The 57238-nt window shown below is 37.4% G+C and carries 68 protein-coding genes and 1 riboswitch (2 of these 69 only partly in view); of the genes, 10 read left to right on the forward strand and 58 right to left on the reverse strand.

Annotated elements, in window-relative coordinates; translation table 11 throughout:
• The 10 genes from NMG63_RS08545 to NMG63_RS08590 form a co-directional block, all read right to left on the reverse strand.
• Positions 1 to 1276, reverse strand: the 5' portion of a protein-coding gene (locus NMG63_RS08545; RefSeq protein ID WP_254006970.1) for a peptidoglycan DD-metalloendopeptidase family protein. Its footprint begins 233 nt before the window's first position; 1276 of the gene's 1509 nt are visible here — the first part of the coding sequence; the start codon lies at positions 1274 to 1276; the stop codon falls past the left edge of the window.
• A 1-nt stretch (position 1277) separates the two neighbouring features.
• A complete protein-coding gene (gene dnaB, locus NMG63_RS08550; protein WP_254006971.1) occupies positions 1278 to 2648 on the reverse strand; it encodes a replicative DNA helicase in 1371 nt (456 codons plus the stop codon).
• 11 nt (positions 2649 to 2659) lie between these two features.
• A complete protein-coding gene (gene rplI, locus NMG63_RS08555; protein WP_013853429.1) occupies positions 2660 to 3106 on the reverse strand; it encodes a 50S ribosomal protein L9 in 447 nt (148 codons plus the stop codon).
• A 1-nt stretch (position 3107) separates the two neighbouring features.
• Complete coding sequence (locus NMG63_RS08560; protein ID WP_254006972.1) at positions 3108 to 5063, reverse strand: DHH family phosphoesterase; 1956 nt, start codon at positions 5061 to 5063, stop codon at positions 3108 to 3110.
• 46 nt (positions 5064 to 5109) lie between these two features.
• A complete protein-coding gene (locus tag NMG63_RS08565; protein WP_254006973.1) occupies positions 5110 to 5649 on the reverse strand; it encodes a DUF2232 domain-containing protein in 540 nt (179 codons plus the stop codon).
• Between the two features lie 53 nt (positions 5650 to 5702).
• On the reverse strand, positions 5703 to 5936 hold the full coding sequence (gene rpsR / locus NMG63_RS08570; RefSeq protein WP_003774357.1) for a 30S ribosomal protein S18: 234 nt from the start codon (positions 5934 to 5936) through the stop codon (positions 5703 to 5705).
• A gap of 17 nt (positions 5937 to 5953) precedes the next feature.
• Positions 5954 to 6427, reverse strand: coding sequence for a single-stranded DNA-binding protein (ssb, locus tag NMG63_RS08575; protein WP_003774356.1), 474 nt, complete (start codon positions 6425 to 6427; stop codon positions 5954 to 5956).
• A 25-nt stretch (positions 6428 to 6452) separates the two neighbouring features.
• On the reverse strand, positions 6453 to 6743 hold the full coding sequence (gene rpsF / locus NMG63_RS08580) for a 30S ribosomal protein S6 (RefSeq protein ID WP_003774354.1): 291 nt from the start codon (positions 6741 to 6743) through the stop codon (positions 6453 to 6455).
• Between the two features lie 139 nt (positions 6744 to 6882).
• Positions 6883 to 7521 carry an IspD/TarI family cytidylyltransferase gene (locus tag NMG63_RS08585; protein ID WP_003774352.1) on the reverse strand — a complete coding sequence of 213 codons (639 nt, stop codon included), beginning with the start codon at positions 7519 to 7521 and terminating at the stop codon, positions 6883 to 6885.
• A gap of 61 nt (positions 7522 to 7582) precedes the next feature.
• Positions 7583 to 8434, reverse strand: a complete 852-nt coding sequence (locus NMG63_RS08590; RefSeq protein WP_254006974.1) for a LysR family transcriptional regulator — start codon at positions 8432 to 8434, stop codon at positions 7583 to 7585.
• Between the two features lie 93 nt (positions 8435 to 8527).
• Between NMG63_RS08590 and NMG63_RS08595 the strand changes: the two genes are divergently transcribed.
• Together NMG63_RS08595 and NMG63_RS08600 are read left to right on the forward strand one after the other, a co-directional pair.
• Complete coding sequence (locus NMG63_RS08595; protein WP_254006975.1) at positions 8528 to 9091, forward strand: chromate transporter; 564 nt, start codon at positions 8528 to 8530, stop codon at positions 9089 to 9091.
• Positions 9075 to 9614 (forward strand): chromate transporter, encoded by a 540-nt coding sequence (locus NMG63_RS08600; protein WP_254006976.1) that lies wholly within the window; start codon positions 9075 to 9077, stop codon positions 9612 to 9614. Before NMG63_RS08595 ends, NMG63_RS08600 begins: the two co-directional genes overlap by 17 nt.
• 39 nt (positions 9615 to 9653) lie before the next feature.
• Here NMG63_RS08600 and lysS read toward each other — a convergent pair whose 3' ends face one another.
• From lysS to NMG63_RS08725, 25 genes are all read right to left on the reverse strand, one after another.
• A complete protein-coding gene (gene lysS, locus NMG63_RS08605) occupies positions 9654 to 11138 on the reverse strand; it encodes a lysine--tRNA ligase (protein WP_254006977.1) in 1485 nt (494 codons plus the stop codon).
• Positions 11139 to 11369: 231 nt separating this feature from the next.
• Positions 11370 to 12242, reverse strand: a complete 873-nt coding sequence (gene hslO / locus NMG63_RS08610) for an Hsp33 family molecular chaperone HslO (RefSeq protein WP_254006978.1) — start codon at positions 12240 to 12242, stop codon at positions 11370 to 11372.
• A 54-nt stretch (positions 12243 to 12296) separates the two neighbouring features.
• On the reverse strand, positions 12297 to 14192 hold the full coding sequence (gene ftsH / locus NMG63_RS08615; protein WP_254006979.1) for an ATP-dependent zinc metalloprotease FtsH: 1896 nt from the start codon (positions 14190 to 14192) through the stop codon (positions 12297 to 12299).
• A gap of 13 nt (positions 14193 to 14205) precedes the next feature.
• Complete coding sequence (gene hpt / locus NMG63_RS08620) at positions 14206 to 14745, reverse strand: hypoxanthine phosphoribosyltransferase (protein WP_003774344.1); 540 nt, start codon at positions 14743 to 14745, stop codon at positions 14206 to 14208.
• 25 nt (positions 14746 to 14770) lie between these two features.
• The gene (gene tilS, locus NMG63_RS08625) at positions 14771 to 15973 is read right to left on the reverse strand and encodes a tRNA lysidine(34) synthetase TilS (protein ID WP_254006980.1); all 1203 of its coding nucleotides are present in this window, start codon (positions 15971 to 15973) and stop codon (positions 14771 to 14773) included.
• Positions 15963 to 16529 carry a hypothetical protein gene (locus NMG63_RS08630; protein ID WP_254006981.1) on the reverse strand — a complete coding sequence of 189 codons (567 nt, stop codon included), beginning with the start codon at positions 16527 to 16529 and terminating at the stop codon, positions 15963 to 15965. The genes tilS and NMG63_RS08630 overlap by 11 nt, the downstream gene beginning before the upstream one ends.
• A gap of 89 nt (positions 16530 to 16618) precedes the next feature.
• The gene (locus NMG63_RS08635) at positions 16619 to 17617 is read right to left on the reverse strand and encodes a rod shape-determining protein (RefSeq protein WP_003774334.1); all 999 of its coding nucleotides are present in this window, start codon (positions 17615 to 17617) and stop codon (positions 16619 to 16621) included.
• A 28-nt stretch (positions 17618 to 17645) separates the two neighbouring features.
• Positions 17646 to 17846 carry a DUF1146 domain-containing protein gene (locus NMG63_RS08640; RefSeq protein ID WP_018580299.1) on the reverse strand — a complete coding sequence of 67 codons (201 nt, stop codon included), beginning with the start codon at positions 17844 to 17846 and terminating at the stop codon, positions 17646 to 17648.
• 91 nt (positions 17847 to 17937) lie between these two features.
• Positions 17938 to 19089 carry a cation:proton antiporter gene (locus NMG63_RS08645; RefSeq protein WP_254006982.1) on the reverse strand — a complete coding sequence of 384 codons (1152 nt, stop codon included), beginning with the start codon at positions 19087 to 19089 and terminating at the stop codon, positions 17938 to 17940.
• 41 nt (positions 19090 to 19130) lie between these two features.
• Positions 19131 to 19188: riboswitch (Fluoride riboswitch) on the reverse strand.
• Between the two features lie 16 nt (positions 19189 to 19204).
• Complete coding sequence (locus NMG63_RS08650; protein WP_254006983.1) at positions 19205 to 19936, reverse strand: copper homeostasis protein CutC; 732 nt, start codon at positions 19934 to 19936, stop codon at positions 19205 to 19207.
• A gap of 70 nt (positions 19937 to 20006) precedes the next feature.
• A complete protein-coding gene (gene upp / locus NMG63_RS08655) occupies positions 20007 to 20627 on the reverse strand; it encodes a uracil phosphoribosyltransferase (protein WP_254006984.1) in 621 nt (206 codons plus the stop codon).
• Positions 20624 to 21856, reverse strand: coding sequence for a serine hydroxymethyltransferase (gene glyA / locus NMG63_RS08660; protein ID WP_254006985.1), 1233 nt, complete (start codon positions 21854 to 21856; stop codon positions 20624 to 20626). Before glyA ends, upp begins: the two co-directional genes overlap by 4 nt.
• A complete protein-coding gene (rpiB, locus tag NMG63_RS08665; protein WP_003774323.1) occupies positions 21853 to 22308 on the reverse strand; it encodes a ribose 5-phosphate isomerase B in 456 nt (151 codons plus the stop codon). Before rpiB ends, glyA begins: the two co-directional genes overlap by 4 nt.
• Entirely contained in the window at positions 22305 to 22913 is a 609-nt protein-coding gene (locus tag NMG63_RS08670; RefSeq protein ID WP_254006986.1) for an L-threonylcarbamoyladenylate synthase, read from the reverse strand. Before NMG63_RS08670 ends, rpiB begins: the two co-directional genes overlap by 4 nt.
• A gap of 57 nt (positions 22914 to 22970) precedes the next feature.
• Positions 22971 to 23822 carry a peptide chain release factor N(5)-glutamine methyltransferase gene (prmC, locus tag NMG63_RS08675; protein WP_254006987.1) on the reverse strand — a complete coding sequence of 284 codons (852 nt, stop codon included), beginning with the start codon at positions 23820 to 23822 and terminating at the stop codon, positions 22971 to 22973.
• Positions 23822 to 24901, reverse strand: a complete 1080-nt coding sequence (prfA, locus tag NMG63_RS08680; RefSeq protein ID WP_254006988.1) for a peptide chain release factor 1 — start codon at positions 24899 to 24901, stop codon at positions 23822 to 23824. Before prfA ends, prmC begins: the two co-directional genes overlap by 1 nt.
• Positions 24901 to 25512: a thymidine kinase gene (locus tag NMG63_RS08685; RefSeq protein WP_034886764.1), complete on the reverse strand. Its 612-nt coding sequence runs from the start codon at positions 25510 to 25512 to the stop codon at positions 24901 to 24903. Before NMG63_RS08685 ends, prfA begins: the two co-directional genes overlap by 1 nt.
• Before the next feature lie 155 nt (positions 25513 to 25667).
• Complete coding sequence (gene rpmE / locus NMG63_RS08690; protein ID WP_018580309.1) at positions 25668 to 25871, reverse strand: 50S ribosomal protein L31; 204 nt, start codon at positions 25869 to 25871, stop codon at positions 25668 to 25670.
• A gap of 212 nt (positions 25872 to 26083) precedes the next feature.
• Positions 26084 to 26257, reverse strand: coding sequence for a hypothetical protein (locus tag NMG63_RS08695; protein WP_254006989.1), 174 nt, complete (start codon positions 26255 to 26257; stop codon positions 26084 to 26086).
• Positions 26257 to 26673 (reverse strand): GNAT family N-acetyltransferase, encoded by a 417-nt coding sequence (locus tag NMG63_RS08700; RefSeq protein ID WP_254006990.1) that lies wholly within the window; start codon positions 26671 to 26673, stop codon positions 26257 to 26259. The genes NMG63_RS08695 and NMG63_RS08700 overlap by 1 nt, the downstream gene beginning before the upstream one ends.
• 174 nt (positions 26674 to 26847) lie before the next feature.
• Positions 26848 to 27234, reverse strand: coding sequence for a hypothetical protein (locus NMG63_RS08705; protein WP_254006991.1), 387 nt, complete (start codon positions 27232 to 27234; stop codon positions 26848 to 26850).
• Positions 27235 to 27262: 28 nt separating this feature from the next.
• On the reverse strand, positions 27263 to 28540 hold the full coding sequence (locus NMG63_RS08710; RefSeq protein ID WP_254006992.1) for an APC family permease: 1278 nt from the start codon (positions 28538 to 28540) through the stop codon (positions 27263 to 27265).
• A gap of 85 nt (positions 28541 to 28625) precedes the next feature.
• Positions 28626 to 29528 carry a DUF7916 family protein gene (locus NMG63_RS08715; RefSeq protein WP_254006993.1) on the reverse strand — a complete coding sequence of 301 codons (903 nt, stop codon included), beginning with the start codon at positions 29526 to 29528 and terminating at the stop codon, positions 28626 to 28628.
• 30 nt (positions 29529 to 29558) lie between these two features.
• Complete coding sequence (locus tag NMG63_RS08720) at positions 29559 to 30008, reverse strand: threonine/serine exporter family protein (RefSeq protein WP_254006994.1); 450 nt, start codon at positions 30006 to 30008, stop codon at positions 29559 to 29561.
• Positions 30005 to 30772 (reverse strand): threonine/serine exporter family protein, encoded by a 768-nt coding sequence (locus NMG63_RS08725; RefSeq protein ID WP_123172034.1) that lies wholly within the window; start codon positions 30770 to 30772, stop codon positions 30005 to 30007. Before NMG63_RS08725 ends, NMG63_RS08720 begins: the two co-directional genes overlap by 4 nt.
• 160 nt (positions 30773 to 30932) lie before the next feature.
• Here NMG63_RS08725 and NMG63_RS08730 point away from each other — a divergent pair, with 160 nt between their 5' ends.
• The 5 genes from NMG63_RS08730 to NMG63_RS08750 all read left to right on the forward strand — a co-directional run bounded on the left by NMG63_RS08730 (position 30933) and on the right by NMG63_RS08750 (position 34401).
• Positions 30933 to 31253 (forward strand): PadR family transcriptional regulator, encoded by a 321-nt coding sequence (locus tag NMG63_RS08730; RefSeq protein WP_123170926.1) that lies wholly within the window; start codon positions 30933 to 30935, stop codon positions 31251 to 31253.
• A complete protein-coding gene (locus tag NMG63_RS08735) occupies positions 31246 to 31791 on the forward strand; it encodes a DUF1700 domain-containing protein (RefSeq protein ID WP_254006996.1) in 546 nt (181 codons plus the stop codon). Before NMG63_RS08730 ends, NMG63_RS08735 begins: the two co-directional genes overlap by 8 nt.
• Complete coding sequence (locus NMG63_RS08740) at positions 31792 to 32643, forward strand: hypothetical protein (protein WP_254006997.1); 852 nt, start codon at positions 31792 to 31794, stop codon at positions 32641 to 32643.
• 94 nt (positions 32644 to 32737) lie between these two features.
• Entirely contained in the window at positions 32738 to 33442 is a 705-nt protein-coding gene (locus NMG63_RS08745) for a helix-turn-helix domain-containing protein (RefSeq protein ID WP_254006375.1), read from the forward strand.
• Positions 33415 to 34401 carry an IS3 family transposase gene (locus tag NMG63_RS08750; RefSeq protein WP_254007443.1) on the forward strand — a complete coding sequence of 329 codons (987 nt, stop codon included), beginning with the start codon at positions 33415 to 33417 and terminating at the stop codon, positions 34399 to 34401. Before NMG63_RS08745 ends, NMG63_RS08750 begins: the two co-directional genes overlap by 28 nt.
• Positions 34402 to 34498: 97 nt before the next feature.
• Here NMG63_RS08750 and pflA read toward each other — a convergent pair whose 3' ends face one another.
• From pflA to NMG63_RS08825, 15 genes are all read right to left on the reverse strand, one after another.
• Positions 34499 to 35245 carry a pyruvate formate-lyase-activating protein gene (pflA, locus tag NMG63_RS08755; RefSeq protein ID WP_254006998.1) on the reverse strand — a complete coding sequence of 249 codons (747 nt, stop codon included), beginning with the start codon at positions 35243 to 35245 and terminating at the stop codon, positions 34499 to 34501.
• A 177-nt stretch (positions 35246 to 35422) separates the two neighbouring features.
• Complete coding sequence (gene murA / locus NMG63_RS08760) at positions 35423 to 36691, reverse strand: UDP-N-acetylglucosamine 1-carboxyvinyltransferase (protein WP_254006999.1); 1269 nt, start codon at positions 36689 to 36691, stop codon at positions 35423 to 35425.
• 138 nt (positions 36692 to 36829) lie between these two features.
• The gene (locus tag NMG63_RS08765; RefSeq protein ID WP_254007000.1) at positions 36830 to 37723 is read right to left on the reverse strand and encodes a glycine betaine ABC transporter substrate-binding protein; all 894 of its coding nucleotides are present in this window, start codon (positions 37721 to 37723) and stop codon (positions 36830 to 36832) included.
• Positions 37720 to 38325, reverse strand: a complete 606-nt coding sequence (locus NMG63_RS08770) for an ABC transporter permease (RefSeq protein WP_013853449.1) — start codon at positions 38323 to 38325, stop codon at positions 37720 to 37722. The genes NMG63_RS08765 and NMG63_RS08770 overlap by 4 nt, the downstream gene beginning before the upstream one ends.
• Complete coding sequence (locus NMG63_RS08775; RefSeq protein WP_254007001.1) at positions 38315 to 38956, reverse strand: ABC transporter permease; 642 nt, start codon at positions 38954 to 38956, stop codon at positions 38315 to 38317. The genes NMG63_RS08770 and NMG63_RS08775 overlap by 11 nt, the downstream gene beginning before the upstream one ends.
• Positions 38949 to 40079: a betaine/proline/choline family ABC transporter ATP-binding protein gene (locus NMG63_RS08780; RefSeq protein ID WP_254007002.1), complete on the reverse strand. Its 1131-nt coding sequence runs from the start codon at positions 40077 to 40079 to the stop codon at positions 38949 to 38951. Before NMG63_RS08780 ends, NMG63_RS08775 begins: the two co-directional genes overlap by 8 nt.
• 436 nt (positions 40080 to 40515) lie before the next feature.
• Positions 40516 to 41268 (reverse strand): formate/nitrite transporter family protein, encoded by a 753-nt coding sequence (locus NMG63_RS08785; protein WP_254007003.1) that lies wholly within the window; start codon positions 41266 to 41268, stop codon positions 40516 to 40518.
• 204 nt (positions 41269 to 41472) lie between these two features.
• Complete coding sequence (fba, locus tag NMG63_RS08790) at positions 41473 to 42339, reverse strand: class II fructose-1,6-bisphosphate aldolase (RefSeq protein ID WP_254007004.1); 867 nt, start codon at positions 42337 to 42339, stop codon at positions 41473 to 41475.
• Positions 42340 to 42368: 29 nt separating this feature from the next.
• Positions 42369 to 43991: a CTP synthase gene (gene pyrG / locus NMG63_RS08795; RefSeq protein ID WP_254007005.1), complete on the reverse strand. Its 1623-nt coding sequence runs from the start codon at positions 43989 to 43991 to the stop codon at positions 42369 to 42371.
• Between the two features lie 107 nt (positions 43992 to 44098).
• Complete coding sequence (gene rpoE, locus NMG63_RS08800) at positions 44099 to 44419, reverse strand: DNA-directed RNA polymerase subunit delta (RefSeq protein ID WP_003774292.1); 321 nt, start codon at positions 44417 to 44419, stop codon at positions 44099 to 44101.
• 3 nt (positions 44420 to 44422) lie between these two features.
• On the reverse strand, positions 44423 to 44824 hold the full coding sequence (locus NMG63_RS08805) for a DUF1934 family protein (RefSeq protein WP_254007006.1): 402 nt from the start codon (positions 44822 to 44824) through the stop codon (positions 44423 to 44425).
• A gap of 97 nt (positions 44825 to 44921) precedes the next feature.
• Positions 44922 to 46142 carry an aminopeptidase P N-terminal domain-containing protein gene (locus NMG63_RS08810; RefSeq protein ID WP_254007007.1) on the reverse strand — a complete coding sequence of 407 codons (1221 nt, stop codon included), beginning with the start codon at positions 46140 to 46142 and terminating at the stop codon, positions 44922 to 44924.
• A 2-nt stretch (positions 46143 to 46144) separates the two neighbouring features.
• A complete protein-coding gene (locus NMG63_RS08815) occupies positions 46145 to 47377 on the reverse strand; it encodes an HD domain-containing protein (RefSeq protein ID WP_254007008.1) in 1233 nt (410 codons plus the stop codon).
• The gene (gltX, locus tag NMG63_RS08820) at positions 47355 to 48800 is read right to left on the reverse strand and encodes a glutamate--tRNA ligase (RefSeq protein ID WP_254007009.1); all 1446 of its coding nucleotides are present in this window, start codon (positions 48798 to 48800) and stop codon (positions 47355 to 47357) included. Before gltX ends, NMG63_RS08815 begins: the two co-directional genes overlap by 23 nt.
• A gap of 94 nt (positions 48801 to 48894) precedes the next feature.
• Complete coding sequence (locus NMG63_RS08825) at positions 48895 to 50073, reverse strand: acetyl-CoA C-acetyltransferase (RefSeq protein ID WP_123170914.1); 1179 nt, start codon at positions 50071 to 50073, stop codon at positions 48895 to 48897.
• 260 nt (positions 50074 to 50333) lie between these two features.
• Here NMG63_RS08825 and NMG63_RS08830 point away from each other — a divergent pair, with 260 nt between their 5' ends.
• On the forward strand, positions 50334 to 51479 hold the full coding sequence (locus NMG63_RS08830; protein ID WP_254007010.1) for a hydroxymethylglutaryl-CoA synthase: 1146 nt from the start codon (positions 50334 to 50336) through the stop codon (positions 51477 to 51479).
• A 20-nt stretch (positions 51480 to 51499) separates the two neighbouring features.
• Here NMG63_RS08830 and NMG63_RS08835 read toward each other — a convergent pair whose 3' ends face one another.
• On the reverse strand, positions 51500 to 51856 hold the full coding sequence (locus NMG63_RS08835; RefSeq protein WP_254007011.1) for an MmcQ/YjbR family DNA-binding protein: 357 nt from the start codon (positions 51854 to 51856) through the stop codon (positions 51500 to 51502).
• Complete coding sequence (locus tag NMG63_RS08840) at positions 51837 to 52232, reverse strand: VOC family protein (protein WP_254007012.1); 396 nt, start codon at positions 52230 to 52232, stop codon at positions 51837 to 51839. Before NMG63_RS08840 ends, NMG63_RS08835 begins: the two co-directional genes overlap by 20 nt.
• 63 nt (positions 52233 to 52295) lie before the next feature.
• Between NMG63_RS08840 and NMG63_RS08845 the strand changes: the two genes are divergently transcribed.
• On the forward strand, positions 52296 to 52475 hold the full coding sequence (locus NMG63_RS08845; protein WP_003774282.1) for a hypothetical protein: 180 nt from the start codon (positions 52296 to 52298) through the stop codon (positions 52473 to 52475).
• A gap of 28 nt (positions 52476 to 52503) precedes the next feature.
• On the opposite strand, the gene darA is transcribed toward NMG63_RS08845, so the two are convergent.
• From darA to dtd, 5 genes are all read right to left on the reverse strand, one after another.
• The gene (gene darA, locus NMG63_RS08850; protein WP_013853459.1) at positions 52504 to 52827 is read right to left on the reverse strand and encodes a cyclic di-AMP receptor DarA; all 324 of its coding nucleotides are present in this window, start codon (positions 52825 to 52827) and stop codon (positions 52504 to 52506) included.
• A 114-nt stretch (positions 52828 to 52941) separates the two neighbouring features.
• Positions 52942 to 54045, reverse strand: a complete 1104-nt coding sequence (gene ychF, locus NMG63_RS08855; RefSeq protein WP_254007013.1) for a redox-regulated ATPase YchF — start codon at positions 54043 to 54045, stop codon at positions 52942 to 52944.
• Positions 54046 to 54249 (reverse strand): DUF951 domain-containing protein, encoded by a 204-nt coding sequence (locus NMG63_RS08860; RefSeq protein WP_003774276.1) that lies wholly within the window; start codon positions 54247 to 54249, stop codon positions 54046 to 54048.
• On the reverse strand, positions 54242 to 55096 hold the full coding sequence (locus tag NMG63_RS08865) for a bifunctional 5,10-methylenetetrahydrofolate dehydrogenase/5,10-methenyltetrahydrofolate cyclohydrolase (RefSeq protein ID WP_254007014.1): 855 nt from the start codon (positions 55094 to 55096) through the stop codon (positions 54242 to 54244). Before NMG63_RS08865 ends, NMG63_RS08860 begins: the two co-directional genes overlap by 8 nt.
• 39 nt (positions 55097 to 55135) lie before the next feature.
• Positions 55136 to 55591 (reverse strand): D-aminoacyl-tRNA deacylase, encoded by a 456-nt coding sequence (gene dtd / locus NMG63_RS08870; RefSeq protein WP_254007015.1) that lies wholly within the window; start codon positions 55589 to 55591, stop codon positions 55136 to 55138.
• 56 nt (positions 55592 to 55647) lie between these two features.
• Between dtd and NMG63_RS08875 the strand changes: the two genes are divergently transcribed.
• Positions 55648 to 56907, forward strand: a complete 1260-nt coding sequence (locus NMG63_RS08875) for a replication-associated recombination protein A (protein ID WP_254007016.1) — start codon at positions 55648 to 55650, stop codon at positions 56905 to 56907.
• A gap of 19 nt (positions 56908 to 56926) precedes the next feature.
• On the opposite strand, the gene NMG63_RS08880 is transcribed toward NMG63_RS08875, so the two are convergent.
• Positions 56927 to 57238: the 3' portion of a YhdH/YhfP family quinone oxidoreductase gene (locus NMG63_RS08880; protein WP_123170907.1), read on the reverse strand. 669 nt of this gene lie beyond the right edge of the window; 312 of the gene's 981 nt are visible here — the last part of the coding sequence; its start codon lies beyond the right edge, outside the window; its stop codon occupies positions 56927 to 56929.

Here is a 57238-nt window from a genome sequence, read left to right on the forward strand (position 1 = left end):
ATGAGTTCGTTGTGACAACACCACGATCAATTGCGTAAATTGGTCCATAGCCACTACCGTGTGTTGAGAAGTCTGTACCTGAGTGATTTGGATAACAACCATAACCACAGAGAACATATGCATTGTCTAAAGGCCAACGCCATGCACCACTACCAACTTTAGGTTCAACTTTTGTACCATAACGAATAACACCACGTACTGGTTTCTTAGTTTCTTTACTCGATATTTCTTTCGTTGAAATGGATGCACCATTCTCATAAATATCTTCATAAATAACGTCACGAGCTCCGTTTTGTTCCACGACATCCACAACTTCTTTACCTTCCGCAAGTTCTGGATCGGATTGATATACCGTTTTTTCAGGATATACCGGTTCCGTCGTCATACGTTGTTTTGTTACGGTGACTGTAAATGGCGAATCAAACTTACTTACTCGAAGTTCTGATCCAACTTCAAGAACTTGATTCACATCTTTAATTTTATCCGCATTAATGGATTGAATCTGGTTTACGTTCATTCCACTGTGATATGCAATACCTTCTAAGGTATCAAACGGTTTTATTTTATATGTTTCAACTTTCGGATTATACCCATAGCTTAGGAAGGTCAGAATTTCTGTTTCATCTTTTAGGATTTTATCCTTCGTCGCAAGACCCCGTGTTACTTTTACGGTTTCTTTAACCTTCACGTCTATATCCTTGGTTCCATAATCTGTAATGGCAGGAATTTTCTTATTATTCTTGATCGCATCAAAGGTACTTTCACTGGTAAAGTTTTGGATAAATTTATCACGTGCTGAATCAAAATCTTCAGAATTCTTTACATAGATGATGGCTCCATTTGAGAATGTAACTTTATTCGCTTCAATTGCAAATAAGTTTTCTTTATAAAGATATTCAAAAATATCATTGTCACGATCTTCATAAACATTAAAACTCATTTCATCTACTTGAATGAGGTCGTCAATAAATCCCAGCTTTGAATCTGGAAATTCTTCTTTATATTCATTTTCATACACTTCATCAAACATCTTTTGTAGACGAGTCGAATCTTTTAAGACCCCTACAAGTTTTTGCTCGCGATAAAGCTTTGTAATCACTACAGGTTTATCATTTACAGTCACAACTTCTTGTGGAAATATTGCAGATGATGAATCGATTGCTTCATATGCTGTTTTAATTTCCGATGCTGAAGTTGGAGACTTGTAAAGATACCCTAATCCAACCGCAAAAAGAAATGCGACGGATATCATAATGAGGTTTTTATGTTTTTTCATATTACATTCTACCTCCATCTCCGGCAACACCATAGAACTTACTTATGGAAGCATTGAACATAAGTGTAATGTCTGCCAATGCACCATTACGGTGTTTCGCCATTTTTAGTAATACTTCTTGTTGTTCTGGTTTCGGTAATTGAGGTCCATCGTCCTCTTCACCTTCGCGGTCTTTATAATAATCTTCTCGATACAAGAACATTACAATATCCGCATCTTGCTCAATCGAACCGGATTCACGTAAATCACTCAATTGTGGTATTTTACTGTCTCGACGTTCCACTAAACGTGATAACTGTGACAGCGCAATAACAGGGCAATCCATTTCACGGGCTAACTGTTTGAGACCACGTGAAATTTCAGATACTTCTTGTTGACGTGATTCTGTTTTTCCACGTCCTGAGATCAGCTGAATATAGTCAATCACAATCATATCTAAATTACCTTCAGATTTAAGTTTTCGACATTTTGAAAAAATTTCTGGAACAGTAATTGTTGAACTATCATCAATAAAGATGTTGAGCTTTGATAGCACATTGGCTCCTGCATAAACATTATTTAATTGCTCATCATTTAAGTTACCGGTACGTAAATACTCGCTCTTCACAGAAGATTGCGCACTCAACATACGTGAAATTAGATGTGTTGCAGGCATTTCGAGGGAGAAAATCGCCATTCCTGCTTTTTCATTTTTATTGTGGCGTGCTGCATTCAGTGCTAGATTCAAGGCAAATGCCGTTTTCCCTACAGACGGACGCGCCGCTAAGATAATTAAATCACCACGTTGCAAACCGTTAGTAACATTATCCAAATGGCTGTAATTGGTCTTCAAACCGGTGATACGGTCGTGGTTTTCACGAATTCGATTTAAATTCTCTATTACTTCATTTACAACCTCACGACTTCGCTGCATTTCAGTTGTACGACGAACACGCGTTACTTCTAAAATTCTTTGTTCCGCTTCATCAAGCAGTGCAGTAAGTTCAGTAGTAGAGTCAAAACCCTTTTCAGCGATAGACTGCCCAACATCAATGAGGCGTCGCATTTGAGCTTTTTCTTGAACAACTTCAATATAGTGTTTCACACTTGCTGGTGTTGCACTGTTTTCTGTAAGTGCAAACAAGTATTCGACACCACCCACACTATCAATTTCATGTTGATCTTTTAATCGTGTTATTAAAGTCGTCGCATCTAAAACACGACCACGTTCAATAATTTCTATCATATGAGAAAATATTTTTTGGTGCTCGGTATTATAAAAGTCATCGACTTGCATATCATATTCTTCAACAACTGCAACAGACTCTGGGAACACCAATAGCGTTCCTAAAAGAGCCATCTCAGCGTCTTGACTGTAAGGCAATTTACGCATAGTTCCTCCTCTTATTCAGCAATTAATTTAACGTGGATTTCTCCGGTTACATCTCCATAAAGTGTTGCTTGGATACGATTTGATCCTAAATGAGTAATTGGACCACTGGGTTTAAATTTACGCTTGTCCACTTTAATCTTGTGTTCTTTTTTCAATGCATCTTCTACTTGTTTTGTGGATACAGAACCAAAGACACGACCACCTTCACCCACTTTGACTTTAAATTCTAAAGTGATTTTCTCAAGCTCTTTCGCTAGAAGTTTCGCTTTTTCAATTTCTGCCTGAACTTCAGCAGCATGTTCTTGTTTTTGGTGATCTAAAATTTCACGACTTTGATCACTTGCCATAACTGCGAGTTTATTCGGTAATAAAAAATTACGCGCATAACCATCCGCAACCTCAACGATATCGTTCTTTTTACCTACTTTTTTAACGTCTTTTAATAAAATTAATTTCATATTATTCACTTTCCTCTCTTACATTTTCTATAGCTTTTTTAAGTGACTCTACGACTTCATGAATCGATTGTCCTTTAATTTGAGCTGCAGCTCCAGTAAAGTGACCGCCACCACCGAGGCGTTCCATAACAACTTGAACGTTTAATTCACCTTTTGATCGTGATGATATCGCGACAATGTCTTCATCAACATAAGCCACCACAAACGACGCTTCAACCTCTTTCACAGTTAGAATTTCATCAGCTGCTTGAGACATCAATGGTCGTGGTAATAACTCATCCTTGTATGCTGCAATTACGTAGTAATCATCAAAAAATTCACATTTACTCAATACTTTGTTTTTCATTTCAAAACTCTCATATTCATCACGAAGCATATTTTCAACTTCCATTAAATCAGCGCCATACTTACGTAATTCAGCTGCGGCTTGGAAAGTTCTACTTCCACTTCGATTTCTAAAGCGATTGGTATCAATAAGCATTCCTGTATACATAAAGGTTGCTTCAAGTTTAGAAATAACAACATTACGTCGATGATACGGGAATAATTCCACAATCAGTTCGCTCGCTGATGAAGCGGACGACTCAATGTACGTTAGGGTTGGTTTAAATTTAAAATCCCCTGTACGTCGATGATGGTCAATAACCACAACAGTTTCTGCTTTATCCACTAAATCTGGGAACTGACATTGTTGTAGCGAATGATGGTCTACCATGATCAGTAATGTGTTTGGACCAATAAGCGAACGCGCTTGTTCATGTGTCACTAAATTGTGATCCTTTTCAAACTCATCACGATGCTTACGAATACCTCCCGCAAGATTGACCTCAGTATCCTCTAAATCAATAACAATCGAAGCTTCTTTATTATAAACGGAAACGATTGACGAGACACCCAGCGCACTTCCGAAACAATCAAAGTCCATCATACGATGGCCTACAATCACAACATTGCTGGATTCTAAAATGTGTTCACCAAGATTTTGAGCCATAACCCGCACACGAACTTTACTACGTTTCTCCACAGCCTCTGTATTTCCACCAAAGTAACGCATAACTTCATTTTTTGTATTAATCGCTACTTGGTCACCGCCACGACTCTGTGCCATTTCAAGGGCTTTATTCGACATATCCTCTAAATCCTTAAAGTTATCACTATGTCGGGCAAACGCAAGAGACAAGGTAATACTTGCATCAATTTTTGTAGCTTGTTTTCGAATCTCATTCACAATCGAGAAACGTTCACTTTCAAGCCTTTGAAATACTTGTTCATTTAAGACTAAAAGATAACGGTCTGGGCGAATACGACGCACGAACATCTCATGATTATCAGCCCATCTTACGACAGCCTGTCGAATGTTTGAGTCAATAAAAGCAATCGTTTGCTCTTCCTCATATTGAGTTGTTTCTTCATAGTTATCAAGGTGCGCAATCCCCAAGACAACTTGATTATTTCGGTTGATAATCTCAAGTTCATTTAAATCCGTAACATCTTTAAAGAAAATAATGTTCTTTTGACCCATCGTCGATGCTTCAAAAACATGGGAATCAAAACGAATTGTCATCGTTTCATTATTTCCTTTAATAATTTTCACAATAGTCGGAAAGATATCAGTAACCAATTCTCCGGTACCAAGGATATTAAGTTCATCAAAAAGCTCACTCATCCAAGTAATCGTATTTTGATCATCAAGTGTGATAATCCCCATATTTGCATATTCAAAAGCATAACTTGCTTCTTGTCCTAATACATCCGCAACAGATATAACGCGTTCCTTGCGACTTGTAATCGCAGTAGCGAAAATATAGAAGATAATTGCAAAGTCAATTACAAGAAAAATATACTGTACAACATACAAATATTTATTAATAAAAACATGGAAAAAGAAGAGGACCACCAATTGGGTCAAAGTTAAAATCATTAAACGTGTTTTAAGAGTCTCAAATTGATTAGACATAATAAACCCCCTAGGTTTTCACCTTAAATTTTATCACAAATCGACACTATTTTCTATTACGATGTAACATCACTAAAACGATATCTGCACTCGTTTTCATTATAAAGAGTTCCATAGCCATTGTAATTAGAACCATACTAATTGAAATACCATAAAGTACAAGTGAATTGTGAATATTTAGAATCCCTTTCACAGATTGAATGATTTCTTGAAAGTCCATACCAAAAGCAGGACCAAAGAAACGAATCATTATAAAGTAAAACAAAGCAATAACTACTCCCATAGCAAGATAACTCCGTGTTGGGGAAGCCTCTTTTTTCATACAGTAAATATACGCTAATCCTACAGCACCATACCCTGCCATCATCAAAATTGTTGAGAAAAGCCCCGACATGATAACCGCCATTATAATACATGATAAGTAAACTACAAACGCCTCGGACCAATCACAATACGATCCGTAGACAATTAAAGGTAGCGCAAGAAACGTCATAAAAAAACCAGCCGTTATGCGATCAAAAAACAAAATAATCCCTGTTAAAGCAACAGTCATTGCACCATATGTTAGGCTCAGTGTTTTCTTCATAATTGTATCCTCCATAAAGTAAAAACCTCTCGTTAGAGAGGCTTTTGAATATCTTAGTTATCTGATACGTATGGTAATAAAGCCATTTGACGAGCACGTTTAATAGCTGTTGCTAATGGACGTTGGTATTTAGCTTTTGTACCTGTAACACGTCTAGGAATAATTTTACCATTTGCTGAGATAAAGCGTTTTAGTAATTCCACATCTTTGTAATCGATTGTTTTTACGTTATTTTTTGTAAAATAGCAAACTTTACGACGTGGTCCACGGAATTTTCTGAATGACATAACAAATCTCCTTTCGATTAGAATGGAAGATCGTCACTGGTTATATCGAGAACAGGCTCATCATCCATTGAGAACGATGGTTCAGGATCAGCTTGGTATGAAGGTGTATAACTTGATCCACCTTGATTACTATTTTGATTCTGGTATTGGCCTTGGCTTGCGCCTTGTTCTTGACGTTGTGCGCGTGATTCGAGTGATTGAAGTGTATCCACAACAACCTCTTGAACGTATACACGTTTACCGGTAGCGTCTTCATATGATCTCGATTGAATTCGACCTTCTAGACCTACTAAAGCACCCTTTAGTAAGTAATTCGCCATAAAATCAGCTGTTTGATTCCAAGCCACACAATTGATGAAATCAGTTTCATCTTGTTGACCGAAGCGGCGATTGCACGCTACAGTAAACGAAACGACTGACTTACCTGTTTGTGTTTTACGAAGTTCTGGATCTCGAGTTAAACGACCCACTAATATAGTGCGATTAATCATAAATAATCACCCCTTGTGTTTTTGATTAGATTTCGTCTTGACGTACGATCATGTGACGGATTACATCGTTATTGATACGTGTTAAACGGTTAAATTCATTAACTGCTTCATCACCTGATGTAAATTGAGTTACTACATAGTAACCTTTTTTGAAGTCTTCAATTTCGTATGCTAGTTCGCGTAAACCCCATTCATTAACTTCATCAATTGTTGCTCCGTTATCTGTTAAGATAGCGTGTAATTTAGCAATAACTGCTGTACGAGCTTCCTCGTCTAATGTAGGTTTCACGATGTACATTACTTCATATTTGCGCATTTGTACACCTCCTTCTGGTCTATGGCTCTTTCGAGCAAGGATATTTTTTTATATTTTATCCGTTCTTCATTATACCAAACAAAAAGGTCTATGTAAACCTATTCCGTCATCACTAAATAAGTTTCACAGACCTAATGTCCTAATCTTCTTTTTTTAGAATAAATCGACGATTTCTTGAATCGCCTGCTTCAACCGCAATCTTAACATCAGAGAATGCAGAGACCACTTCTGAATCATCCATAAACGTCCCACCCGAACGATTCGCTTTCGCATAACAACTCAAAATAAAAGATGTGTGATATGCCTGAGGCGTTTGGGTTTGAATAAAGGAATCCGTATCAACTGTTGACTCAATATATCCATCAACAACACGGCACATACGGCTGGTTGGAGGTAATCCAAGTACACATGCTTTTTCAGTTTGCATGCGAACAAGTAGTTTATCAATTAAACCTTGACGTAACCAAGGACGTACACCGTCATGGATAAGAACAACATCCTCTGAAACCGCTGTAAGACCAATCAACACGCTCTCCTGACGTGTTTTACCGCCCTTAACATAAACAATCTTGCCACTACCATTAGACTTTACAACACGCGTCATATCAGCAGAACTCGCAACAATTACAACCTGTTTGCACTGTGCATCATGCATAAAGACTGAAATTGTCTGACCTAAAACACTTTTTGAGTCATTAAATGAGGCAAGTGCTTTTGCATAACTTGCACCTTCTGCTGCTTTTTTCCCAGCGGCAACAATTAATACTGAATAATCCATAAGTCACCTCTTCTTTTTTAGTATTCTAACATATCACAGGCTCGGATTAAAGGAATTCGTATTATTTACCAAATGCCTCCAGAACAATATCCACAAATTCATTCAAAGGATCTTCAAAAACTTGATTTTTTCGATAACACAGAGTAATCGGTGTTGTGATATCAGTTGTGATATCGTCATAAATATAAAAATCATGATGTATGAGTACTTCCGGTAAGAAACCAATCCCTAAATCTTGTCTTACCGCGAAAAGAATTGCTTCTGAATTAACAGTTTGCCATGTCGGGTGATAAACTAATTTATGTTTTAAAAGCAACGCTTCAAATGCATTACGAATTGAACTCCCGGATTCCCGAAGCAATACTCTGTGTTGAAGTAAAGATTCAAGGTTCGAAATATTATGTGGATATTTAGAGAAAAATTTTAAGCTATAAGTCCCAAGTTCAATTGTCTCAAATGTCTCATCGTGCATTGATCCTTCAATTATAGCGACATCAACTTTATCCTCAATGAGTAGTGCAAGCACATCTTGCGCATTGGCGATTGTTGTTTCGGTTTTATGCTCCAAATGTAAGGATTCATAGCGTTTGATAATATCTGGTAACGTTGTCTTTGCGACAGTGATACTGGACCCTATTCGTAAGGGATTCGATTTATTGAGTTTAAATACATCTGCTTCAAATTGGTGATAACCTTTTAGAAAATGAGTCACTTGAAGATAAAACTGAGCGCCAAACGGAGTTGGCTCAATGCCTCCAGACTTACGCACAAAGAGATTACGATTCAAGACCGTTTCAAGTTCCTTAACTGCTTGAGATACCGCCGGCTGTGATATATACAACGTCTCGGTTGCTTTAGTAATTGACTTAAGTTCGTATACTTCTTTAAAGATTTTTAAGAGTCGAATATTCATAACCTACCTCCATAATGATTTAGTTATACCTCTATCATTTCTATCTATTATAATTATTACCGAGAATTACCTATAATACAAGCGGAGGCTTTTATGAAACAAATATCAAATTTAGAACTATTCTATACATCCTTCTTTTTATCTGCTGTGTCGTTTGGCGGAGGGTATATTACCATCCCAATTTTACGCACAAAGTATGTTGAAGAGAAAAAATTAATTACCGAAGACACATTACAAGATCTTGCTGCAATTGCTCAATCAGCACCCGGTGCCATATCCGTAAATCTAGCAACCGGAGTGGGCTATAAAATCAATGGTAAAGCTGGAGGGTTCGCATCGTTTATCGGGACCATCTTACCACCCTTATTTATAATCTCAGTAATAACATATTTTTATGATTTCTTTATGGGGCAAGCACTTATACAAGCTATATTTAAAGGCTTAGAAGTAGGTGTTGCTGTGATTATGGTGCGATTGGTGCTAGATATGGTTAAGGATCTGTACCAAAGAGATCACAAATTTGCAGTCTTCTTATATCTCACTGGATTGTTGCTTTCTCTCGCATTTAAGATTCATATAGTTTTTATTCTAATCTTTAATTTTGTAGTCGTGTTTATGTTTAATCGATGGGAGCAAGATCATGTTACAGTTGATTAAGCTATTCTTTGAGTTTTTATATGTTGGGTTATTCAGTCTTGGCGGTGGATATGCAACCATTCCACTCATCGAGAATAGAATTATTAACATTCATGGTTGGATTACGACACAAGACTTTATCAATATGATAACCATTTCCCAAATGACTCCCGGGCCTTTGACAGTAAACATCTCAACCTTCGTGGGTCTCAATATTGCTGGAATCCCGGGTGCAATGATCGCGACACTTGGATGCGTCCTTATCGGTGTCTGCTTAACACTTAGTGTGTATGGATCCTATGATAAGGCAAGTCACAAAGATTTATGGGAATTGATTTTGAAATCCTTACGCATTAGTTCCGCAACACTTATCAGTCTTGCGACGGTAACCATTTTTTCAATGTTGCTTTTGAATGAGAGTAGCTTTAGTGCTTTAACTATAGTTGTATTCATCTTAGTATTTGGATTTAGTTATAAATTCAAACTTCAGACAACTCAAATTCTAATGCTTTCTGCCTTTCTTGGTTTATTATGGCTCTTATAGAAAAAAAGATACTAACTGTCAGTTAGTATCTTTTTTTCTTTATCTTTTTTTCATGTGTGGGAATAACAAGACATCGCGAATACTTGCGCTGTCTGTTAAGAGCATGATGAGGCGGTCTAGACCGATACCGATTCCACCTGTTGGCGGCATTCCGTATTCTAACGCTTCAACATAATCAACATCCATTTCATTCGCTTCTTCATTACCAAGTTCACGTTCGCTTAATTGACTTTCAAAACGTTCGCGTTGGTCAATAGGATCGTTCAGTTCGGAGAATGCATTCGCATATTCACGGGCATCAATGAACATCTCAAATCGATCTGTAAAACGAGGATCTTCTGGATTTTTCTTTGCAAGTGGCGACACTTCAACAGGGTGACCATAAACAAATGTTGGTTGGACAATCTTTTCTTCACAGAATGTCTCAAAGAACTCATTAACAACATGGCCAAATGATAATTGATGTTTTGCCATATTAATATTATGTTCTTTCGCAATTGCAACTGCTTCTTCATCAGATTTGACGTTCCAGAAGTCAACTCCTGTAACATCTTTAATGATATCAACCATATGGACACGACGGTAAGGGCCTTTTAGTGAAAGTTCAGTTCCTTGATATACGATTTCAGTTGTTCCTAAGACTTCGTGTGCAAGGTATTCAAGTAAACCTTCACTGATATCCATCATGTCATACATATCTGCGTAAGCTACATAAGCTTCAATTGTCGTGAATTCAGGGTTATGTTTTGGACTCATTCCCTCATTACGGAATAAACGACCAATTTCATAGACACCTTCCATGCCACCAACAATCAAGCGTTTTAAAGGAAGTTCAGTCGCAATTCTTAAATAGAACTCCATATCCAAGGTGTTGTGGTGTGTCACAAAAGGACGTGCTGCTGCGCCTGATAAGATCGGAGTTAAAACCGGTGTTTCAACTTCTACCAAACCACGGTCATCGAAAAATTTTCGAATTGAACGCATAATTAATGGACGTAACATTGCAGTACGTCGTGAGTCTTCATTCATGATTAAATCTAAATAGCGACGACGGTAACGTTCTTCTTTATCTTGTAAACCATGAAATTTATCTGGTAATGGTCGTAATGCTTTTGTAAGGTGTGTCAATTCACTCGCTTTAACGGATAATTCACCATGGTTTGTACGGAAAATTGTTCCTTCAACACCTAAAATATCCCCTAAATCAAGTTCTTTAAAGTACTCAAACGCTAGATCTCCAACTGTATCTTTTCGTACGTAAACTTGGATTTGTCCATCACGATCTTGAAGATGCATAAATCCAGCTTTACCCATGACACGCTTAGTCATAACTCGACCAGCTATTTTGGTTGTAGCTTCAAGTTCTGCAAGTTCTTCTTTTGATTTGCTATCGTAAGCCCCAAAAATGTCGGATGAGCGTTCTTCAGGTTTAAATCCACTTGCAAAGGGATTGATTCCTTGTTCTCGCAAAGCCTCCATTTTCTCACGACGAACAATTTCTTGTTCTGTTAATTCATGTCCCATATTATCACTCTTTCTTATGTAAATAATCTGATTCTATCTTATCAAATTCTATCAATGAATTCATCTAATTTAGTGAAACAGCCGTTAAAATCACACATAACAACAATTTATTTTTAATTCTTACGAAACCATCTATGCATTATTATTAAAATTCATTGCTTTTCGTGATGTATCATAACATAATTTATGGTTTCTGTGTATTCGTGTTCTTTAAAGTATAGATGATAGAATTTAGTTTTTCTTACGTTCTAGAACAATTTCATTTAAATCATCTTCCGTAAATTCATATTTTGAATGACAGTAATGACATTCTAAAACCGCACCTTTATCTTCCGCAATAAGTTCTTTCAGTTCATCAGTACTTAAAGTTCGTAACACATCCGCCATTTGTTCTCTATTGCATCCACAATAGTACTGCGTATCCGTTGTTTCAAGAATAAGAACATCAGGAAATAAATCAGCACAAACTTCGACTGCTTCTTTATCTACCATTAGATTTGAAACCGGAGGCAGTTTCGCAAGTGTTTTTTCAATTTCTGAAATATCATCTTCTGATGCTGAAGGAAGCACTTGAATTAAGATTGCTCCTGCGGATTTAATTGATAAATCTTCGTTCACTAAAACACCTACAGAAACTGCAGATGGGATTTGTTCACTTTGTGCATAGTAGTATGCAAAATCATCACCGATCTCACCTGATTGAAGTTCAACTTGAGAACTGAATGCCATACCATCTAAAACATCATGCGTTACGCTAAGTGTACCTTTTCCAATAGACCCACCGACATCAAGTTTACCAACACTATTTACTTTATGCACATAAGGATTTGAAACAAGTCCACGAACAAAGCCTTTATTGTCTGCATTAACCAAAATATTACCTAACTCACCATCACCACGAATCTCGATAACAAGTTTTTCGTCATCGTTTTTTAGTGTCGTTCCCATGATCGCACCAATACTTAAGGTACGGCCCAAAGCGGCTGAAGCAGCTGGGTAAGTACCATGAAGTTCGTGGGCTCTTTGTACTAGATTTGTTGTTTTTGCAACAAAAATTCGAACATTTCCATTTAGCGCCATTGCGCGTACGATTTTATCACTCATAATTGTCTCCTTTTTTCTTAAAAAAGCCCCAACGAATTGGGGCTCCCTCTAAGCTTAAATTTCTTTATCAATTGTTGTGTCAGGTTCTTGAACCGTCTCACTGACTACTTCAGCATCTACGACTCCATTATCGTTGGCTTCACGGCCTTCAACAATGTTTTGAATTTGCTCTGCAGTAATTGTTTCATATTCAAGAAGTGCTTCAACAATACGGTCAAGAAGATCACGATTTTCCTCAATAAGTTTACGAGCATCTTCTTTACATTGATCAATAATATGACGAACTTCTTTGTCAATTTCAAATGCAATTTGACCTGAATAGTTTTGAGGTTGGGAAATATCTCTTCCTAAGAAAACATTTCCATCATTACTATCGTATTGAATCGGTCCTAAGTCACTCATACCATATTGAGTAACCATTGCACGTGCAATTTTGGTAGCGGATTGAATATCAGAGTATGCACCTGTGGAAATTTCATTAAAGACAATTTCTTCAGCAACACGACCACCAAGGTATCCTGTGATTTTACCCATTAAGTCTGAACGACTTTGTGTAAAGGTTTCTTCACGAGGAGTCATTAAGTTATAACCACCTGCTTGTCCACGTGGAATAATTGTAACTTTTTGTACTTTATCAGCACTTTTGAGTTTAATACCAATAATTGCATGTCCTGTTTCGTGAACAGCAACCATATAGCGTTCTTTTTCAGTATATTTTTTAGATTTCTTAGCAGGTCCCATAATAACGCGGTCAATCGCTTCATCAATAATATCAGTAGTGATTTCCGTTTTATTTTCACGAACCGAAAGAATTGCAGCCTCATTCAGTACGTTTTCAAGATCAGCTCCTGAGAACCCTGGAGTACGGCGAGCAATATGTTTGAGTACAACATCATCTGCAATTTTCTTATTGCGTGCATGCACTTGTAAGATTTCTGTACGACCTTTAACATCAGGTAAACCAACAGTAATTGTACGGTCAAAACGGCCGGGTCTTAATAACGCAGGGTCTAATACGTCGTCACGGTTTGTAGCCGCTAAAACAAGAACACCTGAGTTCTCTTCGATTCCATCCATTTCAACAAGAAGTTGGTTAAGTGTTTGTTCACGTTCGTCGTGTCCTCCACCCATACCAGCACCACGTTGGCGTCCAACAGCATCAATTTCATCAATAAAGATAATGCAAGGCGCTGTTGCCTTAGCTTTTTTAAACATATCACGAACACGACTTGCACCAACACCTACAAACATTTCCACAAAATCAGATCCGGAAATTGCATAGAATGGTACATCTGCCTCACCAGCAGCTGCTTTAGCAAGTAATGTTTTCCCTGTTCCTGGAGGACCTACAAGAAGCATCCCTTTAGGAATACGCGCACCCATTGCTTCAAAACGTTTTGGATGACGTAAGTACTCGATTAACTCTTGCATTTCTTCTTTTTCTTCTTCAGCACCCGCTACATCTTTAAAGCGAACTTTAATATCACCTTGGACTTTAGCACGAGATTTACTGAATTCAAAGGCTTTATTATTGCCTCCATTCCCCATTTTAGAGAATAGGAAGAACATAAATCCACCCAATAAGATGTAAGGAATGATTACGAGCAAGAAATCCACGAAGAAATTACTTTCATTTGGATCTGCTGTCAACATCGCTGCATCTTTTTCAGCAAGTAGTTTCGTTACTGCATTGAGTTGTTCTGGAGTATTTGGTAAACGTGTTGAGAATCCAATCTTACGATCATTTTCAACATATACACCTGTAATATCAATGACATTATTATTTGGTTTAATAATTGTATTTTCTACTTTTTTAGTTTCTACAACATTGTAGAACTCCTTAACGGGTAACACTTTCTGTGTTTGATGTGCAGCTAACTGCATGATAACAAGAGCCATCATCACAGTCATTACCATCAAAATAATATTATTTTTTTTATTGTTTTTCAACGGGATTCACTCCTTACTTATAGACTGTATCTTTTAAAATTCCAATGTATGGTAGTTGTCTATATTTTTCATAATAGTCCATACCAAAACCGATAACAAATAGGTTTTCGATTTCAAACCCAATAAAGTCAGCATAAACATCAACTTCACGACGTGATGGTTTATCTAATAATGTAATCACTTTTACGTCATTAGCCCCTTTATTCATTAAGAGTTTAATAACTGCTTTAAGGGTATTTCCTGTATCCACAATATCTTCTACAAGCAAGATATTTGTGCCTTTAATTGAACGATCCAAATCTTTTAAAATTCGAATATCGCGTGATGATTCCGTACCTTCGTAACTTGAAACATCCATGAAATCAAATTCGATATCAAGGTCAATATACTTAATGAGGCGTGCAAGGAATGGTACGGATCCTTTTAAAAGTGCCACAAGTACGAGCGGACCTTCTACATTTTTATAATGTTCAGTGATAACTTGTCCGAGTTCTTCACATCTTTTTTCAATTTCTTCTTCACTTATCAAAATACTCTCTACATCTTGGTGCATACTATAAATAATCCTCCTGCGATAACTATAATTCTAACATAAAAAGATTGGGATTGTTAGAGTAATGATGCTCATCACAACCCATTCCCACAACAAACACAATTTGTTGCGAGGAATTCACAATAACAGGCCATATTTCGCGTTCATGACGAGGTATTTTACGATCAATAAAGAATCGGTTTAAAGACTTCGTCCCAAACCTCATCTTTATCGAATCCCCCACACGGGCGTTTCGAATCACAATGGGAAAATCTGATTCCGAAAGGGTCACACCCTGAATCGTTTGGCCTGAATCGCTCAAGACAAAACGATCTGTAGTAACATACGATATTTGAGTAAAATGATATTCAAATGGTGTGTTATCTATAAGAGCAAGTTCGCCATAACTTGAGCTTAAGCGTTTGTTTCCAAACTGAATAAACGCTTTTTCTTGAAGAATGAGTGTATCGAGCTCTTTAAGATAAGGACCACTCATCGCATGTGTCTCCACACCATTTTGTGCCATCCACAATCGTAGGACGCGTGGTCGTATACCATCTTGTATTAATGCATACATATCGACTTTAACCTTAGAATCCAGCTGAAGTGCGATACTCTTCACCATTTTACTCCTTTTTTCGCCACTTTGCTTTGCAGCAAGCATTTCTTTTACCAAACTTTCATATGAATTTTCATCCATACAATGAATATCATTACGAATTTGATTGCGTGTGTAGTCAAGACTTAAGTTTGACTCATCAATTCCATATTGAATTTGGTGGTCATCACAATATTGAACAACCCTGTCTTTAGTCATATCCAAAAGTGGTCGCCACACGGTTACACCCATGATTTCTGTAAACTGCGCCAATCCAATGTGTTCACTTTCCATCTTACGTTGTTTCTGGAAAAGATAGGTCTCGAGATCATCGTTGAAATGATGGGCAATTGCTACACCTTCAGCATTATACTTAAGTACCAATTCTTTGAAAAACGCATAACGAAACACGCGTGCTTGGTGTTGGAAATTATGGTTTTCGCCATCATCCTCATAATTTGAACATTCAAACGGGATATGGTTTACTGCACAGTACTTCCGAACAATATCTTCGTCGCGCTTGCTCGTTTCTCTTTTACCATAGTTAACATGCGCTGCAACACATGGTATGTTTTGTTTAGAAAGGATATCGAGAAGTGCCATCGAATCCGGTCCTCCAGACACACCTACTATCCACATTTTATGCACCATTACTTACCTCCATATCAAACGTTTCTTTTATAATTAGATTTCGAATCTCTATAAACATCGCACTGTTTGGATCAATATGACCATTGATTGAAATAATTCTCGCAGAATTAACATACTTACAATCATTTAAAAACAATACTGATGACTTATTGAGTCCTGGTATTTTCCCTATGTAATAGAGATGGCGCTTTCCGTAAAGATTTATATTCCGTGCTTGCCGAATGATTTCATAATTTGAAGTCATAGGAACAACGAAAATTTTATAGTTGAATATCCCCATAACCAACCCAAAATGTTGATAACCCGCTTCATTGATAAACGCTTGACCAAATTCCATATAACAGATATCACCAATAGACACGGTCATATTTAAAGATTCGCAAGACCAATTTTTCTGCCGACACATTCGATTCATCCCACTAATGCACTCTTTCCGAATGTAGTAAGGTGGTAACAAATAAATATATCTTCGATACGTCTCTAAATACTCTTCAACAATCCGATTCGCGGATCGAGTTTCACATTTTTTCAGCCATCCCGGCTCTAGTTTCATCATAAGATCGCCTCCGAAACTAGATACACACGAATATGAAGACGTCCTAAATAAAAAGAGCCATTGGCTCTTTTTAAAACACTTAGTTGTAATTATCGAACTAAGTCTAAGTTTTCTAACATGATTCCTGTTCCCTCAGCTACGCATGTTAATGCGTTTTCGGCAACATAAACTGGAATACTTAATTCATGTGAAATCAATTCATCAAGGCCATGTAATAATGCACCACCACCTGTAAGTACGATTCCTCGTCCTACGATATCTGCTGATAATTCAGGAGGTGTTTGTTCAAGAACAGTACGACAAGCACGAACGATGTCCTGTAGACTTTCATGCATTGCATTTGCTGTTTCTTCAGCTTTTAATGTAATTGTATTTGGAAGACCTGTAACTAAATCTCGACCGCTAACTGCAATCGTAGTTTGTTCCATATCTTTGACACTGTCAATACGAGCAGTACCAATGTGAGTTTTAATTTCTTCAGCGGTACGATCTCCAATTAAAAGTTTATAAGTATCTTTAACATATTTGATAATGTCATGATCTAAACGGTCACCCGCAACTTTTAGAGATGTACTTGTTACAATTTCTCCTAGTGAAAGGATTGCAACATCAGTTGTTCCTCCACCTATATCGAGAACCATTGAACCCGCTGGTTTTGAAATATCAAGATTTGCACCGACAGCAGCAACTTTTGGTTCCTCTTCGATGTAAACACGTTTAGCGCCTGCACGATAAGCGGCATCGCTGATGGCTTTACGTTCTACAGATGTAATATTTGATGGACAGCAAATTAAGATTGTTGGTCGAGAAAACATACCTTTAAGGTTTAATTTTCTAACAAAATATTGAAGCATCATTTCTGTTACTTCAAAATCTGCAATAACACCATCTTTCAATGGACGAATTGCTAGAACACGTCCTGGTGTACGTCCTAACATATCTTTTGCTGATTGTCCTACAGCAAGACATTTTTTAGTTTCAGCATCAATGGATACTACTGAAGGTTCGTCTAAAACGACGCCTTCGCCTTTTACATAAATTAAAATATTTGCGGTACCTAAGTCAATTCCGACTGCTTTTGAAAACATTCTTTGTCCTCCAATTCTCTCGTCTTTTCTACATGAAATAAGCGAATGATAATCCCATCAAAAACTGCGCTACAACATAACCTAATCCAAGAGATAAGAATATGTAGAGTAATTGAATACGCGTTTCACTACCTTTTCGCATCACTTTATGAAAATCAATCCCACTTAGCGCATAAGCACTTGCGAGAAAACATACGAAATATAAAACAATTCTTTGGATATCATGCATAATTATTCACCTATATTACTATATCAAATAACACACTGAAATTCCATTGATAATATAAAATAACAAAATTTACGATATTCTTATTTTAAGTTCACTCTAAGAGCGGCTTCGCGGTCAAGGTCATTCCAATTGCACCAAGGGGTGTTGTAATTAATATCGCAAGAACTGAAATCGCGAGAATTACTTCGCCATTTGGTAAACCCATCGCTAGAGGGGTACCTCCAATCGCTGCTTGAACCGTCGCTTTTGGTATGTATGAAATTGCGACAAAAATACGTTCTTTGAACGTTAAGTTTGTGTTGATTAAAGATACGAAGACACCCACCATCCGTACCAAAAGGGCGACAACAACGATCACCACTCCGATTATACCCGAAGATTGTGCCGCATTAAAATCCACTTGCGCACCAACGAGCACAAAAAGAAAGATCTCTGCAACAACCCAAAGTAAATCCATTGCATTTGACAGATAATTGGATAGCGAGAGATTACGTTCTCGAAGTGTTGCTGCACTCACCATCACACCTAATAATGAGGCTATGGGTAAAACCTTTTCTACGCTTTGGAGACAATAGGAAAGCAACAAAATCGAGATTATAGTTGACTTTGAGTTTTTCCCGTAGGCACTTAAAACACGACCGAGCATTACCCCGGAAATAAATCCTGCAACAATCATCATCGGTAATTTCAAAATAATTTGAATAGGAGACATAATTCCCGTAGTAGCAAGACCTAAAAAAATAGAAAATATTGAAATCGCTACAACATCATCAATGGATGCACCTGCTAGTATTAAAGTTGGAATTTTTTTCGCCGTTCCGAGTTTATTTTTTTCCAAATAAACCATCATTGGAACAACTACCGCTGGTGAAACTGCTGCTAGGATAAATCCTAACATGCCACCTTGAATAAAACTAAAACCCAAGAAATGCATACTTAAAAACATGACTGTTATTGCCTCAAAAAAACCAGGAATAAAACTAAGTAAAAATGCAGGGCGACCAACTTGCGCAAGATTTTGACGATCGAGATTAAAACCTGCACGAAGCAAAATAATAATTAAAGCAAGTCCCCTAATCTCCGGCGACAACATTTGGATGCTTGTGTGAATCCAATTAAGTCCAAAAGGTCCTAAAACCATACCTAGAATAATCAAAAGAAGTAATGGGGGAACATGAATCCTCTTACCCAACTTCTTCGAAATTTGTCCTAGAATCAGAATCAATAAAATTGTATATATCATGTTACCTCCATAAAAAAAACTCCTACAAAAAGACCCTGTGGTCTCATGTAGGAGTTATCAGCTGTCGCAGTTATGGTGAACTCCATCACCGTTTTGTAAATTATATCATATTCCATCACTTTTGAACTGTTTTTATAAATGATTTAAGTTTATCCACACTGACGCCATCATAATCACCCTGGCAACTGTAAGCATACGACACCGAATTATTTTTAGTTGTCGGATCTGAATACCACACTTTAAACGAACTATGAAGTTGATGTATACCTGTTTTCTCCACAATTTCTAAAGCATTCGATTCATTAACGCCTGAGCCCACACAAAACTCAATATCCTTAGAATAGGTTTGATGAAGTTCGGCCAGTAATTCAATACCCTCATTGGCCCGTTCTTTTAAACCGCTTGTGAGAACACGATCAACACCACATGCAATTAAATCTTCAATTGCCTTCATCGGATCTGAAACACAGTCAAATGCACGATGAAAAACAGCTTCAATTCCCGCATCGTGACAGATATCCACAAATTTTTGTGTAAGGGTCGTGTTCACAGACGCATCATCATTAAGAAATCCAAAAACCAATCCATCTGAACCGTTCTGAATTAAGCTTTCAGCATCATAAATCATCGATTCCACTTCCAATTGTGAATAACAAAACCCTCCACCTCTTGGCCGAATCATCGTTATAATTGGAATGGTTGTATGTCGCTTCGCAGATACAAGCATCCCTACACTTGGGGTTAAACCACCTAAATACAAGCCACTGTTTAATTCAATACGATTAGCACCACTTGTCTGAGCAGCGATGCAATCCTCAACACTTCCTGCACATACCTCAACAATCATTCTGCTCACTCCTTTTTGTATTTATTATATCAGAACATAAAAAAACCACAGTAAAACTGTGGTTTAGAATTTATTTTGTACCGAAAATTCGGTCTCCAGCATCTCCAAGACCTGGAACAATGTATCCATCCGCATTAAGTTTTTCATCGAGTGCTGCTAAGAAAATATCAACATCTGGATGTGTCTTTTTAATATGCTCCACTCCTTCAGGTGCCCCAACAAGACAAACAAGCTTAATTGTTTTTGCCCCGTGTCTCTTTACGATTTCAATCGCTGCATCAGCACTACCACCTGTTGCAAGCATTGGATCTAAAACCAAGACTTCCGACTCAGCTAAATTTTCAGGGAATTTTGCGAAGTATTCATGTGGCATTAGTGTTTCTTCATCACGATAAACACCAACGTGCCCTACTTTAGCAGTCGGAATTAAATTTTGAATTCCGTCTACCATTCCTAGACCAGCACGTAAAATTGGAACTAAAACAACATCACGTTTCATTTCGAATGTGTCATATTCTCCACATGGTGTGTTAATTGTAACTGGGTCTAATTTAAGATCGCGTGTAATTTCATAAGCCATAAGACCTGCTATTTCATCGAGATTTTGACGGAAATCCTTGGTCTTTGTAGATTCCATTCTCATTTGTGTAAGTTTATGTGTAATTAATGGGTGATTTAATACTGTAATCATATTCTTTCTCCTCTCACCGGGTATTGACGTGTTAATGTTTTAACTTCATTACTAATTTGTGTCAAGATTTCATCGTCTTCATAGTGCGTTAATGCTTCATGAATCCAGTGAGCAATCTTCTTAAACTCTTCCTCTTTAAAACCACGACTTGTCATGGCTGGTGATCCTAAACGGATTCCACTCGTAACAGCTGGTCGCTCTGTATCAAATGGGATTGCATTTTTATTAATGGTAATTCCCACTTTATCCAGCACTTTTTCTGCATGAGCGCCCGTCATTCCAATACTGTTTTTCACATCCACAAGGATTAAGTGGTTATCCGTTCCGCCACTTACCAAGCGATATCCCAAACTTGAGAACTCATGTGCGAGTGTTTTCGCATTAAGGATGACTTGTTCTTGATATGTTTTGAAATTTGGTTGTAATGCTTCATAGAAGCATACAGCTTTACCAGCAATCACATGCATCAATGGTCCCCCTTGCATACCAGGGAATACAGAACGATCCAACTTACGCGCATATTTCTCTTTACAGAGAATCGCACCACCTCGTGGTCCACGAAGTGTTTTATGCGTTGTCGTTGTTACAAAGTCTGCATAAGGGACTGGACTTTGATGAAGTCCTGTCGCAACAAGACCTGCGATATGAGCCATATCTACCATCAGATATGCACCAACTTCATCCGCAATTTCTCTAAATCGCTTGAAGTCAATTTCGCGAGAATATGCACTTGCACCTGCTACGATTAATTTAGGTTGAACTTCTAACGCTCTTTTTAAAACGTAATCATAATCAATCATTTCAGTATGTTTATCAACACCATATCCAAAGAATGTGTAATTGATTCCTGAAAAGTTTAATTGGTGTCCATGAGTAAGATGTCCTCCAGAATTTAAATCCATCCCTAAAACAACATCACCATGTTCCAAAACAGTCATATAAACCGCCATATTGGCTTGTGAACCACTGTGAGGCTGAACATTCGCGTGCTCTGCGCCATAAATTTCTTTAAGGCGATCAATCGCTAAATTCTCGATAGTATCAACATATTCACAACCACCATAATAACGTTTACCAGGATATCCTTCCGCATATTTATTCGTCAAAATACTCCCAGTTACTTCCAACACTTGATCTGAAACATAATTTTCTGAAGCAATTAACTCAATATGATCAAGTTGTCGTTGCTCTTCCAATTCAACGGCTTCAAATACCTTTGTATCTCTCATTCACGGCCCTCCTTGGTCTCTAAATCAGATATCTTACAAATACGACGACCATGACGCGCATCTTCGCTGTATGGTGTCTCAATCCACGTTTTAAGAATTGCGACATTGGTTTCATAAGGCGTTGTACGCCCTCCCAATGCAAGCATGTTTGAATCATTGTGTTCACGTGTCAATTGCGCAACCTCAGTACTTGTTACAAGAGCACAGCGAATCCCTCTAACTTTATTCGCTACAATTGAAACACCCACACCGGTTCCACAAACAACTACACCACGATCATATAAACCTTCTGCTACAGCTTTCGCTGCAGGGTAAGCAAAGTCAGGATAATCTTGTGATTCCTCAGAATATACCCCAAAATCCTTTACCTCATGACCCATTTCCTCTAATACTAAACGGAGTCCCTCTTTTGTTTCAAACCCTCCGTGGTCCGCTGCTATAGCGATTTTCATAATCCTACCTCCTTGTTAATTTCTTCTAAAGTAATAACACCTTGTCGTAAACATTTAATTTCATCTCCTGTAATATCAAACACACTGGATGAAACACCTCCGACACATTCTCCTAAAACAACACCTTCAATACGACCATCAAGCTGATCAATGACCATGTCCGATGAAATTGCTGTATCAAACCCTGAACGATTTGCGGATGGAAGCCAAATTGGATATCCTACTTTGTTAATAATGTCTTGAACCCATATGTCATCAGCCATACGAATACCAATCGTACGTTGATCGCCTAAGAAAGGAAACACTCCATCTTTAATGTTAAAGATAAATGTAACCGCACCTGGCATAAAGGTTTTCATGAGATGACGATCACGGTCTGTTAAATCCGCAACACTCTCAATTTGATCAAGGGAACCAACCATTAATGGGAACGGTTTATTCTCAGGACGTTCTTTCGCATCCTTTAGCTTTTGATACAACGAACCTTCCGCACTACTTGCAGCCAATCCGTACACCGTATCCGTCATAATTGCGACAAGCCCACCCTCTTGAATCATTTGCGCAATGTCATCACTTTGATTTTTATTAAATCGTTTTGTATCCATTTCGTTTCCTCTACTCTCTACGTCTATTTTATCACACACATACCCAAAAAAAAGATACTAATCTTCGAGATTAATACCTTTGTAGACAAAGACCATACGATCAAGGCCATTGATGTCTTGACGAAGCACAATCTTAGCGTCACCAAAAAATTCTTGAGCTAACGAAACAACTGCTTCCCCAATATCAAAACCAATCTCAAAAGCCATCACTGCCTTATCATTTAAAACAAGATGTGCCTTCTCAAATACTTTACGATAGAAAAACAAACCGTCCTCACCACCAAATAAGGCAACATGAGGTTCGTTGTTCAACACCGAAGTTTGAATATGTTCTGTATTTTTAATATATGGTGGATTACATGCTAGAACATCAAGCTTAATATTTTTCTCAATTAGAGGTTCTAACATATCTCCCTGCATAAACTCCATATTTGCTTGGTTGTAATCCGCATTACGGCGTGCTACTTCCAATGCTTCTTCACTAATATCGGAAGCATAAACTTTTAAGTCTAATTCTTTTGCTAAAGCAATGCCAATAGCACCACTTCCACATGCGACATCCGCAATTACGGGTGTATCAAAATGTGCATCAATATCGGATAAAAGATGACCCACAAGTTCTTCTGTTTCGGAACGAGGAATCAGTACGCCCTCATTCACGAACAACTTATAGCCATAAAACCACTCATACCCTAAGACATACCCTAAAGGTTCATCTGTAGTTAATTGATTAATCTTATTTCGATATTCGTTAGTGAAAACAGCCTCAACCTCTTCATTATAAATAGCAAACATATCTAAATCTTTATCGCGTAAGAGTTCAAGCATTAAAACACGAGCGAAGCCCGTATAGATATTTGCTTTGTCGAGAATCTCTGTTCCCTCATTAACTAAATCTTTATAAGTCATTAAGCACCTTGTTCAAGGATTTCTTTTTGTTCTTGCTCAAGCAGAGCATTCACAATTTCATCCAACTTACCTTCCATAATAATGTCTAATTTTTGTAATGTTAATCCAATACGGTGATCACTCACACGGTTTTGTGGATAGTTGTATGTACGTATTTTTTCAGAACGCGCACCGGTACCAACTTTAGATTGGCGTTCGCCATGACGTTCTTCTTGAATACGACGTTGATGTTCTTCATAAACACGAGCACGAACAAGACGCATTGCTTTATCTTTATTATCGTGTTGTGAACGTCCATCTTGACACTTCACTGCGATCCCTGTAGGTTTGTGAACAATACGAACAGCTGAGTCTGTTTTATTAACATGTTGTCCCCCAGCGCCTGATGATCGCATTGTGTCAATCTCAAGATCATTTGGATCGATGTCAATTTCTTCATCCTCAACATCCGCTAGAACGAGAACTGTTGCGGTTGAAGTATGAATTCGACCTTGTGTTTCTGTTTTTGGCACACGTTGAACACGATGTGCTCCTGATTCAAATTTAAAGTGACGGAATGGTTCCGCACCTTTAACTACGAATGAAATTAAAGAATATCCACCCGCTTCAGCATCCATTGCTTCAATTAATTCATATTTGTATCCTAGACTTTCTGCATATCGGGTGTACATACGGTATAAGTCACCTGCGAAGATATTTCCTTCATCGCCACCCGCTGCTCCACGAATTTCCACAATTGCATCAAACGAATCTGATGGATCTTTAGGAACCAACAGAACTTCGAGTTCTTCGATAATTTTTACCATTTTTTCAGAATATTCTGCAGATTCCATTGCTGCAAGCTCTTGCAACTCAGGCTCATCGACAGCAAGCATTTCTTGAGCTTGCGTAAAAAAGTCTTCTGCCTCTAAGAATTGTCGGTATGCATGCAAGACTTGCTGCATAGACGATTGTTCTTTACCTAATTTTGCCATCATTTTACGATCAGACAACACTTCTGAAGACATCATCATTTCTGTGATGTCTTCATCACGTGCTTGAATCTTTTCAAGACGGTCTCTCATTGTTTTTTCCATCATTATTTATCACCTTCGCTATTTCCATTAATTTGAGGTTTATCCAAAACGATATGGTCATGACGGCATCGTGCTTCATACGATTCACTCGCTCCAATCATAACAACTGGATCATGATAGGATGCCGGTTTTCCATTTACTAAGCGTTGAGTACGTGTCGCAGGTGCACCACATTCAGTACAAACCGCTGTAAGTTTTGTGACAAACTCTGCAGTAGTCATTAATTTAGGAATTACGCCAAAAGGTTCACCACGAAAATCCATGTCAAGACCTGCTACCATTACTCGTTTACCTTCTAAGGCAAGATGGTCACACACCTTAACAATTTCCTCATCAAAGAATTGAACTTCATCAATCGCAACAACATCCGTTTCTTTAGTAACGTATTTTAAGATGTCTGTCGCCTTATCAACTACAACACTTTGCACGCTAGTTCCCGCATGCGAAACGACCTTACTGTCACTGTAGCGATTATCCACAGCTGGCTTAAAAACAATAATGTTTTTATGTGCAAATTTTAAAACATTAATACGACGAATTAACTCTTCAGTCTTCCCAGCAAACATACACCCGGTAATGACTTCGATATAACCCTCTTGATATTGATGATACATCATATTCTTTCACCTCATCATTATTATTCTATCGTATTTTAACAAAATTTATACACAAAGTCCTAAAAATAACACTATATTTCTACATTTCATAATTTACTCATAAAAAAGAGCGTTGTCGCCAACACTCTTTTCATTGTTTATAAGGTTGAACCTTATTTTATACCATATTTCTTATTGAACTTGTCAATACGTCCAGCTGCATTAGCAAAACGTTGTTTTCCTGTATAGAAAGGATGGCAGTTTGAGCAAGTATCTACACGTAGATCTGTTGCTGTTGAACCAACTTCAATTTCAGTATTACAAGATGAACAAACAATTTTTGTTTGGTGGTATTCTGGATGAATTCCTTTTTTCATATGTACATGTCTCCTTCCGCCTAAAGTTTTTTCACTTTAGATAAGTGCTAAGTTATAATAGCATATCCAATAGTAAAGCGCAATAAAAAACGCTTATGCTTTGCATGAAATTTTCACGCCTAAAATTATGTGTTTTTTCTAAACTAAGATGAATACTTTTTTTAACGTCTTATTAAGCCTTATTTACACATTAATATGAATTATGTGCAGATTTAACTTTTTTGTGAATTAATAATATTTTCGATGATAATCCCTAACATAAGCCCTAAACCTGGGCCTGCTACCATTGTATAAATCATGGGTATATTAAGCAAAAGGCTGATAAGAACACCAAATGCCGTACCGATGAGTAATCCAAATCCAACACCATAACCTTGATCTTTCATTATATCTCCTTTCGATATTTTACGAAGCATTTCCCTTGTGCATCCTCTATGAGTTTCATCGGAATACTTTTATAGAAAGCAATTAACTTTGGATTGTTATCCGTAATTAATACAGTCTGTCTAACATCGGGATACAGCGATAAAAGTGTAAGCAACAATGTTTTTCCGATTCCTTGACGTTGACAATCACTAAGAATCAGTAAATCTTGAATATAAAGAATCGTTTCTTGATCACCAACAGCGCGAATTAGTCCAACGAGTTTGTTTCCCTTCCAAGCCGTAAGTGTAATCATTGAGTTTTTTATGGCACGCATAAGTTTTTCAGGGTTATTTGTATATGCATACCAACCTGTATCATTGTACAGTTTTAATACATCGTTTAATTCAAGATCTTCGTCTTGTTTATACGTAATCATTTCTGTATCACCGCCTTTATGATTATTGTATGCTTTATAAATTGCTTACACAACCCATATCCAATAATCATTTCCGTGACATGTGAGGACATTTTGTGTTTACCGTGTTGTTATATTTCAGTTAATAAAAAAATACCGTTAATATTCAAAACGGTATTTTTTGGACACTTCACCTTAGCTTAGTATTGTCCTCTTCTTTAATTCTTTGTATTTGAACCTAAAGTCGATACATCCTACACCAAAAAGAAGCAATAAAACCAGCACATAGGCAGGTTCAATAATGTGAGCAAATAAGGAAACAACACTTACTCCAAGTAAACATAGTAGAAATGCACCCCAAAAATAAACTTCTTTTCTTAGGATATCCGTTTCCATGTCTGGTATGTGATGACGGTCATATTTAATCACGCCCATTCCAGACATGATAATAGCTATGTAGAGAAGGTAGGTTGTGATGAAAAAGAAGTCCCCTGTACTGGAACAAATAAGCCAACCTAAGCCAATCATAATGATGACATAAATCGGTGTAAATAATGATAGATGATCTTTTATTCTTTTCATTTTGACTCCATCCTCTCGATTGGTGTGATCAAACCTTGATTTGATCTTGACGATTTTTTTTCATTATAAAGTAGAATGGAACTGCAATAAGCAGCCCAGCAAGTCCCCAGAGAAGTTGCTCCATGGTTGCTTGTGACAGCATCCCAAAGCTAACGCTAATTGCGAAAATCGGAATTACCGGTCCAAACGGCATTTTAAAATCAAACTCAGTAGGTTGATTTCTTTTGCGGAATACCAATACCGAAAGACATGTCGGAATGTATTGTGCAAAACGAGAAACAACACTAATTGCAGCGAGTGTGGCGAAACTTCCAGATAATGCAATAGGAATCGCAATTGCCACTGAAATTAAGATCGCATACGTTGGTGTATCACGTTTACTCCGTTTACCAATAAACGAAGGAAGTAAGCCATCATCTGCCAGCGCAACGCCACATCGTGGTGTCACAAATGAATTCGCAATATTGATACCACCAATTGAAACAAGAGTCCCCGCCGCAACAAGAGATGCTCCAAAAGGCCCAAGTATCATACCCATAGCCGTTTGAATTGGTGCAGGTATATGAGCGAGTTCAGGACCTAAAATCCCTATCGAAACGAACTGTATGAAAAAATAGAAGAGAGAAACAGTAATCATAACAATCACAGTCGCCTTCGGTAAATCCTTTTGCGGATTTTCCATATCTTCTGCAGCCACTGAAAGATTCTCAAATCCGGTAAAAGCATAAAACATTAGCAGTGCTGTTTTCCCAAAGTTACCTGTTGTTTCAATAAATACCGGACTGTAATTACTTGGCTTAATAAAAAAGATACCAACAGCAATAAAAATAATCATTGGTACCAGTTTTGAAACCGTCACCACATTATTGAGGATTTTTGAAATATTAACCCCTATGATATTCACAATACCAAGTCCAACAAGAATACACACAACCACAATGTTTTGAATCATTGGGTCTTGAGCAGCAGGAACAATTTGCCCAAGTGCTGTCGCAAACGCAACTGCCATTGTTGCCCAAGCAATGATGCAAATCGCCCACTTAATAAAACCAACCTCAAATCCAATGAAATCCCCAAAAGCTTCTTTCGCATATACATAGGGACCACCATTTTTATTGAAATACGTTGCAGCTTCCGCAAAACACAATCCAATACTCATCACAACAAACATATTAAATATAAACACAGCTAAGCTTGCTGTTCCCATAAGTGCCATCGCTTTATTGGGTAAGAGAAAAATACCTGAACCGATAATAGCGTTTATTCCTAATAGCACGATACTGAATAACCCGAGTTTTTTCTTCATGTACACCATCCTAACTGAAAAATGAATTTATACTTAATGATAAACGAATTCAGATAAAATGGATATCATTTTTATATTATTTGTATTAACGGTTAATTGATCGGGACATTATTGTTGTGGTGTGGCGGATTCCACGGATTGCTACTGAGAGTGCAAAAATGTTTTCCACAAGAGCAAGACCTCCATATCCGGCATCACCAATATGCTGAATATCTGCACCCGCAATTTTGTTACGAATTGCGATATTCTCAATCACAGCCTTACTTGAACCTTCTTGACTTGTTCCGATTGCAGTGAGGACAAGTGCTTGATGTTGATGTACGACCTTGATTGCACGAATAAGTTCTTCGTCTGTAAAACCAGGTACAGTTCCAACTGCAGGCATTAAAATTACATCTGCTCCCGCATCACAAAAATCCTTAATTGTTTCTGGATCGGGAACAACAGATTCATCAACACCGGCACCATGCATTTTTCCTGCGATGATTAATCCGCCAAAATGTTTACGAGCACTTCGAATTGCTTTCGCAATTTCATGATTGGTCACACCAGTTCCAGGATTTCCTGTAAGGCAGATAAAATCAAAACCAAGATTCGCAGCTTCTTTGAGTGTCTTTTCAGAGCACATGCGACCTTCTGCAATAACACCTTGCGCTTCTAACATTTCCGCATTGAAATCTACCGGTTCTAAATTTACTCCAATTGGCCGTCCCACTAACTCCTTCAGTTTTTGAATGATTTTTTTCGGTTCACAGGCCTCAAGCCCGGCGATAAATGGATTCAGTGTATCAAATCCATTAAGAAGAATTAAGTCTGCTCCAAAAGCCTTGGCGACCTCCGCATTCGTGATGCCACCTTGTACGGATCCAAAAACAACGTTTTCAGAACAAATCGTACGCCCCTCTGCAGCCTTGATCGCTGTTTTAAGTGTTTTCCCATCCATCGAACGAAAATCACTAGCATTACAATCTAATATACGTTTACTCATCATAATTCCCCCTTTTGTTTTAATCTTTGACTAACTACAAAAATTACGTTGAATTATCCGAACTATAAGCCGATAGATTACTTCCGTCATAACAATCGCAATGGCAATTGTTACGGACAAGGTAAATGTTCGAACAAGTAACTCAATGCCTAAGATATAATCTGCTCCAATAAATGCTTTCACTGTTTGATAGGCCATAATCCCTGGCACGAGCGTAAAAATTGCTGGAATATTAAAAACAGTTGTTGGCATTTTTAAATACTTAGCAAATTGCATCGATAGCATCGAAACCGTTGCAGCACCAATAAAGATCGCTAATGTGGTATCAAACCCTTTTTGAATCAGACTCCAATTCACAATCCAACCCATCATACCTGTGATTCCACAACATAATAAAGCACGTTTCGGAACATCAATAATAATTCCAAAACCAAGTGCAGCGGCAAAAGCACTCACGAGTTGAATAACAACCGTCATCATAATAACACCCCCGACATTACTTGAAGCGACGCCATAATTCCCGACCCTATCATAATCGCAATAAATAATGCCTCAACCATAAATACGGTTCCCGAGATAGTATTTCCTACGAGAAAATCCCGAATCGAATTCATAATTGGAATTCCTGGAACCATCAACATAATACTTCCAATAATAACCGTCTCAAAATCAACAATAAATCCTTTTCTCTGTAGACATATTGTCAAAATACCGATACTAAAAGAAGCAATAAATTCCGCAATAAACTTAACGTTTAGCTTCTTGGAAGCATAATAATGAATTCCAAAGCCGATTGTACCCAGAAGCATTGTAATCGGGAAATCAAACAGAGACCCTTCAAAAATCAACATCATAAACGCACTCACAAATGCGGCAGCAACATATTTCATCCATACAGGGTATTGCATAGCGTCACTATTTATCTCTCTAAGACTTGAGTAGAGTTCATAAACATCAATTTGATTTGCACTAAAGAGCCGTGATAACTGATTTACATCTGCCAGCTTTGCTAAATTACTGCGACGCTTTTGGATACGCTTCATCTTAATTTGTTCACCATCTGATGTCGTTACAAAAATACCAGTAGGTAGTACAAAACTAACACCAGCACCTTCGCCCTGCTTTGATTCTAGAATGCGGTTCATCGTATCTTCAACACGGTGCATTTCCGCACCGTTTTCCATCATAAGTTTACCCGCCAAAATACAAGCATCTAATAATATTTCATACTCGGTCTTTTCCATTGAATTTCCTTTCATACTTCCTAAACTAACTTTATTATACCTTAAACACCAACGGTATATCTCTAAATTCACCAATTAAATACAAGTGAGAAATAAATTACAAAACACTACCTTGTATAAGAAGGTACTGTGTGATATATTGTATTAACGAGGTGAGCTTATGAATACTCAATTTAAAAAAGGTGTCTTAGAACTTTGTGTTCTATCTCTCCTATCTCAAAAAGAATATTATGGCTATGAATTAATCAGTAAAATTTCAGAAACCATCGAAATTACTGAGGGTACAATCTATCCACTTTTAAAACGACTTAAAGATGACGGTTATGTTTCCACAAAACTCGTGGAATCATCTCAAGGTCCATCACGAAAATATTATGAATTAACCGATCGCGGAAAAACTTATACAAAAGCGCGCATCGATGAATGGTACGTATTTACCGGCCATGTAAATGAATTATTGGGAGGAGAAAACCATGACTAAAAACGAATACCTATACATACTCAGAAAAAATCTACAGATTTTACCACAAAATGAAATTGACGATATTATTCAAGATGTTCATGAACACTTTGAATTTGGACTTGCTGAAGGTAAAGAAGCGGTAGATATTTCAAGAACACTCGGGGATCCAATCGAAATGGCTCGCCAATACACAGGCGGTAGAATATACGAAGAACCACACGATTATGAAACTAAGAACGCTTCATCTATGTCTTTAACGACGATACTTCTAAAAATACTTATCGTAATAATTCTTATTGGGCCAGTATTAGCGGGTTATGCTACTCTATTTGCCCTCTTTATATCTGGTATAGTACTTACAATCTGTTCGATTCCCTTATTATTTGGAGGTGTGCTTCCTATGGTGACGATCCCAACATTTGGTCTTCTCGCTCTGACATCGCTTGGATTATTCCTTCTCGGTATCGGTATGACTTGGCTTACACTATACGGTTTCAGCGGTCTCAATTATTGTGTCAAAAATTTCTTTAAATCGAATTTAGGAGGAAGAGCATAGATGAAAAACATTCGAAAAATTTGGATACCCATTGTCCTCGTGATCAGCGGCTTATTATGTCTAAGCTTTGCCATTGGAATCCCTTTAAAAAACGTCTTAAACGACAGCACTTCCGGAACAAACCAAAGTAGTTTTAAAGAAGTTAAACACGTCTTCAACGAAGCGATCAATGATATCAAAATTGAAACCGGACAAATTAATACTTTGACTATCAAATATGTCCAACAACCCGAATTTACGGTCAAAGGATTTGGAAACCTTGAGCAATATCGTAGTGAGATAAACAACAAAACGCTTACAGTTGCGACAATCCCAAACACATGCACCTTTGGAAAATGTGATATTTCTAATTTTGATTCCCTTGAAATTGAGATTCCAGCTTCCTACAAAGGTAATATGTATATCGAGACCATTAAATCGAATATTCAACTAGAAGGTCTTGGTGACGATACCGTGCGTTCTTATACAATTGATGGTATGAACACAAACATTACCGCAAACAAACTTATTGCTGATTTTGAAGTTGATAGTATGAATGCGAAATTAACGGTTAATGACGGTGCAGGCACCATTAAACTAAATGGATTGAATACTTCTGCTTACGTTACATCAATTATTGGAAATTTAAAGATTGAATCCGACGCTATGGCTGCTTATACAGAATTCCCACATGGATCATCCGGATCTTATTCTGTCACAATGAATGGCATGAGTAATTCTTATTCTAACCCGCATGACAGTCAGAAACAAAGTACACTTGGAACCCTCCAACATCATTTCAAACATGGAACAGATGGATTCGCAATCACCTATGAATCAAACGGACTAAGCAATACTCTGGTAGTAAAATAAAAAAAAGACCGGTTCATGAGATGATAAGCTCCCCTTAAAGTAGACACCCGAAATAAATAAAATCGGGCACTACAAAAAAGGAGGAGCTTTTTCTATGGGGAGAAAGAATAAATATCCAGCCGAAATAAAAGAACAAGCAATTAATGAATATTTGAATGGCATAAAAGGTGCACCAGAAATAGCTGAAGAATTATCTATTGATTCTAGTACATTACGTAGTTGGGTGAAAAAGTATCAAACTTATGGTATTGAAGTTTTTTCAGATAAAGATCGAAACAAAAGTTATTCGAAAGAGCTCAAGGAATCCGCAATTAGGGATTATCTTGAAGGCGCAGGTTCTCTTAAAGATATTAGTATTAAATATGGTATAAGTTCCCATGAGGTTTTGCGCGGATGGATAAAAAAGTATAATAGACTTGAAACTATAAAGGATTACGATCCTAAAGGAGAAGTCTATATGACAAAAGGTAGAAAAACAACAATTGAGGAGCGTCAGGAAATTGTCGCATATTGTATTGAACATGACTACGATTATAAGGGGACTGCTGAGCGCTATGAACTTTCTTATGCTCAGGTTTATCAGTGGGTGAAAAAGTATAACGAATTGGGAGATGATGGTCTTCTTGATAAACGTGGCAAGCGAAAACAAGAAGATCAACTTAGTAATGAAGAACGTTTAGAACGTAAAGTAAAACTACTTGAAAGACAACTCGAACTGAAAGAACGCGAGAACATTCTATTAAAAAAAGTGAAGGAAATCGAAAGGGGGCGATATTCTCCAAAGCAAAACAAGAAGTAAAGTATCTCGCAGTGCAGGAACTACATCATAAACATGGCTGGAGTATTCAGTGGATGTGTAAGGTACTTAAAATCGCAAGAAGTAGTTATTATAAATGGACGCATCGTGTTGAAACAAGCAATGAAATTGAAAATCATGAGCTTTGCAATCTCATTCTTGATTATGATGAACTATTTGGACATATCTTAGGCTATCGACGCATGACGGATTGGATCAATGAGTTGAATAGCGTTCAATATAACTCGAAGAGGATTCATAGACTCATGAAGATGCTAGGGGTGAAATCAGTGATTCGTCAAAAGTCTAAAAAATATTCACGAAGCACTCCTGAAATCACAGCTGAAAATATTTTAAATCGAAATTTCTTTGCCGCAAAACCGAATGAAAAATGGCTGACAGACGTCACAGAATTTAAGATTAAAGGTTCAAGTAAGAAACTATATCTCAGTGCGATTATTGATCTTTATGATTTAAGTGTTGTGGCGTATCAAATAAGTGATCGGAACAATAATCAACTTGTGTTTGATACTTATCATAAAGCTATCGCGAGATATCCAGAGGCAAAACCTTTATTTCACAGTGACCGCGGATTCCAATACACAAGTAGGGCATTTAGGAAACAGCTAGAAGATCAAGGAGTGATGCAAAGTATGTCTAGAGTGGGACATTGTATTGATAATGGTCCTATGGAAGGATTTTGGGGAACAATCAAATCAGAAATGTACTACCCTAATGAATTCAGTACAAGAAGCGAATTGAAGAAAGCAATTGAAGTGTATATTGATTTTTATAACAACAAGAGACTTCAGAAACGCTTCAAAAACAAAACACCAATGATGGTTCGAACTGAAGCGCTAGGAACAGAGACACCTGTAGTCTACGCGATTCCAACTAACAAGAAGATTGAAGCTTACTGGTCAAACATTAGAGAAAAACAAATGCAGTCACTTGTAGCATAAAAAAGATGATTCATCATAAAGTGATAAATCATCTTGGATATTTTATTTATTTCACCTGTCTACTTGACAGGGAGCAGTTCAAGAACGGGTCTTTTTTTTATTTTAAATCTTTGCGTAAAGTTTCAACTTTTTCTCGTAAATAAGTTTGTAAATCCGCACATACATCGCGATTCATTGGTGGTACACCCTCTAGTGGATATTCCTTATCAATAAGTTCATACTTATTCACACCCATTGTATGGTATGGAAGTAACTCAATACGCTCGATATTATTGAGCGGTGCAATGTATTCCGCAAGTTCATCCATATATTCATAGGTATCATGAAATCCCGGTACGATTACAACACGAATCCATGTCGCAACACCATGTTCTTGAGCTTTTTCTAGGAATTGATGTGTAACACGAATTGGAGCACTGGTCATTTCACGATATTTTTTTTCTTCTAATCCCTTAATATCGTAGAGAATTGTATCTGTAACACTTAGGATATCATCAAAAGTATCTGGACGACCAAAGCCAGAAGTATCCAAACACGTACTGATTCCTTCCGCTTTACACGCTTTCATCGCTTCATATAAAAATTCGGGTTGATTTAACGGTTCACCACCACAGAACGTTACACCACCATCTTCACCAAAATAAGGTTTGAATCGGCGGAGTTTATCCATTAATTCATCAACAGTAATGGCATCTTCCGGATCAGTTTTCCACATATCAGGATTATGGCAAAATAAACAACGTAATGGGCATCCTGACAAGAATGCAATGGTACGAATTCCCGGTCCGTCCACCATCCCCATTGTTTCAAATTTACGAACATAACCGGTTCTTGAGTCTTTCATGGTCACATCTCCTTTTTAGTAATACAAGTGTATCATATATCTAAAAATGTACATGACTAAGGCTCCTATTGTAAGCGTTTACCGAAATAACAACGTTCACAAATTCACGTATTTCACAAAAAAACGTTTGTAATTAGTATACAAACGTTTTGATTTCACAAAGATTAAGATTTAAATTTAGGCTTTATCCTCACGCCAAATAACGCCACCTAAAGATGTAAGCTTATTATCAATATCGTCATAACCACGATCGATATGATAGATCTCACTAATCTCAGTTACGCCTTCTGCGATGAGTCCTGCAATAACAAGACATGCTCCACAACGTAAATCCGTTGCTTCTACTTTAGATCCATATAATTTTGAAGGACCCTCTATCGAAGCCTGCGCAGGCATTAGTTGAATGCTAGCTCCCATACGATTTAACTCATTACAATGTTTAAAACGTTCCGCATAAATCGTTTCTTTAACCGTAGAATGACCATGCGTTTGTGTAAGCAAGGCCGTAAGCGGTTGTTGGAGATCCGTTGCGAATCCAGGATAGGTTTGCGTCGTGATATCGATAGCTTCAAGCGGTTTTTCCGACTTGCGAATACGAGCATAGTCCACACCCACTTCAATATCAACGCCCATCTCAATTAATTTCGAGATCAAAGCATCTAAGTGTTGCGGAATGATATTCTCAATCGTCATATCATCTGCTGCTGCTGCTGCCATAATAATATAAGTTCCTGCTTCAATGCGATCTGGAATCATTTCATGTGGCTTTCCAGTCAAACGTTCGACACCTTCAATGGTAATCACGTTTGTACCCGCACCACGAATGTTCGCACCCATCTTATTCAAGAAGTTTGCGACATCAATAATTTCTGGTTCTTTCGCAGCATTTTCAATAATCGTTTTACCTTCAGCTAAAACTGCTGCAAGCATAATATTGATTGTTGCTCCTACAGATTGAAAATCAAGATAGATTTTCGCACCAATAAGTCGCTCTGCCGAAATTTCATAAAAACCATGTTTATACTCAATTGAAGCACCCAATGCTTCAAATCCTTTTAAGTGTAAATCAAAAGGTCGGGGTCCTAAATAACATCCTCCCGGCATTTGCATTTTCACATAACGATATTTTCCTAAAAGTGCACCCATAAAATAATAAGACGCACGTAATTTTGTAACTGCTTCATGATCTAAATCCACATTTTTCATACCTGTAGTATCAATTTGGAAGTGATCAGGGGTTGGTGAGGATACATTTACATTAAGTTCTCTTAATAATACTGATAAAGATTCAACGTCCGAAATATTAGGAACGCCATAAATATTAACTTCACTATCAGATGCGAGAATGGCTGCAGGAATCAATGCTACAGTAGCATTTTTTGCTCCACTAATTCTTACCTTGCCGTTTAATCGATGTCCACCTTCAATTTTTATAACTTTTGCCATTCAAACAACTCCTTTTGTCCATTGATATTATAACCGATAATGAATAGAAAATATACCTATCCACCATCTCTCATTTGATATTCATAATCTTTGAATATCCCATTCGCAATGGTACATAGGTATTTGGGAATTATTTCATCACTTATTAATTAAATTTTTCTCAACCAAAAAGTCTCGAGCTACCGTTTCAGGGTTTTTAACTTCCACATCAACACGATAATTTAGTTGACGCGATTCATCGGTCGTAATCGAATTCGATAGTTTTTCCAACACGGCTTCTACACCGGGGAAGTCTTTTTCCAAATCCGAACGAACGAGGAATGCCGATTGATAACGGGGAAAGAATTTCAAATCATCCTCCAACATCGTTACAGGATAACGATTCACCATTCCATCCGCACTTGTTACGAGCGTAACATCCATATTGTCACTATCCAATCCCGCAAGTTTTAAACCAATATCAATTGAGTTTGCTTCTTTAAATTCCATATCGTAAAACTTCGTTAATGGCTTATAACGAACCGATCCATTATCATCAAAAAAAGAATGTTCTGCCGCAAAAATAAGATCACTCGCAATCGGCTTTAAATCAGAAATTGTTTTTAAGTTATATGTTTCCGCTAAAGCATCGGTAACTGCAACCACATATGAATTCTCAGATCCTAAAGGTTCCAGTAACTTAACGTTCGCTTTTTCTTGTGCAAGGTTATTTGTGAATTCAAATAATGATTGGTTTGAAGGAATATCTTGAGGGTCTTGTTTTAAAAATGTTGCCAATACCGTTCCATCCCAACTTAGTGTCATGTCCATCGCACCACTTTTAATTTGATCAAAAGCTAAATTATAAGCCATGGAAGGTTGAATATAAACTGAATAATCTGTATACGTTTCAATCATAATTTTAGCCATATACGTCGCAACATTCATCTCCGCAATATCACCGTCAATAATTACAAGGTCTCCCTCTTGACGACTGCCACAACCACTTAAAGAAAGCAACAGAATGATTAGAAGTACTAACTTTTTTTTCATATTGTTTTACCTCCTTGTTTTAGTTTAAGATGTTTTTCATATTGTCCCATTGCCGTATCGATTACAAGCGATATTACAATTAAAGCAAGCGTTCCATATCCGATTAATTTCATATTTTGAGTTCGAACACCCCGATAGAGAATGGATCCCAAACCACCACCCCCAACAAGTGAGCCAAAGACGGCAACACCGACTGATGTGACGACCGCAATACGCATCCCTGAGAAAATAAATGGAAATGCAATCGGTAATTCTACTTTAAAAAGTCTTTGGATTTTTGTCATTCCCATACCTTGTGCTGCTTCTCGAATTCCAGGATCAACACTTTCCAATCCTGTTACCGTATTCAAAACAACGGGAAGTAAGGAATAAAGCACTAAACCAATAATTACGGTTTTCTTTGTAGGTCCAAAAAATGCCATCAAAATCCCAAGCATTGCAAGCGTTGGTATTGTTTGAAGAATATCTACGAGTAACAAAATAGGTTTCTTAAATTTTGGATATACATAAGCAATCATTCCAATAATAAGACCTAAGATAAGTAGGAAAAACGCAGAAACTAAAACAAGAAATAGATGTTCTAATACCATATTAACGGTCATGTTGCGCACCTCCTGTTGTTAGTCCTTTTGGCATAAACTTTGTTTGGAGATAATCCACAAAGTATCCCATTAAAATCGCAAGGATGGCGGATGGAATCGCTCCGATAAGAATTGTTTCTTGAACATTGGTATCAATTCCACGATAAATAAAGACGCCCAAGCCACCTTGACCAATCATAGCAGCAAGTACAGCCCAACTTACGGTATATACAGTCGACATGCGAATTCCCGCAAATATAGAAGGTACTGCCATCGGTAATTCTACTTTTAGAAGTGATTGCCACTGGGTCATTCCAATACCACGTGCCGCTTCTACATAACTGGCATCCACTTCTAAAATTCCAGCATAGGTGTTTTTTAAGACGGGGAAAATTGCATACGCAGTAAGAGCAATATAAATTGTCTTAGGACGCATACCCGTATAAACAAAAAGCACTCCAATAAAAACAATCCCCGGTATGGTTTGAAATAAACCAATAATAGGCATTACATACTTAGAAATCTTTTTAAAACGGGATAATATGGACGCTAAGACGATCGCAATGATTGATCCAAGTGTTACCGCAACTACCACAAATTTAATATGCGTGAAAATCGCTTTAATAAGTTCTGGAAGGATAGCACTACTCATTACCATCACCACCCCAAACAACATTAGTAAGACTTCGGGCAATCGAACCACGAGTAATAATTCCAGTTACTTCACGATCATCATTAATCACGATGACATAATCACGTTTGTTTTCTGTAATTTCTCCAATTGCTTGTTGAGCATCCTCATTCTGATTGAATGCAGGAACACTTTTTTCAACCACTTCCGATACACGTTGATACGTATCACGTTTTGAAATAAGTTCATCAATCCATGCAACACCTAAATATTTTTTATGTTCATCCACAACAACAACACTGTTTAAATCACGTGTACGCATTAAACCTAAACATTCCATAATAGGTCTTCGATCAAAAACCTTAAATACATTTGGTTTCATTAAATCACCACAAGTTAAGTCAAATGATGATCCATTCTCATGCATTTGTTTCCCCATAAATTGTTTAACTTGCTTGGTAGCAGGATTTCGTAACATTTCTTCAGGTGTTGCTTTCTGAACAATTTTACCATCTTCCATAAATACAATAGTATCGGCCATCTTAATTGCTTCATCCATATCATGTGTAACAAATACAATGGTAATCCCTAGTTTTTCTTGAATAGACTTAACTTCATCTTGTAACGTATCTCGTGTTACAGGATCTAAAGCACCAAAAGGTTCATCCATAAGAATCACTGGTGGGTTTGCTGCAAGTGCTCGCAAAACCCCGATACGTTGTTGTTGTCCACCACTTAGTTCAGATGGGAAGCGATTCGCATATGTCTCATAAGGCATACCGACTAAAGGCATCAATTCCCTTACCCGTTCATCAATCTTCGTTTCATCCCACTTTAAAAGCCTAGGAACAATCGCAATATTATCAGCGAGTGTCATATTGGGAAAAAGACCAATTTGTTGGATTACGTAACCAATATTACGACGTAAATCAATCACGTTCATCTCATCAATCTTTTGGCCATTAATGTATATTTCTCCACCATCATGTTTGATAATCCGATTCAACATCTTTAATGTTGTTGTTTTACCACAGCCTGATGGTCCGATAAGGCATACAAATTCCCCTTGTTTTATTGTTAGATTTAAGTTTTCAATAACGACTTTATCGTTATAAACTTTCTTAACATTTCTGTATTCGATCATATATTTTCCTCCTATTTTAATGCAGCCGCATAAAAAAAAATGTACGCGACATTTCCCTTAAAATTCATTCAGAATGTTGATTCAAGCACAACTTAATTAAGAGTCACTTATGATAATTTTTACCATAATGATATAAATAGTATAACGCAAAATACAATTTGAGACAAATTGACCTCTCATTTTCTATTTCCACAAATTCAATAGAAGCATAAAAATCTCATCTAAAGTCCCCTGAAAAACACACACTCAATCAAGCACAATTCACAATTCAAACGATTAACTCCAACAGAACCCAATTGTCCTACAAGGGCGTTAAAGCGGCCATAAGCGATAATTATCATCTCTAGACATCATTTATCCAACAATCGATCAAAACATATCCAAATAGCGTGAAAACAGTTCTAACAGCCTATATCCCTTCAAGAATAAAAAAGAATCACGAAATGTGATTCTTTGCATGGGATGCATGCGTATAAAGATAACCTACCAATACCGCACCACCAATTATATTACCCAGATAAGAAAAGAAAATGTTTGATGCAAATTCAGAAAATTGAATCACCCCATTTTGCATACCTGCTGTTAATAAAAACATGTTCGCAACACTATGTTGGAAGCCAAGTAATACAAAAACCATCACTGGGAACCAAATCCCCATAATCTTTCCTGCACCATCTTTGATTGCCACATTAAGCCACACCGCTAAACCTACAAACCAATTACAACCAATCCCTGAAATAAACGTTGCCATCGGTGAATACGATGCCTTCCCCATTGCTAAACGGTTCACTGTTTCTGTATAGTGACTTAATTCGCCACGACCTAAAATGAGTGCTACAAAAACTGCACCTACTAAGTTCGCAAGTGTAATGACAAGCCAGTTGATTGAAAGCTCTTTTAACGTAACTTTCTGATTTGCATAAGAAGTACCCACTACAGTCATATTTCCTGTAATTAACTCACCACCGGCAAGCAAAATCACAATTAAACCAATTGGAAATACACTGGCACCCAAAACATTACCAAGTCCACCATCGACGGTAGCTACGATTTTAATATATGCGAGATAGCCTAGAGAAATCATTGCCCCTGCAATAAACCCTAAAATACAACGTTGCTTCGTTGTTTTATGTACCTTCATAACCCCTAAATCAGATACACGTTCTACAGTTTCATCTAATGAATACATAAGTCTCCTCCAAGTTCCAAATGTAATCTTACGTTGAGTATAAACCCAATACAAGGGTACACACTTAAAGTTTGTGAATATTTAGGCATCAATATTTTAAATTGTTTCAGTTTCACGAGACTTTGTTTATATCTGACATGATTGCACAAAAAAAACCACCGTCTCTAAGATGACGATGGTTTATAAATGTTTGATTGATTGGAATTAAGCTTGGTTAGCTGAACCCATCATTTCAATTTTTTCTTTAACTGTAGCACGGATTGCATCTGTACCAGGAGCTAAAAGTTTACGAGGGTCAAATCCTTTACCTTCTAAATCTTTTCCTGATTCGATGTATTTACGTGTTGCTTCAGCAAATACTAATTGACATTCTGTGTTCACGTTAATTTTTGAAACACCTAATTCAATAGCTTTTTTGATTTGGTCTTCAGGAATGCCTGATCCACCGTGTAATACTAAAGGAATGCTTCCTGTAGCAGCTTTAATTGCTTCTAAAGTTTCAAAGCTTAAACCTGCCCAGTTTTCTGGGTATTTACCGTGAATGTTACCAATACCAGCTGCTAGGAAATCAATTCCTGTGTCAGCGATTATTTTACATTCTGCTGGATCTGCAAGTTCACCTGTACCGATGATTCCGTCTTCTTCTCCACCAATTGAACCTACTTCAGCTTCAACTGAAACACCTTTTGAATGAGCTAATTCAACGATTGCTTTTGTTTGTGCTAAGTTTTCTTCGAATGGTAAGTGTGATCCATCATACATTACTGATGTGAATCCTGCTTCGATACATTCTTTAGCGCCTTCAAAACTACCGTGGTCTAAGTGTAATGCTACTGGAACTGTAATATTTAGTTCTTCTAACATACCGTTTACCATACCAACGATTGTTTTGTAACCTGTCATATATTTACCAGCACCTTCTGATACTGCTAATAAGATAGGTGACTTCATTTCTTCTGCTTGAAGAAGAGCTGCTTTTGTCCACTCTAAGTTATTAATGTTAATTGCTGGTACAGCGTAGTGTCCGTCACGTGCTGCTTCCAAAATGCCTTTAGCTGATACTAATGCCATAATAATAAATTCCTCCTATTTATATATATCTATTCTACTCTTTTTTTCGCAAATTGCAAAGACGCATTCACAAATCCATAGAATAATGGATGTGAACGGTTTGGTCTTGACTTAAACTCTGGATGATATTGACATGCCACGAAATAATCATGGTCTTTAAGCTCAATAATTTCCACTAATTGTCCATCAGGACTTAAACCACTAAAGCGTACTCCCGCATTCTCAAATTGCTCACGATATTTATTATTAAATTCATAACGATGACGATGACGTTCAAAAATTACATCTTCATTGTTATAAAGTCCGTATGCTTTACCTTCGTGATCAAGTTGACATGGATAATTACCTAAACGTAATGTGCCACCAAGATCTGTATGTTGTAATTGATCTTCCATAAGATCAATTACAGGATAATTTGTTTCGGGTACAAGTTCTGTTGAATGTGCACCTTCTAATGCGCATACATTACGCCCGAACTCAATCATCGCTACTTGCATTCCTAAACAAATTCCGAAGTAAGGAACATTATTTTCTCGTGCATATTGTGCGGCTAAGATTTTACCTTCCACACCACGTAATCCAAATCCTCCAGGTACAAGAATACCATCTAACCCTTTAAGTGTTTCTGTAACATTCTCGGCTGTAATCTCAGCTGAGTCAATCCATTCAATTTCAATCTCACTACTGCATGCATAACCCGCATGTAAAAGTGCTTCACTTACAGATAAATAAGCATCATGAAGTTGAACGTACTTCCCAACAAGACCAATTTTAACTTTATGTTGTAGGTTTTTTGCACTGTCAATCATTGCAGACCATTCCGTCATATCCGCTGCAGGTAAATCACCTAATCCAAATTTATGAAGAATATAATTATCAAGTCCTTGCGCTTGGAATGAAAGTGGAAGTTCATATAAGTTTTCCACATTTCGTGATTCAATAATCGCATTGTCATTAACATCACAGAAAAGCGCAATCTTATTCTTCATATCTTGAGTTAAAGGCTCATCACAACGCGTAACAATAATATTTGCTTTAATACCGTGTGACATGAGTTCTTTAAAACTATGTTGAGTTGGTTTTGTTTTGAATTCGTTACTTGCAGGAACTTTAGGAATCAGTGTTGTATGAACAAACACAACATCCTCAGTTTTATTTTCCGCATGGACTTGACGTACCGCTTCTAAAAATGGAAGTGATTCAATGTCCCCTACTGTACCACCAATTTCAGTGATAACAACATCGGCTCCCGATTCTTTTCCCGCATCATAGATTTTATTTTTAATTTCATCCGTGATATGTGGAATAACTTGAACTGTTGCCCCTAAATAGGCACCTTTACGTTCCTTATTAATAACACTTGAGTAGACACGACCTGTAGTAATGCTGGCATTTCTCGTTAACTCTTCATCAATGAAGCGTTCATAGTGACCTAAGTCTAAGTCTGTTTCGGCACCATCTTTAGTTACGAAAACCTCACCATGTTGGTATGGTGACATTGTTCCTGGGTCTACGTTAATGTATGGATCAAACTTTTGCATGAACACTTTCATGCCACGATTTTTGAGCAATCGCCCAATCGATGAAGCGATAATTCCTTTACCAATTCCGGATACAACACCTCCGGTTACGAATATATACTTTGTTGCCATGTCTAATCTCCTTCTACTACAAAAATAAAAGCTCCCAATAAATTTGGAAGCTGCTGCCCTTTTATATTTTAGCAAACTTAATATATGAGTTCAACCAAAGACTTCAATTATTCTTCCTCAATGCTCGGAACAATCTCAAATTCTTCGAAATCTTCGTCATAATCGTCATAAGTATCTAATAAATCAGGGTCAATTTGTAAACTTTCTAAAGTATGACGCTCGCGTAAATCCCATTTATTTCCTTCTAATGAGATAAATCGTGAATCCATCATCATTGCATTATAGAATGATGCCACTTTTCTTTTTGAAATTTCTTCTGAGAAATTTACTTCTTCAGCGACTTCTTTCCACAATTTACTAAATACAATTTCTTTACGTTTTCTCTTTAATTTTTCATATGCAATATCACTTAATGATTTTGATGACATAGTTTATACCTCCGGTTCCCACCTACATTCGAATTCAAGCGTATCAATATGTGACCCAGCTTGCTTCAAATGATACCTCATATAAAGAAGACCACTTCTAACTTCTAATGTTTCTACTTCAACCTCGAACACTAAAATTCCCTGTGCGCTTGAGACGAGCAACTCTGTTTGTTCGCCTTTACAGAAAACTCCTTGTGTTAACCATTCACCTTGCCGCTTAAATGACACCTCGTCATTGGTGAAATCAAGAATAACATATGCGTCTTCCTCGTCATACATTATGCGTTGATACAATCCATAGTTTATAAGATCAGCTTGGTTATCCGTTCGATGAAATGATTCATCACGAGATTTTTGCTTAATAGTGACTTTAGTTTTGATGGAGATCCCCCTTACGTATTTCACCTATGTATTATATGGCTTTGAACAACAATGTCAACATGTTTATTACATAAAGTAAAAAAGTGTGCTTCAATACACACACTTTCATTTTACATTCACATTACTTCACAAAATACGCTTCGATTTCACTTACTTCTCGCATGATTTGTGGGGCTAAATCTTCGCACCCATTTTCGGTTACGAGAAGGTCTGTTTCAATGCGAATTCCGATTCCTTCTTCCGCAATATAAAGCCCCGGCTCGTTAGTAATAACGTTTCCTGGAACAAGCGGTTGCCCACGATCAAGCCAAACGTCATGTGTGTCCAAACCGAGTGAATGTCCAATACTATGGTAGTAGTAACGACCTACTTCCTCAACGTTATCAATAAGTCCGAGTTTTATACATGATTGACCTAAAGTCTCTTTTGAGATTTCATTCAATTCCATTATCGAAATACCTGGCTTCACGGATTCATTGATGATGTGGAAAGTATTCAAGACTTCTTGGTAAACTTCTTTTTGGCGTGGTGTAAACGTTCCATTAATTGGAAACGTACGAGAAATATCGGCACCATAACCGTTTACACGAATTCCTAAGTCTAATAATACAAGGTCACCGTCATTTAACGGTTGATTGTTTGAGATGTAATGGAGGACTGTCGCATTCTTACCACTTGCACAAATTGTGTCAAACATTAAATCACCGTGCGCCTTATTGCCTTCATACAAGAAACGTGCAGCCATATCATTTTCATTCGCACCTGGTTTCATTTCTTCCACCATCGCTTTGATTGCATGATCTGTTACATCGATTGCATTGCGAATTGCTTCAACTTCTTCAGGATGCTTAATTTGACGACAACGTACAAGACATTCAAATACATCGACAACATTCTCTTCGCCAACTGCATCCGCAAAGACAAGTCCTGATGAGTGTTCAACATCGCCAATGGTATCGTGATCCATATCAACACCGATTGAAAGTCCTGAATCCAACACAGAAGTTACATATGCATCAAATTCGTTAAAGTAACGAACATCTTCAATACCTGAAATCGCTTGTGCTTCTTCTTTAGTCATGAAATATCCAACCCATTTTTCCATATCTGGATTTATTTCTCGTAAAAATAAGATTTCATGATTGGTTTCTTTTTCAAAAACAACAACAGCTTCCGGTTCTTCAATGCCTGTTACATAATAAAAGTTTCGATTCGCTGAGAAAGGGTATTCTGCATCCGCTGAACGACGAACGCCGCATCCGCTGAATAAAAACGTAACTGTCTTTTCAGGCAATTCATTCATCACCTTTTCACGAATATTGATATAAGTTTGTTTTTTCATGATTATACCTCCTCAGGGTAGAAAATCTTTTCGTCCTGTTTCTTTTCACCCGTTGCGAATCCACGAACGATTGAGGATGCGCTGGTTAATTCTACAAGCGTACCGTTTTTAAGTGCAACCCATAATCCTTCTTCACCGTTTTCCACATAAGGAGAGTAAAGAATCTGAGACTGTTGATCACTAATAACATAGTAACGATTGTCAAAGCCTGCATTTTGAACTCGTTCTTTAATTGAATCTACTTGATATGAAGATTCAAGATCTTCGTATTTAAAGAGTTTTCGATTTAAAAGACGTAACGCCAAGTCTTTTAAGATCGGATCCTTTGATTTTGTAAGTGACATAAATCCAGCATAACAGGTTGATTCATCTAATTCAAAATGCTCTTGTGTACTAATGTTACCACCCGAAACAAAAGGCTTAAAAAACGATAATTCATCGCCCAGTTCTTTTCCCTCATGAACTAAATCCTTCATGCGTTCAAAAATCGCGAAGAGAATCATTTCAAAGCTTCGTGATGTTGGATGTAAGTAAACCTGCCAATACATTTGATAGCGGGCCATAATATAGTCCTCTACGGCATGAATTCCGCTTTCTTTCACAACAAGCTTATCATCGATAACAATAAGTGTTCTTAAGATTCGTGATAAATCAAATTCACCGTAACTTACACCCGTAAAATAAGAGTCCCGCAAAAGATAATCCATACGGTCTGCATCCAATTGACTCGAGATAATTTGAGTTAAGAGTTTACGTGAATGGCGATGCGCAATAATATCCGCAACCATTTGAGGTAACTCGGGATGAGCCTCGCTAAGAATCTTATGCACGTTCGTATCCTCTAAAATAATTCGATCCGTAAACGTTTCATGATTTACCGATGTCACGGACTCAAAAGCATGTGAAAAAGGGCCATGTCCCACATCATGAAGCAATCCTGCACACAATAATGCAACGTGTTCCAAATCAGAAAGTGTATCTGCTAGACCATTTACATTATCAATCATTAAACGAACCACTTCATAAACCCCGACAGAATGAGAAAAACGAGAGTGCTCTGCGCCATGATAAACTTGATTTGTCCCACCTAATTGATGGATGCGTCTAAGTCTTTGGAACTCTGGTGCGTTAATCAGATCCCAAATAACTTGATGATGTACATGAATGTATCCGTGCACAGGATCTCGTAAGACCTTGTGCTCGGAAGTCGGCTTAAATTTTATTGATATATTCATTTAAACGTTTTTCAACAACGTCGCGACCTAAAAGATATAACGCACTCATTAAATCAGGTCCATGTGTTTGATGTGTTGCACTAACACGTAATCCCATAAATAACGGTTTTCCCTTAAGTCCAGATTCAGTTTTCGCAGCATTAAATGCTTCTTTCAGTGAATCCACATCCCATGATTCTGGTAAGTTATTCAAGAATGCTTGTGCAACCACGGGTGTTGTTTCCCATTCTAAAACTTCTTTTTCTGAATCGGTTAATTCTGGTTCAACAAAGTAGGGTTCGATTAATGAACCAATTTCTGCACCATATTGCAATTGCTCTTTAAAGAGAAGTAAGCACTTTTCAATCCATGCTTCATCTTTGTTTGTAAGATCATGTGCTGCTTCCGCAAAGGGTCTCACGAAGCTTAACCATTCACCGTCTTCTTTTTCTTTTAAGTATTGATGATTCATCCATGTAAGTTTTGTAACATCAAACATTGATGGTGCTTTAGATAAACGATCTTCACTAAATTCAGCAATCAGTTCTTCATGTGTAAAGAGTTCCTTTTCACCCTTTGGAGACCAACCAAGCAGCGCCATAAAGTTAAACATAGCTTCAGGAAGATATCCTTGATCTTTATATTGACTGATGTATTGCATGACTGAGTTATCGCGTTTTGATAACTTCTTACCATTTTCATTTACAATTAATGTCATATGACCGAATAAAGGAATATCCCATCCAAACATTTCATAAAGCATCATTTGTTTTGGTGTATTTGAAATATGTTCTTCCCCACGGAAAACGTGTGAGATTTCCATCAAGTGGTCATCAATTACAACTGCAAAGTTATAGGTAGGAATACCGTTTGACTTCACAATAACCCAGTCACCAATATCTTTTGATTCAAATGAAATTTCTCCACGAACCATATCATTAAACGTATAGGTCACATCCGTTGGTACTCGTAATCTTACAGAGTAAGGACGGCCTTCTGTTTCATAACGTTGTTTCGTTTCATCATCAAGGTGAAGACATGTGCGACTGTAACGAGTTGATTGGTGTCCAGCCGCAACTTGACGTTTGTAATCTTCATCAAGTTCTTCAGTTGTACAGTAACACTTATAAGCATCGCCACTTGCTAATAATTTTTCTACATATTCATTATAAATATCTAAACGTTCCATTTGACGGTATGGAGCATATTCTGGTTTTGGCTTGTCTGGAGATTCATCAGGTACAATCCCTAACCAATTTAAGAAATAAAGTTGTGATTCCTCACCGCCCTCAACATTACGTTCAATGTCTGTATCCTCAATACGTAGTACAAAATCACCACCATGGTGTTTTGCCACTAAATAATCAAATAACGCTGTACGTGCGTTACCGATATGAAGAAATCCTGTTGGACTTGGTGCATATCTTACTCTAACTTTTTTCATTTTTAGTACCTCTTTCCAAATTCCATACTATTATAGCATGGTTATGTCAAGGATTAAATATTAAACAATCGCGATAATCCCTGCAAAAAAGAACCTACATTGTAGGTTCTTCTCGTTCAATCATCATTGCGACACCCATGCCGCCACCAATACATAACGAAGCAATACCACGTTTTGTATCTGAATGAATTAATTCATAAATTAAAGTTACCATAATACGGGCGCCAGATGCACCAATTGGATGTCCAATGGAGATTGCTCCCCCATTAACATTAACTTTATCTAAATCTAAATTTAAATCACGACAAACCGCTAACGATTGTGAAGCAAATGCTTCGTTTAATTCAAATCGATCAACTGTATTTAAATCTGTATTTGTTTTCTCTGCTAAGGATTTAACTGCATAGTAAGGTGCATAACCCATAATTTCAGGATCAACCCCAACTTCTGAAAAACCTTTAATGGTAGCAATAATATCTAAATTCATTGCCTCAGCCTTTTCACGACTCATTAATACAAGTGCAGCAGCACCATCATTAACTCCTGAAGCATTACCCGCTGTAACCGTTCCATCAAGTTTAAAACTTGGTTTTAAACGTTGAAGTCCTTCAAGCGTAGAATTTGTTCTGATAAACTCATCCGTATCGATAAGATCACGTCCGTTATTAACTGGAACAATTTCATCTTTAAAGAGCCCCGCCTCAAGCGCACGTGTTGCACGCACTTGTGATTCTAATGCAAACGCATCTTGATCCTCACGGGATATATTAAATTGTTCGGCAACAGTCTCTGCTGTAACACCCATCAATTCATTGGTAAACGCGTCAACAAAACCATCTTTTTGAATTGTATCTTCTGTTTCCAAGTTTTGAAATTTCGAACCAAAGCGACCATTCTTTATTATATGAGGTGCTTGTGACATATTTTCAAAACCACCCACAACTACAACATCCTTCTCACCAAGCATAATGGATTGCATTCCAAGATGAATTGACTTCATCCCCGAACCGCACATCTCATTAATTGTCATGGCTGGTGTTGAATAGGGAATTCCAGAAAACACCGATGCTTGTCGCGCAGGGTTTTGTCCTAATCCTGTTTGGATGACATTACCCATTACTACGTATTCAACATCTTCCGGCGAAATCTTTGCACGATGAATCGCTTCTTTAATCACTGCTGTTCCTAATTCTACAGCTGAAGTCTTCAAGAAGCTTCCCCCGAATTTACCTATCGCAGTGCGCGCAGCACTGACTATAACTACGTCTCGCAAAAAATCACTCCTTCTAAAATGTCGGCTAGACAATTATACCGTTTACAATTTATAAACACAACATTTTCCTTAACGCCTATCTCTATCTCGAACCCTAGTTTACCATTTGAGAAGAAAAAGCGCTCATTTTCACACAAGATACCATAAGTTTATGCCTAAATAACCCTACTTCGTGTGAATTATTCTTGAATTACACATAATTTTTGCTTATTATCCAAGAGACTATTATAATGAGAGCATATCGAAAAAGGAGATATTCCATGGAAATTGGACTTGATAAAATAGGGTTTTATGCCCCATTAACGTATATAGATATGGTTGATCTTGCGCACGCACGCGGGATTGACCCAAACAAATATACGCTCGGACTTGGACAAGATCTACAAGCTGTATGTCCTATATCACAGGATACGGTTACATTAGGGGCTAATGCTGCTTCAAAAATATTGAGTGATGCGGATAAGAAAGCCATTGATCTTGTTATTTTGGCTACAGAATCTGGCATTGACCAATCAAAAGCAGGGGCAACCTCAATTCATACATTATTGGGAATTAACCCCTTTGCACGTTGTATTGAGATTAAACAAGCATGCTATGGTGCAACTGCAGGGCTTCAACTTGCGAAAGCTCATATTGCTTTAAATCCAAGTAAAAAAGCGTTGGTTATTGCAAGTGATATTTCACGATACGGTCTGAATACTGGTGGCGAAGCAACTCAAGGTGTTGGCTCGGTAGCGATGTTAGTAAGTACCGATCCAAAAATCATGACGTTGGAAGCAAACGCTTCTTATTTCTCAGATGATATTTGGGATTTCTGGAGACCGAATTACAGTGATGTGGCTTTTGTAGATGGGAAATACTCAAACGAACAATACCAACGTCTCTTCACAACAGTATATGAGGATTATCTCAAGAAAACAGAACGTACAATCGATGATTTCAATGCACTCTGTTTCCATATCCCTTATACAAAGCTTGGGTTAAAAACGCTAAAGCTCATCGCAAACGAAGAAACACATCCAAGCCTTTTTGAAAACTTTAAAAAGAGTACTCACTATAACCGTCAAGTCGGTAATATTTATACTGGATCACTCTACTTAAGTCTACTCAGTCTCCTCGAACAAGGATCCTTAACTGCAGGTGATCGTATTGGCTTATACAGTTATGGTTCTGGAGCTGTTGGAGAATTCTTCACGGGAATCTTACAACCAAATTACAAAGATCATTTACTCAAGACACATCAAACAGATCTTGATCAACGTACAAAGTTAACAATTCCTGAATATGAAGCACAGTTTAAAGCTCAACTTGTTACTGATGGAAGTCATCAAATACTCAAATCAGACGCATCGAAATATACACTTGAGTCTGTTTTCGAACATCGACGTTACTATGAAACCAAATAAAAAGTTCCACTCGGAACTTTTTATTTTATCTCAGTCTGCATTTTCTTAGTTAAACTCTTAAAGATAAGTTCATACGACCCATTAATAAGTGTTTCAATGAGTGTTTCGTCCACTTCCTTATCCATACGAATTGAAATCCAATGAACTTTATTCATATAGTAACCTTCGGTGATTATTCCAGGATACATCTCACGATAGCGGGCACCTTCGCTGGGCTCGGCTTTAACCGTTACAATTGGATCGCCTTCTTTATTTGTTCCCATCATCAAATACATTTTTCCGCCGACAAGCGCACGTTCTGCATTCCATTCTTCTTTAAAATCATACACAGTCCCTTTGTTTTGAAGACATACTTGTTTAATTTTCTCCGGTTTCATAGGGACCTCCTGCAAGTGTAATCACCACACCATCAGGATCTGTTAGAGCAAATTCCCATGTATCATAAAATGTTTTATGCAGTGTTTTTACTAAATTTGGATGAGACTTGAGCCGTTCATATTCCGCTTCAACATCTTCAACTTTAATAAAAAGTGTTAAGGAAGGATTGATTGAATCTGTTTTAAGACTTGGATATTCACCAATCAAAGTTTCCTTTTCTTCAAGCATTAACGTTGTTTCACCAATACCAAGAATTGCGAATATAGTGACCGATTCAGTCTCCACTTTATCATAAACAACCATGTTTAAAACATCTTGATAAAACAGGATGCTTTCATTCACATTTGTAACCATTAAATTGGGTGTTAGTTTCATAGTGCTACCGCCTTTATATTTATTAGTAAATCGTATAGAATAGGGATGAAAGCGGGGTAAGCTATGGCATATTATAATTATCATGCGAAAGCAAAACAACTGATTGCCGATGGGCATCTCACTCATTTTGAAATTGTGGATAACTGGAATGGTATTAAACCCGCACTTGTCCTCTATTTTGATAATAACCGGCCCATGCCCATACGGGAATATCGATGGCCAGAATACTTTGAATTAATTTAAAAAGAAAGAACGCTCACGTTCTTTCTTTTTAAAGTTTATGGAATTGTTCTACATCCATAACAAATACTGTTGCGCCCCCAACTTGAACTTCCACAGGGAATGACGCATAACGTCCGATATCATAGGATGCTGTAGATGGTACGACTTCCGTACGTTTACTACATTCATTACCAATGATTTCTAAACATCCTTCTACGCGATCATCATCAACACCGATAATTAATGTTGTGTTCCCTGCGCGTAAGAATCCTCCGGTTGTAGCGAGACGTGTTACTTGATAGTTTTCTTTATTTAATGCATTTGAAACTACAGAACTGTCATCATTTGAAACAATAGCTAATACTAATTTCATAAGATTCCCTCCTCTTACCTTTGTTTCATTATACCATAAAATAAATCGATGGTTCTTTTTTTTATTATCATAAAACCCCCTATCCAATTTAATGGAGATAGGGGGTTCTTTTCACTAATTATTAAATCTAAAGTGTACAATATCGCCATCTTTCATGACGTATTCTTTACCTTCAGAACGCATTTTTCCTGCTTCTTTAATTGCTTGTTCGCTTCCGTATGCTTCTAAATCTTCCACATTATAAGTTTCAGAACGAATAAATCCTTTTTCAAAGTCTGTATGAATCACACCAGCACATTGCGGCGCTTTCATACCATCCACAAAGGTCCAAGCACGAATTTCTTGAGGACCTGCCGTAAAGAATGTACGTAAGTTTAAGATTTCATAGCTATTTCGAACTAAGACATCTAAACCACTCTCTTGCACACCTAAGTCGGATAAGAATGCTGCTTTTTCATCATCTTCAAGACTTGATAAATCTTCTTCGACTTTCGCACATACAGGAATTACACGACATGAACGTGCTTCCGCATAAGCTTTTACTTTTTGGTACATTTCATTACCCTCAATATCCATAAGACTGTCTTCATCGATATTCGCTACATAAATAACAGGTTTAATAGTTAAGAAATGGAATGTACGCGCAAGTTTCTCATCATCTTCATTTAAATTTAGATCACTTAAAGGACGGTTATTTTCAAGTGTTTCTTTAGCACGATCTAATAACTTCATTTCTGCCATTGCTTCTTTATCATTGGATTTAGCTTTTCGGCCTACACGTGAAATTCGGTTTTCCACACTTTGTAAATCCGCAAGCATAAGTTCAATTTCAATAATTTCGATATCTGAGATTGGATCTCCAACAATACCGTGCTCATGCACAATATCCGAGTTCGCAAAACAACGCACAACATGCGCGATGGCATCTACTTCACGAATATTTGATAGAAATTGATTTCCTAATCCTTCACCTTTTGAAGCGCCTTTTACAAGTCCAGCAATATCGGTGAACTCAAAAGTTGTAGGGATAATCTTCTTAGACTCAATAAATTTTTGGATTGTGTCAAGTCGTGGGTCGTTTACTTTTACAACACCGACGTTTGGTGCAATCGTCGCAAAGGGATAGTTTGCTGCTTCAACCTGTGACTTCGTGATTGCGTTAAATAATGTGGATTTCCCAACGTTTGGTAATCCAACAATTCCTGCTGTTAATGCCATCTATAATTCCTCGTTTCTTTCGATTACTTTTTTTAATTTTTTTTCAAAATCTTGGCGTGTGAGCATAATGACCGACCCACACCCTTCGCACTTAATTTTAATATCTGCACCCATACGTGTAATTTTAAAATACTGTGATTTTTTGCATGGATGATCTTTTTTCATTTGTACAATATCACCTAAACCATATGTTTTATCAATCATGCTGACACTCCTTAAGTTTATATGCAATCATTGTATTTTCCAGTAAACTGGCTATTGTCATCGGGCCTACGCCTTTAGGAACTGGCGTCGCATAAGCTGCAATCTCATAAGCGTGACGATCTACGTCACCTCTTAGATTCCCATCTACGCGATGAATCCCTACATCAACAAGTACGTGTTGATCTGAAATCCATGAAGATGGAATTGCTTCGGGTTTACCCATGGCAACCACAATTATATCATTAGATCGAACAAGTTCCTCTAAGTTTTTTGTTTTTGAGTGTGCTAACGTTACCGTCGCATTTTTTTGGGTCAAAAGCGTTGAAACTGGCTTACCTACAAGACGACTTCGTCCGATCACTAATGCACGTTTACCTTCAATCTCCACATTATACCAATCTAATAATCGTACAATCCCTTTAGGCGTACACGAAACAAATCCTGGACGATTTAATTCCAAATATCCAACATTCAATGGGTGTAATCCATCTACATCTTTTTTGGGATCAATAGCTTCAATAATAACATTCTCATCAATATGTTTCGGTAACGGCAACTGTACCAAAATACCATCCACATGTTCATCGTGATTTAATGTGTGAATGATTTCTAAAAGTGCTTCTTGGGTTGTATCTTCTTCACACGAAATAGCCTGCGAAGAAAAACCTACAGACTTACACTGTTTTACTTTAGAATTCACATAGGTTTGTGATGCAGGGTCATTACCGACAATCACAACGGTCAGTGAAGGTGCACGCTTATCCTGTTTAAGAAGTGCATCCGTTTCTTCTTTTAATGAAGCACGAATTGCTTTTGAAACAGCTAATCCATCAAGTATTGTTGTCATGTTATCATCTCCAATTAACGTCTATAATAATACCACACCTTAAATTACCTTACCATCTTTAATATTAAGCACGATGGTGATTGGTCCATCATTATCCAAAACAACATTCATATGTGTTTGAAAAATCCCCGTTTCAACATCAATGCCATGATTTCTTAATCCCACATTAAATGCCTCAAACATCGTATTTGCTTGAGTTGGTTCCATTGCATTACTGAAACTTGGTCGATTCCCTTTACGACAATCCGCAGCTAATGTGAACTGAGAGATCGAAAGAATCGCTCCGCCAACATCTTGAATACTTAGATTAATCTTTCCATCTGCATCATCAAATAAACGGATTGACGCTATTTTATCTACTGCTTTTTTGATATCGGCGTCCGTATCACCTGTTTCCATACCAACAAGAAGCATATAACCTTGTTTAATTTCTCCTACTACTTCTTGCTCAACGATGACCTTTGCCTCTTTAACTTTTTGTATAACGATTTTCATGAAATCACCTCATCTCTATTCTACCGTAAACATGTTACAATATATAGGGTGATTTTATGAACAAACCATTAGCATTCCGAGTAAGACCTGAAACGATTGATGATATCATCGGACAAGAACATTTACTTGGTGAAAATCAAATTTTACGTAATGTCGTGGAAAGCGGTAATCTTCATTCCATGATATTTTTCGGACCTCCCGGTACGGGAAAAACAACAACAGCGATGGCCATCGCCAATTCGTTAAAAAGACCGTATCGTCTTTTTAATGCGGTTACGGATAATAAAAAGAAACTTGATGCGCTTTTTCTTGAAGCAGAGATGAGCAGTGGCCTTGTTGTGATTATTGATGAAGTGCATCGCTTAAATAAAGATAAGCAAGATATTTTGTTACCACATGTGGAAAGTGGACTAATCACAATGATTGGTGCAACGACTGCAAATCCTTATTTTTCGATTAATCCCGCAATTCGATCACGGGTACATTTATTTGAATTTAAACCGCTCTCTTATAATAATATTGTGTCCATACTTAAGCGTGCTTATGCTGTATTTGAAAATAATCAAGTCATTCAAGAAGATGTGCTAGAGTCCATCGCTTCAAGTTGTAATGGTGATGCTCGTTATGCACTTAATGCACTTGACCTACTCGTACAGTCCACTCGTGATGACATCATCACAGAAAAGCATCTTGAAAAACTAAGTCTCTCTGTTAATATTTCCATGGATAAAGACAGTGACAATCATTATGATGCCCTCAGTGCATTCCAAAAGTCAATTCGTGGAAGTGATGTGCAAGCAGCACTCTATTATCTTGCGAAATTAATTCATGTGGGCGATATGGATTCCATTGAACGCAGACTTATTGCGATTGCCTACGAAGATATCGGACTTGCGAATCCCGCACTATGTGCCCGTGTTGTTACCGCAATTGATGCTGCAAAACGTATTGGATTTCCAGAAGCCAAACTACCATTAAGTGTCGTTGTAATTGAGTGTGCACTTTCTCCGAAATCGAAAGCAGGAGAACATGGTATTGATGCGGCTTTAAAAACTGTACGTGAAACAGCACACCAAGTACCACAGTATCTTCGGTTAAATGCTGTCGGTGTTGATGACAAAGATATGTATGATTATGACCGCAATGATTTATGGCATAAAATCCAATACTTACCTGATGAACTTAGAAACGAAGAATTCTATCGTCCTCAAAATCTAAATTCCGCAGAAAAAACCTACGCTTCAAATTATGAACAACTTAAAAAAGTTCAACGTACTAATAACTTAAGAAAACTCAAAGAAAAAAAGAAACCGTAGATACCTACGGTTTCTTTTTTTACAATTTCACAATAGTTCGTCCCATCATTTTACCTTCAAGGATATCTTCAAGTGCTTGAGGTACATCTTCTAAACTTATCTCACGATCACAAAGTGCATGAATATTTCGAGGTTTATAATCTGTCGCAATTAATCCCCACAGTACGTCTTTGAGATTATTATTCACCGAATCAATCCCGATCACTTGGATTCCCCGTAAGATAAATGGAAATACTGTGGTTTCAAATTTAGCTCCCGCTGTGTTACCACTTAGTAAATAAACACCTTCGTAATTGAGATGTGGTAAGAGATAGGAGCTGTATTTACCCCC

The sequence above is a fragment of the Erysipelothrix amsterdamensis genome, assembly GCF_940143175.1.
Lineage (GTDB): Bacteria > Bacillota_I > Bacilli_A > Erysipelotrichales > Erysipelotrichaceae > Erysipelothrix > Erysipelothrix amsterdamensis.

Excerpts from the sequence above, each read along its gene's own strand:
- NMG63_RS08775 (WP_254007001.1), bottom strand. The coding sequence starts at position 38,956 with ATGAGTAGTGCTATCCTTCCAGAACTTATTAAAGCGATTTTCACGCAT.
- lysS (WP_254006977.1), bottom strand. The coding sequence starts at position 11,138 with ATGGGACATGAATTAACAGAACAAGAAATTGTTCGTCGTGAGAAAATG.
- NMG63_RS08860 (WP_003774276.1), bottom strand. The coding sequence starts at position 54,249 with ATGATTGATAAAACATATGGTTTAGGTGATATTGTACAAATGAAAAAA.
- NMG63_RS08590 (WP_254006974.1), bottom strand. The coding sequence starts at position 8,434 with ATGAATATTCGACTCTTAAAAATCTTTAAAGAAGTATACGAACTTAAG.
- NMG63_RS08700 (WP_254006990.1), bottom strand. The coding sequence starts at position 26,673 with ATGATTACGTATAAACAAGACGAAGATCTTGAATTAAACGATGTATTA.
- NMG63_RS08745 (WP_254006375.1), top strand. The coding sequence starts at position 32,738 with ATGGGGAGAAAGAATAAATATCCAGCCGAAATAAAAGAACAAGCAATT.
- NMG63_RS08695 (WP_254006989.1), bottom strand. The coding sequence starts at position 26,257 with ATGAAAGATCAAGGTTATGGTGTTGGATTTGGATTACTCATCGGTACG.
- NMG63_RS08840 (WP_254007012.1), bottom strand. The coding sequence starts at position 52,232 with ATGAAACTAACACCCAATTTAATGGTTACAAATGTGAATGAAAGCATC.
- NMG63_RS08565 (WP_254006973.1), bottom strand. The coding sequence starts at position 5,649 with ATGAAGAAAACACTGAGCCTAACATATGGTGCAATGACTGTTGCTTTA.
- NMG63_RS08865 (WP_254007014.1), bottom strand. The coding sequence starts at position 55,096 with ATGACAACAATACTTGATGGATTAGCTGTTTCAAAAGCAATTCGTGCT.
- NMG63_RS08715 (WP_254006993.1), bottom strand. The coding sequence starts at position 29,528 with ATGAGTAAACGTATATTAGATTGTAATGCTAGTGATTTTCGTTCGATG.
- NMG63_RS08740 (WP_254006997.1), top strand. The coding sequence starts at position 31,792 with ATGAAAAACATTCGAAAAATTTGGATACCCATTGTCCTCGTGATCAGC.
- NMG63_RS08720 (WP_254006994.1), bottom strand. The coding sequence starts at position 30,008 with ATGATGACGGTTGTTATTCAACTCGTGAGTGCTTTTGCCGCTGCACTT.
- prfA (WP_254006988.1), bottom strand. The coding sequence starts at position 24,901 with ATGATGGAAAAAACAATGAGAGACCGTCTTGAAAAGATTCAAGCACGT.
- NMG63_RS08710 (WP_254006992.1), bottom strand. The coding sequence starts at position 28,540 with ATGAAGAAAAAACTCGGGTTATTCAGTATCGTGCTATTAGGAATAAAC.
- NMG63_RS08730 (WP_123170926.1), top strand. The coding sequence starts at position 30,933 with ATGAATACTCAATTTAAAAAAGGTGTCTTAGAACTTTGTGTTCTATCT.
- NMG63_RS08725 (WP_123172034.1), bottom strand. The coding sequence starts at position 30,772 with ATGGAAAAGACCGAGTATGAAATATTATTAGATGCTTGTATTTTGGCG.
- NMG63_RS08705 (WP_254006991.1), bottom strand. The coding sequence starts at position 27,234 with ATGAAAAGAATAAAAGATCATCTATCATTATTTACACCGATTTATGTC.
- NMG63_RS08685 (WP_034886764.1), bottom strand. The coding sequence starts at position 25,512 with ATGTATCATCAATATCAAGAGGGTTATATCGAAGTCATTACCGGGTGT.
- NMG63_RS08780 (WP_254007002.1), bottom strand. The coding sequence starts at position 40,079 with ATGATCGAATACAGAAATGTTAAGAAAGTTTATAACGATAAAGTCGTT.
- tilS (WP_254006980.1), bottom strand. The coding sequence starts at position 15,973 with ATGGTGCATAAAATGTGGATAGTAGGTGTGTCTGGAGGACCGGATTCG.
- NMG63_RS08560 (WP_254006972.1), bottom strand. The coding sequence starts at position 5,063 with ATGTCTAATCAATTTGAGACTCTTAAAACACGTTTAATGATTTTAACT.
- prmC (WP_254006987.1), bottom strand. The coding sequence starts at position 23,822 with ATGACTTATAAAGATTTAGTTAATGAGGGAACAGAGATTCTCGACAAA.
- dtd (WP_254007015.1), bottom strand. The coding sequence starts at position 55,591 with ATGAAAATCGTTATACAAAAAGTTAAAGAGGCAAAGGTCATCGTTGAG.
- NMG63_RS08810 (WP_254007007.1), bottom strand. The coding sequence starts at position 46,142 with ATGAAAAAACAAACTTATATCAATATTCGTGAAAAGGTGATGAATGAA.
- NMG63_RS08845 (WP_003774282.1), top strand. The coding sequence starts at position 52,296 with ATGGCATATTATAATTATCATGCGAAAGCAAAACAACTGATTGCCGAT.
- darA (WP_013853459.1), bottom strand. The coding sequence starts at position 52,827 with ATGAAATTAGTATTAGCTATTGTTTCAAATGATGACAGTTCTGTAGTT.
- ychF (WP_254007013.1), bottom strand. The coding sequence starts at position 54,045 with ATGGCATTAACAGCAGGAATTGTTGGATTACCAAACGTTGGGAAATCC.
- fba (WP_254007004.1), bottom strand. The coding sequence starts at position 42,339 with ATGGCATTAGTATCAGCTAAAGGCATTTTGGAAGCAGCACGTGACGGA.
- NMG63_RS08830 (WP_254007010.1), top strand. The coding sequence starts at position 50,334 with ATGGAAATTGGACTTGATAAAATAGGGTTTTATGCCCCATTAACGTAT.
- NMG63_RS08585 (WP_003774352.1), bottom strand. The coding sequence starts at position 7,521 with ATGGATTATTCAGTATTAATTGTTGCCGCTGGGAAAAAAGCAGCAGAA.
- rpoE (WP_003774292.1), bottom strand. The coding sequence starts at position 44,419 with ATGTCATCAAAATCATTAAGTGATATTGCATATGAAAAATTAAAGAGA.
- NMG63_RS08835 (WP_254007011.1), bottom strand. The coding sequence starts at position 51,856 with ATGAAACCGGAGAAAATTAAACAAGTATGTCTTCAAAACAAAGGGACT.
- rpsR (WP_003774357.1), bottom strand. The coding sequence starts at position 5,936 with ATGTCATTCAGAAAATTCCGTGGACCACGTCGTAAAGTTTGCTATTTT.
- NMG63_RS08640 (WP_018580299.1), bottom strand. The coding sequence starts at position 17,846 with ATGCATGATATCCAAAGAATTGTTTTATATTTCGTATGTTTTCTCGCA.
- NMG63_RS08785 (WP_254007003.1), bottom strand. The coding sequence starts at position 41,268 with ATGTATTCATTAGATGAAACTGTAGAACGTGTATCTGATTTAGGGGTT.
- pflA (WP_254006998.1), bottom strand. The coding sequence starts at position 35,245 with ATGAAAGACTCAAGAACCGGTTATGTTCGTAAATTTGAAACAATGGGG.
- NMG63_RS08770 (WP_013853449.1), bottom strand. The coding sequence starts at position 38,325 with ATGACCGTTAATATGGTATTAGAACATCTATTTCTTGTTTTAGTTTCT.
- rpsF (WP_003774354.1), bottom strand. The coding sequence starts at position 6,743 with ATGCGCAAATATGAAGTAATGTACATCGTGAAACCTACATTAGACGAG.
- hslO (WP_254006978.1), bottom strand. The coding sequence starts at position 12,242 with ATGAGTGATAAAATCGTACGCGCAATGGCGCTAAATGGAAATGTTCGA.
- NMG63_RS08600 (WP_254006976.1), top strand. The coding sequence starts at position 9,075 with ATGTTACAGTTGATTAAGCTATTCTTTGAGTTTTTATATGTTGGGTTA.
- dnaB (WP_254006971.1), bottom strand. The coding sequence starts at position 2,648 with ATGCGTAAATTGCCTTACAGTCAAGACGCTGAGATGGCTCTTTTAGGA.
- NMG63_RS08595 (WP_254006975.1), top strand. The coding sequence starts at position 8,528 with ATGAAACAAATATCAAATTTAGAACTATTCTATACATCCTTCTTTTTA.
- NMG63_RS08630 (WP_254006981.1), bottom strand. The coding sequence starts at position 16,529 with ATGATGAAACTAGAGCCGGGATGGCTGAAAAAATGTGAAACTCGATCC.
- rplI (WP_013853429.1), bottom strand. The coding sequence starts at position 3,106 with ATGAAATTAATTTTATTAAAAGACGTTAAAAAAGTAGGTAAAAAGAAC.
- NMG63_RS08765 (WP_254007000.1), bottom strand. The coding sequence starts at position 37,723 with ATGAAAAAAAAGTTAGTACTTCTAATCATTCTGTTGCTTTCTTTAAGT.
- pyrG (WP_254007005.1), bottom strand. The coding sequence starts at position 43,991 with ATGGCAACAAAGTATATATTCGTAACCGGAGGTGTTGTATCCGGAATT.
- NMG63_RS08635 (WP_003774334.1), bottom strand. The coding sequence starts at position 17,617 with ATGTTTTCAAAAGCAGTCGGAATTGACTTAGGTACCGCAAATATTTTA.
- NMG63_RS08650 (WP_254006983.1), bottom strand. The coding sequence starts at position 19,936 with ATGATTGTTGAGGTATGTGCAGGAAGTGTTGAGGATTGCATCGCTGCT.
- murA (WP_254006999.1), bottom strand. The coding sequence starts at position 36,691 with ATGGCAAAAGTTATAAAAATTGAAGGTGGACATCGATTAAACGGCAAG.
- ssb (WP_003774356.1), bottom strand. The coding sequence starts at position 6,427 with ATGATTAATCGCACTATATTAGTGGGTCGTTTAACTCGAGATCCAGAA.
- rpmE (WP_018580309.1), bottom strand. The coding sequence starts at position 25,871 with ATGAAAAAAGGAATTCATCCAGAATACCACCAAACAAAAATTGTTTGT.
- NMG63_RS08645 (WP_254006982.1), bottom strand. The coding sequence starts at position 19,089 with ATGATATATACAATTTTATTGATTCTGATTCTAGGACAAATTTCGAAG.
- upp (WP_254006984.1), bottom strand. The coding sequence starts at position 20,627 with ATGATTACAGTATTAAATCACCCATTAATTACACATAAACTTACACAA.
- NMG63_RS08875 (WP_254007016.1), top strand. The coding sequence starts at position 55,648 with ATGAACAAACCATTAGCATTCCGAGTAAGACCTGAAACGATTGATGAT.
- rpiB (WP_003774323.1), bottom strand. The coding sequence starts at position 22,308 with ATGAAAATCGCTATAGCAGCGGACCACGGAGGGTTTGAAACAAAAGAG.
- hpt (WP_003774344.1), bottom strand. The coding sequence starts at position 14,745 with ATGCACCAAGATGTAGAGAGTATTTTGATAAGTGAAGAAGAAATTGAA.
- NMG63_RS08815 (WP_254007008.1), bottom strand. The coding sequence starts at position 47,377 with ATGAATATATCAATAAAATTTAAGCCGACTTCCGAGCACAAGGTCTTA.
- NMG63_RS08735 (WP_254006996.1), top strand. The coding sequence starts at position 31,246 with ATGACTAAAAACGAATACCTATACATACTCAGAAAAAATCTACAGATT.
- NMG63_RS08670 (WP_254006986.1), bottom strand. The coding sequence starts at position 22,913 with ATGGATACAAAACGATTTAATAAAAATCAAAGTGATGACATTGCGCAA.
- glyA (WP_254006985.1), bottom strand. The coding sequence starts at position 21,856 with ATGAGAGATACAAAGGTATTTGAAGCCGTTGAATTGGAAGAGCAACGA.
- gltX (WP_254007009.1), bottom strand. The coding sequence starts at position 48,800 with ATGAAAAAAGTTAGAGTAAGATATGCACCAAGTCCAACAGGATTTCTT.